50 protein-coding genes (1 of these 50 running past the window's edge) are annotated in these 57,671 nt (G+C 47.6%); 28 read left to right on the top strand and 22 right to left on the bottom strand.

The window, feature by feature from the left end; genetic code table 11:
• The 5 genes from pdxH to FH603_RS17360 form a co-directional block, all read left to right on the top strand.
• Window positions 1-10: the final stretch of a pyridoxamine 5'-phosphate oxidase gene (gene pdxH, locus FH603_RS17380; protein ID WP_186738853.1), read on the top strand. It extends 632 nt beyond the left edge of the window; only the last 10 of its 642 coding nucleotides appear in the window; its start codon lies off the left edge, out of view; its stop codon occupies window positions 8-10.
• A gap of 165 nt (window positions 11-175) precedes the next feature.
• Entirely contained in the window at window positions 176-1,306 is a 1,131-nt protein-coding gene (locus FH603_RS17375; RefSeq protein WP_235985491.1) for a glycoside hydrolase family 88/105 protein, read from the top strand.
• 43 nt (window positions 1,307-1,349) lie between these two features.
• Window positions 1,350-2,750, top strand: a complete 1,401-nt coding sequence (locus FH603_RS17370) for a PQQ-dependent sugar dehydrogenase (RefSeq protein ID WP_186738852.1) — start codon at window positions 1,350-1,352, stop codon at window positions 2,748-2,750.
• Between the two features lie 352 nt (window positions 2,751-3,102).
• The gene (locus FH603_RS17365; protein WP_186738851.1) at window positions 3,103-4,254 is read left to right on the top strand and encodes a sensor histidine kinase; all 1,152 of its coding nucleotides are present in this window, start codon (window positions 3,103-3,105) and stop codon (window positions 4,252-4,254) included.
• Between the two features lie 46 nt (window positions 4,255-4,300).
• Window positions 4,301-5,095, top strand: a complete 795-nt coding sequence (locus tag FH603_RS17360; protein WP_186738850.1) for a LytR/AlgR family response regulator transcription factor — start codon at window positions 4,301-4,303, stop codon at window positions 5,093-5,095.
• Here the strand turns inward: FH603_RS17360 and FH603_RS17355 are convergent.
• Window positions 5,073-5,810 carry an NUDIX hydrolase gene (locus tag FH603_RS17355; RefSeq protein ID WP_186738899.1) on the bottom strand — a complete coding sequence of 246 codons (738 nt, stop codon included), beginning with the start codon at window positions 5,808-5,810 and terminating at the stop codon, window positions 5,073-5,075. The two genes, FH603_RS17360 and FH603_RS17355, sit on opposite strands and share 23 nt — an antisense overlap.
• Before the next feature lie 89 nt (window positions 5,811-5,899).
• Between FH603_RS17355 and FH603_RS17350 the strand changes: the two genes are divergently transcribed.
• The 3 genes from FH603_RS17350 (at window position 5,900) to FH603_RS17345 (ending at window position 9,233) form a co-directional block, all read left to right on the top strand.
• Window positions 5,900-7,789: a glycoside hydrolase family 3 protein gene (locus tag FH603_RS17350; RefSeq protein WP_186738849.1), complete on the top strand. Its 1,890-nt coding sequence runs from the start codon at window positions 5,900-5,902 to the stop codon at window positions 7,787-7,789.
• Between the two features lie 414 nt (window positions 7,790-8,203).
• Window positions 8,204-8,326 carry a hypothetical protein gene (locus tag FH603_RS28960; protein WP_262891292.1) on the top strand — a complete coding sequence of 41 codons (123 nt, stop codon included), beginning with the start codon at window positions 8,204-8,206 and terminating at the stop codon, window positions 8,324-8,326.
• Window positions 8,310-9,233, top strand: a complete 924-nt coding sequence (locus FH603_RS17345) for an RluA family pseudouridine synthase (RefSeq protein ID WP_186738848.1) — start codon at window positions 8,310-8,312, stop codon at window positions 9,231-9,233. The genes FH603_RS28960 and FH603_RS17345 overlap by 17 nt, the downstream gene beginning before the upstream one ends.
• 67 nt (window positions 9,234-9,300) lie before the next feature.
• On the opposite strand, the gene FH603_RS17340 is transcribed toward FH603_RS17345, so the two are convergent.
• Entirely contained in the window at window positions 9,301-10,551 is a 1,251-nt protein-coding gene (locus tag FH603_RS17340) for a sensor histidine kinase (protein ID WP_186738847.1), read from the bottom strand.
• Between the two features lie 258 nt (window positions 10,552-10,809).
• A complete protein-coding gene (locus FH603_RS17335; RefSeq protein ID WP_235985492.1) occupies window positions 10,810-12,837 on the bottom strand; it encodes a tetratricopeptide repeat protein in 2,028 nt (675 codons plus the stop codon).
• A 104-nt stretch (window positions 12,838-12,941) separates the two neighbouring features.
• On the opposite strand from FH603_RS17335, the gene FH603_RS17330 reads away from it, so the two are divergent.
• The gene (locus FH603_RS17330) at window positions 12,942-13,826 is read left to right on the top strand and encodes a DNA/RNA non-specific endonuclease (protein ID WP_186738846.1); all 885 of its coding nucleotides are present in this window, start codon (window positions 12,942-12,944) and stop codon (window positions 13,824-13,826) included.
• Window positions 13,827-13,845: 19 nt separating this feature from the next.
• On the opposite strand, the gene FH603_RS17325 is transcribed toward FH603_RS17330, so the two are convergent.
• Together FH603_RS17325 and gnd are read right to left on the bottom strand one after the other, a co-directional pair.
• Window positions 13,846-14,913: a fatty acid desaturase family protein gene (locus tag FH603_RS17325; protein WP_186738845.1), complete on the bottom strand. Its 1,068-nt coding sequence runs from the start codon at window positions 14,911-14,913 to the stop codon at window positions 13,846-13,848.
• Between the two features lie 146 nt (window positions 14,914-15,059).
• Window positions 15,060-15,956: a phosphogluconate dehydrogenase (NAD(+)-dependent, decarboxylating) gene (gnd, locus tag FH603_RS17320; RefSeq protein WP_186738844.1), complete on the bottom strand. Its 897-nt coding sequence runs from the start codon at window positions 15,954-15,956 to the stop codon at window positions 15,060-15,062.
• 340 nt (window positions 15,957-16,296) lie between these two features.
• Here gnd and FH603_RS17315 point away from each other — a divergent pair, with 340 nt between their 5' ends.
• Complete coding sequence (locus FH603_RS17315; RefSeq protein WP_186738843.1) at window positions 16,297-17,664, top strand: tetratricopeptide repeat protein; 1,368 nt, start codon at window positions 16,297-16,299, stop codon at window positions 17,662-17,664.
• Between the two features lie 144 nt (window positions 17,665-17,808).
• Here the strand turns inward: FH603_RS17315 and FH603_RS17310 are convergent, their stop codons facing one another.
• The 10 genes from FH603_RS17310 to FH603_RS17265 form a co-directional block, all read right to left on the bottom strand.
• The gene (locus FH603_RS17310; RefSeq protein ID WP_317171284.1) at window positions 17,809-18,192 is read right to left on the bottom strand and encodes a VanZ family protein; all 384 of its coding nucleotides are present in this window, start codon (window positions 18,190-18,192) and stop codon (window positions 17,809-17,811) included.
• Window positions 18,189-18,908 (bottom strand): gliding motility-associated ABC transporter permease subunit GldF, encoded by a 720-nt coding sequence (gene gldF, locus FH603_RS17305; protein WP_186738842.1) that lies wholly within the window; start codon window positions 18,906-18,908, stop codon window positions 18,189-18,191. The genes FH603_RS17310 and gldF overlap by 4 nt, the downstream gene beginning before the upstream one ends.
• A 30-nt stretch (window positions 18,909-18,938) precedes the next feature.
• Entirely contained in the window at window positions 18,939-19,460 is a 522-nt protein-coding gene (locus tag FH603_RS17300) for a DUF4199 domain-containing protein (protein ID WP_186738841.1), read from the bottom strand.
• 12 nt (window positions 19,461-19,472) lie between these two features.
• Complete coding sequence (locus FH603_RS17295) at window positions 19,473-20,027, bottom strand: DUF4199 domain-containing protein (RefSeq protein ID WP_186738840.1); 555 nt, start codon at window positions 20,025-20,027, stop codon at window positions 19,473-19,475.
• Window positions 20,024-21,343: a dihydroorotase gene (locus FH603_RS17290; protein WP_186738839.1), complete on the bottom strand. Its 1,320-nt coding sequence runs from the start codon at window positions 21,341-21,343 to the stop codon at window positions 20,024-20,026. The genes FH603_RS17295 and FH603_RS17290 overlap by 4 nt, the downstream gene beginning before the upstream one ends.
• A gap of 118 nt (window positions 21,344-21,461) precedes the next feature.
• Complete coding sequence (gene gcvH, locus FH603_RS17285) at window positions 21,462-21,845, bottom strand: glycine cleavage system protein GcvH (RefSeq protein ID WP_186738838.1); 384 nt, start codon at window positions 21,843-21,845, stop codon at window positions 21,462-21,464.
• Between the two features lie 163 nt (window positions 21,846-22,008).
• On the bottom strand, window positions 22,009-23,100 hold the full coding sequence (locus tag FH603_RS17280; protein WP_186738837.1) for an NAD(P)-dependent alcohol dehydrogenase: 1,092 nt from the start codon (window positions 23,098-23,100) through the stop codon (window positions 22,009-22,011).
• Window positions 23,101-23,334: 234 nt separating this feature from the next.
• Entirely contained in the window at window positions 23,335-24,432 is a 1,098-nt protein-coding gene (locus FH603_RS17275; protein WP_186738836.1) for a Gfo/Idh/MocA family protein, read from the bottom strand.
• Between the two features lie 67 nt (window positions 24,433-24,499).
• Entirely contained in the window at window positions 24,500-25,828 is a 1,329-nt protein-coding gene (locus FH603_RS17270; protein ID WP_186738835.1) for a PQQ-dependent sugar dehydrogenase, read from the bottom strand.
• A 147-nt stretch (window positions 25,829-25,975) separates the two neighbouring features.
• On the bottom strand, window positions 25,976-26,500 hold the full coding sequence (locus FH603_RS17265) for a GreA/GreB family elongation factor (protein WP_186738834.1): 525 nt from the start codon (window positions 26,498-26,500) through the stop codon (window positions 25,976-25,978).
• A gap of 48 nt (window positions 26,501-26,548) precedes the next feature.
• On the opposite strand from FH603_RS17265, the gene FH603_RS17260 reads away from it, so the two are divergent.
• Window positions 26,549-26,758 (top strand): hypothetical protein, encoded by a 210-nt coding sequence (locus FH603_RS17260; protein WP_186738833.1) that lies wholly within the window; start codon window positions 26,549-26,551, stop codon window positions 26,756-26,758.
• Between the two features lie 11 nt (window positions 26,759-26,769).
• On the opposite strand, the gene FH603_RS17255 is transcribed toward FH603_RS17260, so the two are convergent.
• Together FH603_RS17255 and FH603_RS17250 are read right to left on the bottom strand one after the other, a co-directional pair.
• Complete coding sequence (locus tag FH603_RS17255; RefSeq protein ID WP_186738832.1) at window positions 26,770-28,383, bottom strand: hypothetical protein; 1,614 nt, start codon at window positions 28,381-28,383, stop codon at window positions 26,770-26,772.
• A gap of 12 nt (window positions 28,384-28,395) precedes the next feature.
• Complete coding sequence (locus tag FH603_RS17250; protein WP_235985493.1) at window positions 28,396-29,115, bottom strand: hypothetical protein; 720 nt, start codon at window positions 29,113-29,115, stop codon at window positions 28,396-28,398.
• A gap of 533 nt (window positions 29,116-29,648) precedes the next feature.
• On the opposite strand from FH603_RS17250, the gene FH603_RS17245 reads away from it, so the two are divergent.
• From FH603_RS17245 to FH603_RS17175, 15 genes are all read left to right on the top strand, one after another.
• Window positions 29,649-30,476: a polysaccharide biosynthesis/export family protein gene (locus FH603_RS17245; protein WP_186738831.1), complete on the top strand. Its 828-nt coding sequence runs from the start codon at window positions 29,649-29,651 to the stop codon at window positions 30,474-30,476.
• 34 nt (window positions 30,477-30,510) lie between these two features.
• Complete coding sequence (locus FH603_RS17240; protein ID WP_186738830.1) at window positions 30,511-32,859, top strand: GumC family protein; 2,349 nt, start codon at window positions 30,511-30,513, stop codon at window positions 32,857-32,859.
• Window positions 32,860-32,996: 137 nt separating this feature from the next.
• Window positions 32,997-33,683 carry a sugar transferase gene (locus tag FH603_RS17235; RefSeq protein ID WP_186738829.1) on the top strand — a complete coding sequence of 229 codons (687 nt, stop codon included), beginning with the start codon at window positions 32,997-32,999 and terminating at the stop codon, window positions 33,681-33,683.
• Window positions 33,684-33,705: 22 nt separating this feature from the next.
• Window positions 33,706-35,109 carry a lipopolysaccharide biosynthesis protein gene (locus FH603_RS17230; protein WP_186738828.1) on the top strand — a complete coding sequence of 468 codons (1,404 nt, stop codon included), beginning with the start codon at window positions 33,706-33,708 and terminating at the stop codon, window positions 35,107-35,109.
• Window positions 35,110-35,112: 3 nt separating this feature from the next.
• Window positions 35,113-36,189: a polysaccharide pyruvyl transferase family protein gene (locus FH603_RS17225; protein WP_186738827.1), complete on the top strand. Its 1,077-nt coding sequence runs from the start codon at window positions 35,113-35,115 to the stop codon at window positions 36,187-36,189.
• A 4-nt stretch (window positions 36,190-36,193) separates the two neighbouring features.
• Window positions 36,194-37,393 carry a glycosyltransferase family 4 protein gene (locus tag FH603_RS17220; RefSeq protein ID WP_186738826.1) on the top strand — a complete coding sequence of 400 codons (1,200 nt, stop codon included), beginning with the start codon at window positions 36,194-36,196 and terminating at the stop codon, window positions 37,391-37,393.
• A 118-nt stretch (window positions 37,394-37,511) separates the two neighbouring features.
• Window positions 37,512-37,949, top strand: coding sequence for an acyltransferase (locus tag FH603_RS17215; RefSeq protein ID WP_235985494.1), 438 nt, complete (start codon window positions 37,512-37,514; stop codon window positions 37,947-37,949).
• A 31-nt stretch (window positions 37,950-37,980) separates the two neighbouring features.
• Window positions 37,981-39,222, top strand: a complete 1,242-nt coding sequence (locus FH603_RS17210) for a hypothetical protein (RefSeq protein ID WP_186738825.1) — start codon at window positions 37,981-37,983, stop codon at window positions 39,220-39,222.
• A gap of 3 nt (window positions 39,223-39,225) precedes the next feature.
• Window positions 39,226-39,999, top strand: a complete 774-nt coding sequence (locus FH603_RS17205; RefSeq protein WP_186738824.1) for a glycosyltransferase family 2 protein — start codon at window positions 39,226-39,228, stop codon at window positions 39,997-39,999.
• A gap of 28 nt (window positions 40,000-40,027) precedes the next feature.
• Window positions 40,028-41,164 (top strand): glycosyltransferase family 4 protein, encoded by a 1,137-nt coding sequence (locus FH603_RS17200; RefSeq protein WP_186738823.1) that lies wholly within the window; start codon window positions 40,028-40,030, stop codon window positions 41,162-41,164.
• Window positions 41,165-41,493: 329 nt separating this feature from the next.
• Window positions 41,494-42,639: a DUF1972 domain-containing protein gene (locus tag FH603_RS17195; protein WP_186738822.1), complete on the top strand. Its 1,146-nt coding sequence runs from the start codon at window positions 41,494-41,496 to the stop codon at window positions 42,637-42,639.
• Window positions 42,640-42,670: 31 nt separating this feature from the next.
• Window positions 42,671-43,180: a serine acetyltransferase gene (locus FH603_RS17190; protein WP_186738821.1), complete on the top strand. Its 510-nt coding sequence runs from the start codon at window positions 42,671-42,673 to the stop codon at window positions 43,178-43,180.
• 99 nt (window positions 43,181-43,279) lie between these two features.
• On the top strand, window positions 43,280-44,401 hold the full coding sequence (locus tag FH603_RS17185) for a glycoside hydrolase family 99-like domain-containing protein (protein ID WP_342355218.1): 1,122 nt from the start codon (window positions 43,280-43,282) through the stop codon (window positions 44,399-44,401).
• A gap of 943 nt (window positions 44,402-45,344) precedes the next feature.
• A complete protein-coding gene (locus FH603_RS17180; RefSeq protein ID WP_186738819.1) occupies window positions 45,345-47,753 on the top strand; it encodes a TonB-dependent receptor in 2,409 nt (802 codons plus the stop codon).
• A gap of 73 nt (window positions 47,754-47,826) precedes the next feature.
• On the top strand, window positions 47,827-48,750 hold the full coding sequence (locus tag FH603_RS17175; RefSeq protein ID WP_186738818.1) for a DUF4249 domain-containing protein: 924 nt from the start codon (window positions 47,827-47,829) through the stop codon (window positions 48,748-48,750).
• Window positions 48,751-48,812: 62 nt separating this feature from the next.
• Here the strand turns inward: FH603_RS17175 and FH603_RS17170 are convergent, their stop codons facing one another.
• Window positions 48,813-50,312: a capsule assembly Wzi family protein gene (locus FH603_RS17170; protein WP_222439557.1), complete on the bottom strand. Its 1,500-nt coding sequence runs from the start codon at window positions 50,310-50,312 to the stop codon at window positions 48,813-48,815.
• Window positions 50,313-50,529: 217 nt separating this feature from the next.
• Window positions 50,530-51,204, bottom strand: coding sequence for a tyrosine-protein phosphatase (locus tag FH603_RS17165; protein WP_235985495.1), 675 nt, complete (start codon window positions 51,202-51,204; stop codon window positions 50,530-50,532).
• A gap of 263 nt (window positions 51,205-51,467) precedes the next feature.
• On the opposite strand from FH603_RS17165, the gene FH603_RS17160 reads away from it, so the two are divergent.
• Complete coding sequence (locus tag FH603_RS17160) at window positions 51,468-52,436, top strand: GDP-mannose 4,6-dehydratase (RefSeq protein WP_186738815.1); 969 nt, start codon at window positions 51,468-51,470, stop codon at window positions 52,434-52,436.
• Window positions 52,437-53,028: 592 nt separating this feature from the next.
• Complete coding sequence (locus FH603_RS17155) at window positions 53,029-53,649, top strand: hypothetical protein (protein ID WP_186738814.1); 621 nt, start codon at window positions 53,029-53,031, stop codon at window positions 53,647-53,649.
• A 42-nt stretch (window positions 53,650-53,691) separates the two neighbouring features.
• Here FH603_RS17155 and FH603_RS17150 read toward each other — a convergent pair whose 3' ends face one another.
• From FH603_RS17150 to FH603_RS17140, 3 genes are read right to left on the bottom strand one after another with little or no spacing between them, the layout of a single operon-like run.
• Window positions 53,692-54,705: a glycosyltransferase family 2 protein gene (locus FH603_RS17150; protein ID WP_235985496.1), complete on the bottom strand. Its 1,014-nt coding sequence runs from the start codon at window positions 54,703-54,705 to the stop codon at window positions 53,692-53,694.
• Between the two features lie 8 nt (window positions 54,706-54,713).
• On the bottom strand, window positions 54,714-56,354 hold the full coding sequence (locus FH603_RS17145) for an ArnT family glycosyltransferase (protein ID WP_235985497.1): 1,641 nt from the start codon (window positions 56,352-56,354) through the stop codon (window positions 54,714-54,716).
• Between the two features lie 52 nt (window positions 56,355-56,406).
• Window positions 56,407-57,417 carry a glycosyltransferase family 9 protein gene (locus FH603_RS17140; RefSeq protein WP_186738813.1) on the bottom strand — a complete coding sequence of 337 codons (1,011 nt, stop codon included), beginning with the start codon at window positions 57,415-57,417 and terminating at the stop codon, window positions 56,407-56,409.
• Window positions 57,418-57,671: the final 254 nt, after the last annotated feature.

The following is a 57,671-nucleotide window of genomic DNA, read 5'->3' as shown; positions in this document are numbered from 1 at the left end:
TTCGCCTTAGCCAGCAGTGGCCGCTATGGCCCTACGTATCTATTGACCTGTCGTTTTAACGTCTGTAACGCTATCCCCGACAGCGCCCCACCAGGCGCGGAATCGATTTTATGGGTAACAAAGTAAATTGCAGCCGCTACTTTACTTTGTTACCCACGCTACTTTCGCTCTTATCATGATGTCTTTTTCATTTCCGGCCTTTGTCCTCCGGTGTCTTTTAGTTGTGCTGTTGCTACAAGGGTCGTTTGCAACACCCCCCGGTTACGCCCAGAAAAAACCAGATCTGTTTAGCCAGAAGGTTATTCATGAGGTCATGATCCGGACTACCGACTGGCAACTGGCTCACCCCAAGCACAGCCCGACCGACTGGACCAACGGAGCTTTTTACGCCGGTGTATTTGCCGTTTACGAAACGACAAAATCGCCCAAAATACTCGACTCGCTCCTGGTCATGGGCGAACGTAACAAATGGCAGCCCGGCCCTCGCTTCGATCATGCCGACGATATCGCTATCTGCCAGACCTACATCAATTTATACCGGATCAAAAAAGATCAGCGTATGATTCAGGCCACCATCGATACCGTGCAGAAGATGCGCCGGGTGGCGGGTCCTGAAGTAAAAAAACACGGGATCACCTGGTGGTGGTGCGATGCCTTGTTCATGGCCCCGCCCGTGCTGGCTCAACTCAGCGCGACACTCAATGACCCGGCTTACCTGGCATTCAACGACTCGCTGTTTCGCCAGACCTACGATCTGCTCTACAGTCAGCCGGAACACCTCTACGCCCGCGACGGGTCGTACCTGATTGCGGCCGATGGCACCGGAAAACGGGAAAGCAATGGTCAGAAAATATTCTGGTCACGAGGAAATGGCTGGGTAATGGGCGGATTAGTGAAACTCCTGGCCGAGATGCCTAAAAATCATCCGTCGCGTTCGTTTTACCTGACGCAGTACCTACAGATGAGCGAACGGTTGCTGGCCTTACAACAGCCGGACGGTCTCTGGCGGTCAAGTCTGCTCGACCCGGCAGCGTATCCGGGTGGCGAAGGATCCGGCTCCGGTTTCGACTGCTATGCGCTGGCCTGGGGCATTAACCAGGGTATTTTACCCCGTAGTCAGTATTTACCCGCAGTGCGGAAAGCCTGGGTAGCCCTGAACGGACTGGTTTCGCCCGAAGGCCGGGTAGGCTGGGTGCAGCCTATCGGGGGCGACCCACGCCGGAACTTCAACGCCGAGAGCTGGGAAGTTTATGGTACCGGCGCTTTTCTGCTGGCAGGCTCCGAAGTCGTGAAGTTGAAAAAGTAACTGGCAACACCGTATCCCATCTATACTATAAAACACGCCCACCATGCTAAAATATACGATCGGCGCTGCATTTGTCGGCGTCTTCTGCCTGAGCAGTTTTCTTATTGAGCCGAAACCAGCCGCGAAAACAGCCCGTGAAAATTACGAAACCTATTGCTCATCATGCCACGGAGAGAAAGTAGAGGCTTTTGTAGACCGCAAATGGAAACACGGCACCCAAAAGAGTGAGTTGATGAAGAGTATCTCTGGCGGTTACGCTGACCTGGGTATGCCTGCCTGGAAAGAAGTACTCAACGACAAGGAAATCGACGAAATGGCCGACCTGATTCTAACGAGCCTCAAGAATGTCGATCAGTACAAGTTCGCCAGCAAACCAACCTCCAACGTGTTCGCTTCGGAGGGGATGACTGTCAGACTGGATACGGTAGCCAGTGGCCTTTCATCGCCCTGGGGACTGGCTTTCTTACCGGATGGCGGTATGCTGGTAACCGACCGCGCCGGTGATGTATACCGGATCGACAAGACGAACCGTAAAACTAAATTGACGGGTGGCCCATCGGTACTAGCCGAAGGGCAGGGCGGTCTGCTCGATGTAGAGCTCCACCCCGATTTCGCCAAAAATCAGCTGATCTACCTCTCCTACTCAGCGTTTAAAACAGTGGGCGCTGATACGTTATCGACTACCGCCGTAATGCGGGCCAGGCTATCGGGTGATGCACTGACCGATCAGAAGATTATCTTCGAAGCCCTGCCTTACGCCAAAACCCGCCACCATTACGGCTCCCGGCTTGAGTTTGACAAAAAAGGGTTCCTGTACATATCGGTGGGAGACCGGGGCAACGAGAAAGAAAACCCACAGTCGCTGGCCAGTGACTGCGGCAAAGTTCACCGGCTGCACGATGATGGCCGTATTCCTGCCGACAATCCATTCATGAATGAGAAGAAAGGGCGTACCTCTATTTATTCATACGGGCACCGCAACCCACAGGGCATGGCCATGCATCCGGCAACGGGTGCGATCTGGACCCATGAGCATGGCCCACGTGGGGGCGACGAAGTTAACATTATCAAAAAATCGGCCAATTACGGCTGGCCTGTTATCTGCTACGGTATCAACTACGATGGCAAGCCTATTACTAACCTGACCGCGAAAGCCGGCATGGAACAACCCATGATCTACTGGCTTCCTTCTATCGGCCCCAGCGGTATGGCTTTTGTGGAAGGCAGCAAGTATCCCGGCTGGAAAGACAATCTGATGGTTGGCTCACTGCGGTTTCAGTACCTGAACCGGTGCGTCGTGAAAGACAACAAAATTGTCAGTCAGGAAAATATACTGAAAAACATCGGGCGGCTCCGCAATATAGATATGGGGCCAGACGGCTACCTCTATGTATCAGTTGAAGAACCTGGCTACGTCTTCCGTCTGATGCCCATGAATCAGTAACCTCTTTAACGTAAATTCTGGAAAAAACTGTCTTTGTTCTGGCCCGTTAGGGCCTTTACAGCGCAGCTTCGGTAGTAACAAAATTTGATTTCAGCAGCATCTATGTGCCGTCAGGTACATACCGGTTGTGTACCTGACGGCACACGTTTCCTACAGATGGCCCCTTTTTCTGCTACCGACGCTGCGCTGTGAAGGCCCTACGGGCCAAATTTAAACCCGATTTCACGCTGTTTACTCTGTTTGCTTCGTTGCCAGTTAACTCGTACAGCAAATGGCGTCATTCCGCTCACAGAAACCGGCATTCCACCGGTTTCTTTTTTTGCCGTTTCGTCCCGATCTGTAGTTTTGTGAAATGACCATCACTACCGTCTCATACCGCCTGACTACCCGGCAAAAATGGCAGCTAGCGCTCAGCGTCTTTGTCATCTATTGGCCTATCCGGCTGTATGTCAACGTACAACATCCAACGATGGAGTTCTGGCTCCGGTCGACCCCGTTCTTCATTATGGAGATTCTGGTTACCGTGGCGTTCTTTTTTGCGTGGATCAGTGTTGTCGATTGGATTCAGCAACGAACATTCGCCCGTTTTGGCAACGACTTTCTGGTTGAGTTCAAGTTGCCGGCTCAGGTAACAACGCTCCTGATTGCCAGTGCAATGGCGCTGGTCTTCAACGAAGGGTTTCACACGCTTCAGCGCAGCCTGAACGGCTTTCTTGAAAGTCAGTTCTCCGTTTATCAGCAGGTTCCGGCCTGGAGTCGGTCGGCCGCTGATGGTCGGCCACCTACGCCCCAGCAGCGGCAGGCTTACCGCGAACAGCGTCGACGAATCAATAACGGACTTACCGTAATGGCAATGCTGTCGGCGTTTTACCTGGCGGCCAGCCGCCGGGCTTATCGACGGCTGGAGGATGTGCAGGTACGGGCTGAGCGGCTCGAAAAAGAGAATGTACAGGCTCAGTTTGCTGCCCTTAAAAGTCAGGTCAACCCGCACTTTCTGTTCAACAGCCTGAGTATTTTGTCGTCGCTGGTGTATGCCGACGCCGAACTATCGGAGAAATTCATCGACCAGTTGTCGCGGGCCTACCGGTACATTCTCGAACAGAAAGATAACGAACGCGTTTTGCTCAAGACTGAGCTTGAGTTTATCCAGGCTTATCGATTTCTGCTCAATATCCGGTTTGAGAACAAATTCGATGTCGTTCTCAACGTACCCGAATCCGATCAGAACCGTTACAGCATTGCGCCATTGACGCTCCAGCTGCTGGTTGAAAACGCGGTAAAGCATAACCGCATGTCGACGAAAGAACCGCTGAAAGTACATATCGATCTGGAAGACGACTGTCTGCGAATCTGGAATAACCGCCAGCTGCGTCCTCAATCCGAAGCGTCTACCGGTGTAGGCCTGCAAAACATCATCAACCGCTACGCCCTGCTCACCAACCGACCCGTCTGGATTGGCGAAAATGAGGGCAGTTTTGTCGTTAAGATTCCATTACTCACGTAACGTAACGAGCGCAGTAGTTTTCTTATCGCTCATCTACTCATCCACCATGAACGTTGTCATTATCGAAGATGAAAACCTGACAGCCAAACGGCTCGAAGGCATGCTCCATAAGTACGACCCATCGATCGACGTCCTGGCCCGGATCCCGTCCGTTGCCGAAGCAGTAGCCTGGTTTGGTCAGCCGACTGCCGAGCCTGTCGATCTGGTGTTTATGGATATTCACCTCGAAGATGACCTGGGATTCCGCATCTTCGAGCAGGCCAATCTAACAACGCCCGTTATCTTCACGACCGCCTACGATGAGTACATGATCCAGGCGTTTAAGGTCAACAGCATCGATTACCTGCTCAAACCTATCAATTACGACGAACTGGTAGCCGCTATCGAGAAATTTAACGCGCTCAAGAAGCAGTTCAGCCAAAGCAATGCACCAGGGTTACTTCAGGCAGGCCCCGATCTGGAAACGCTGCTTACCTTACTCGGAAAACCTAAACATACCGACTACAAAGAGCGGTTCATGATCACGGTTGGTACCAAGATCAGAAGCATCGAAATAACCGATGTAGCTTATTTTTACCTGGAAGAGAAAATCGTATTTCTGGTTACCAAAGACGGGCTCAACCTACCCATTGATTACAGCCTCGATAAGCTGACCCAGTTGCTCAATCCAAAACATTTTTTCCGGATCAGCCGCCAGTTTCTGGTTTCACTACCTGCTATTCAGACTATTCACACCTACTCGGCAGGCAAGCTCAAGCTCGACCTAAATCCCAAATCCCGGCAGGAGGTGTTCGTTAGTGGCGACCGCATGACCGAGTTCAAGGAGTGGCTGGGGAAATAAACCGGTATAAATAAGGGGCTTTGTGGGCGCCCCCACTCATCTTTTTTTCCAGCCGCTCCAAAATGCCCAAGCTCAGGATCTTGCGCTGGAAATTCGTGCGTTGTAGCGGCTTTCCCAGAATCGTTTCGTAGAGCTGCTGCAAATCGGTCATGGTGAATGTCTCGGGCAACAGGGCAAATCCAATCAGCTTGTCATCCAGATTTTTTCGTAACGTTTCCAGTGCTTTATACACCATAGCCGTGTGATCAAAAATCAGGGGCGGAAGGGTAGCCAGATCATGCCAGCCACAACTGTCGGAGAGCGGATCGGGTGTGGGGTTGGCTTTGGTGAAGTCGATCAGGGCGTAATAGCCGATCGAGACGAACCGTTGGAGCAGCCAGTGCGTATTCGGAAGTTCAACGCCATTGCCCTGTAGTAGTGTCTGCTGCGTTCCCGCATCGCGACGGTCCCGCTTCCCGAACGTATAAAATTGGTCGAGGTAAATTTCCCGCAGCCCTGTTCGCTCGTACAACACCCGGGCAGCCGCTTCGTCTACATCTTCCGAAAGGTGCACAAAGCCGCCCGGCAGCGCGAAGGCGTCCATTCCCCGAAACCGAAGCAGTAAAATTTTCAGCTGTCCTTCGTGAAATCCAAAAATAACCGGGTCTATCGACAATCCCGGCAGCAGATCCTGCCCATCCGTAAATGGGCGCTTCATGCCTGTTTCGTTCGTCATGCTCATAGGTGTCCTACAAAGCTCCGTAGAAAGTTGGATGATAAAAAGCATCCACTTATTATTGTATCAAAAAGATACAATACCTAACAATGACCTATCTCCATAAAACTCTTGCCGTTGCAGCCCTGATCGGTCTGGTCAGCGCCGGATGGCCTGTCCCGCCGGTTGCGCCCGTTCGTGACCTGAATAAGAACGGCAAACTCGATCCGTACGAAGACCCGAAACAGTCGGTTGAAGCGCGGGTATCGGACTTGCTCAAGCAGATGAACGTGGCCGAGAAAGCGGGCATGATGTTCATCAACGGTACGGTCATTAACGACGATGGCACCATCGAGAAAAAACCCGGTGCGCAGGGGCCAGCCGCTATGATGCCGACCGCCATCGAGAACATCACCGAGCGCCACATGACGCATTTTAACCTCTGGGCGGTTCCGGGTACGCGCGCCTTCGCCACGGGCACCAATGCAATTCAGAAACTGGCCGAAAGCTCGCGTCTGGGTATTCCCGTAACGATCGCGTCGGACCCACGTCATTACTTCAGCAGTTCCATCTTCGGTATGGCGGCAGACGGGTTTTCGCAGTGGCCGGAGCAGTTGGGTTTTGCCGCCATAGGTGACGTGAAGCTCATGCAGCAGTTCGGCGATATTGCCCGTCAGGAATACCTGGCCGTTGGCATTCGGGAGGCCCTGCACCCCATGGCCGACCTCGCCACCGAACCCCGCTGGGCGCGGGTGAGCGGTACGTTTGGTGAGGACGCCAGGCTGTCGGCAAAGCTGGTTGAAGCCTACGTGCGTGGCTACCAGGGACCAACGCTCGGCCCCGCCAGCGTAGCCTGTATGACGAAACACTTCTCGGGTGGTGGTCCGCAGAAAGAAGGACTCGACCCGCACTTTGAATTTCAGAAAGGGCAGGTTTATCCGGGCAAGAACTTTAACTATCACCTGATTCCCTTCGAAGCTGCCTTTGCTGCCAAAACGGCCGCCATCATGCCTTATTACGGTATTCCTACCGACCAGACGAGCGAAAACGTAGCCTTTTCCTTTAACAAAGACATCATTACCCGGCTTCTGCGCGATAAGTACAAGTTCGACGGTGTGGTCTGCACCGACTGGGGCCTTATTACCGATACGAAGATGGGACCAGCGGTCTGGCTGGCCCGTGCCTGGGGCGTTGAGAACCTGAGTCGCGAAGAGCGTGTACTCAAAGCCATTCAGGCGGGCGTCGACCAGTTTGGGGGCGAAAATTGCCCGGAGCTGGTGGTCAAGCTGGTGAACGACGGTAAGCTATCCGAAGCCAGGATCGATCAGTCGGTTCGACGGTTACTGCGGCAGAAATTTGCCCTTGGTCTGTTCGACAACCCGTATGTCGACGTGGAGAAAGCGACGCAGCTGGTGGGCAAACCTGCCTTCCGGCAGGCTGGCGAAGCCGCACAGCGCCGGTCAATGACGCTGCTCAAGAACGACGCCAAAACCCTGCCGCTGGCGATGGGCAAACTAAAGATCTACTTGAAAAATGTAGATCCTACCGTGGCAGCTGCTTACGGAAGCGTTGTGGAGAAACCCGAAGAAGCCGACATTGCTATTGTCCGGCTCAAGACGCCCTGGGTACCCGTTGAGACCCAGAATCCAATGGCCAGAGGCTTCCACCATGGCGACCTTGACTTCAAAGGCAAAGAGAAAGAGGAAATTCTGACTCTGCTCAAAACTGTCCCTACCATCGTCGATATCTACCTCGACCGTCCGGCGGTGATACCCGAAATCAGCGTCGGTGCGAAGGGGTTGCTGGCCAACTATGGTGCCAGCGATGCCGCCGTACTGGATGTTATTTTCGGCAAAGCCAGGCCTGAAGGTAACCTTCCGTTCGAGTTACCTTCGTCGATGGAGGCCGTTCGGAACCAGAAAGAAGACGTACCCTACGATTCGAAAGATCCCCTCTACAAATTTGGTTACGGACTGCGCTATCCGGCAGCTCTGAATTAATGGCAAAACATGAGTCATCCCGTATTTTAACGAATCGTTAAAATACGGGATGACCTTACCCAAAAAGTAGCCTGGTTCCGGCACATCTGCGGGGGCGTGGCGTCAGGTCAAGGGACTTATTGTATGTGTAGATCTCCAGCATTGGTCAGGTAGCCCAGTAAGGGCGACCTGTCACTAGTTGGTAGCGCTCCTATCTTGTCTGAAGCGCCGTAGGTGCGACCTAACTGAACTGGATTAGGTCGCACCTACGGCGCTCTACAGGCTAGCCTTCGTTTCTTTCCTATTCACAGGTCGCCCCTACAGGGCTTTTCTATAAAAAAAAGCGTAGGTCAAGGTACCTCACACCACGCACAATACCTTTTTTTTCATACTGGACCTTAAAAAGATAGCGACTTTTAAAATTCGGGGTAACTCATGTTTCTCGACCAAAGGAAAGCAGAGTGGCTTATGAGTTCGGCGGGAACCGTACCTTTGCAGGATAGCCGGTTTCCTAACCGGCCCGACAAGCAACACGAATCCAATGGAGAATACCGATAAACCGAAGCGGCAGCGTGGTCAGCGCACCAGCACTACCTTACCCGTGTCAGAATCCGCTCAGCTGATGGCATTTCTGATCGAGCATCTGCCGCACAAAAACCGGAACAACATCAAATCGTTACTGAGCAATAAACAAGTCCTGATCGACGGTAAGGTTTATACGCAGTTCAACCATCCCTTACAGCCGGGGCAGGTAGTAACGGTGGCCGCTAACCGCGCCCCTGAAACCAGCCAGTATCGCGGCCTGACTATTCTGTTCGAAGACCAGTTCCTGATCGTTATCAATAAACAGTCGGGTTTGCTGTCGATGGCAACCAATAAGGAACGGGATCGCACGGCCTACGGTATCCTGAGCGACTATGTCAAGAAGGAAAACCCAAAAAACAAAATATTCATCATTCACCGGCTCGACCGTGAGACGTCGGGGGTGATGATGTTTGCCCGGAGTGAGAAAGTTCAGCGGCTCATGCAGGAATCGTGGAACGACACCACCAAGCAGCGGACGTATGTAGCCCTGGTAGAAGGCACACCCGACCCACCGGCGGGCACCGTTTCTTCCTACCTGCGCGAGAGCAAAGCCCTGATCGTGTATTCAAGCCAAAACCCTGAAAATGGACAGCTTTCGGTCACAAACTACAACGTTATAAAGGCCAATGAGTATTTTGCCCTGCTGGAACTGGAGTTGGAAACGGGACGCAAAAACCAGATTCGGGTACACATGCAGGACATTGCCCATCCTATCGTGGGCGACTCCAAGTATGGCGCTACGTCGAACCCAATCGGGCGGCTAGGGTTGCACGCCGAGCGGCTGGCCTTCGAACACCCGATCACGGGCGAACAGATGCAGTTTGACGCCCCCATGCCAAAGTCGTTTCTGGCCCTGATGAAAGAGCGCCAGGAGGAGTAGCAGGGCCAACGCTACTTCCCTGAGCTATTTTCAGGAGCGGCATTACCCGGACGGATCAGGGGTTATACTAGTTTACCGGCCAGCACGCCGTGAACGTTGCCCCTTTGCCAGGGTGCCCATCAGCGATGATCGTGCCCTTATGGCTTTCCATGATTCGCTGGCAGATGGCCAGACCAATGCCCGTACCTGAATATTCATTACGGCCATGTAGTCGCTGGAACAATTCGAAGATTTTCCGACTGTAGGCTGTATCGAAGCCGATGCCATTATCGGCCACCGTTAATTTGTGGTACCGCCCCGATGGTATTGAAAAAGAGTCTATTCCAGTTTCGCCGACTATTTCTTCGTACGTCAGGCGGATAATAAGCGGCCGATCGGGTTGGGCATATTTTAGGGCGTTACCAACCAGATTATGCATCAGCTGCCGGAACATGAACTCAATAACGGGGACTGTTGGCAGGGGCGCTACATCAAATGTAGCTCCTGTGCTGATGATCGCATCCTGATGCTCGTCTTTGACCTGGTTGAACAGTACTTCCAGATCAACCGGCTGACGCAGCTCATTACCGGTTTCGGTTTGCGAATAGGCAATAAGGTCTTTGATCAATCGCTGCATTCGCTCGGTAGCGGCTATAGATCGTCGGAAATAATCCTGTCCCTGATCCGACAGTTGGTCAGCTTCCAGTTCCAGGATAAGGCTGTTAAACGTGTAAATCTTGCGAAGTGGTTCCTGTAGATCGTGGCTGGCTACGTAGGAGAAAGACTTTAAGGCGCTATTCCGCATTTCCAGCTCCCGGTTCTTTTCCTCCAGTTGCCGGTTCAGCGTTGCCAGGTTCATTTCCTGTTGTTTGTACTTGGTTACGTTCATATCGATACCAAATACGCCGATTGCCTCTGCCCGCTCGTTACGGATTATTTTACCAACGGAATGGATAAAAATCTCCCCTCCTGCCTTGTCGAAACGTCGGTATTCCATCTCCACATCTTCGCCCGATAGCGCTTTGGAAATGGCGTGCTGGAGTATAGGCAAATCATCGAGGTGGGTCGACTGAGCCACGCTATCCAGGTCTACATCGATTTCGCCGGGTTCGTAGCCCCAGAAGGAATACATCTCGGGGCTCCACAGAATCGTTGTATCGCCGAAGTACCACTCCCAGCTAGCCATTCCGGCCATGCGCTGGGCCTGACTAAACTGAGCCTCGCGTAGGAGTAGCCGATCCCGGATCGATCGATCGTCCCTATCGATGGACACCACAGTACGAAGCGAACTTTCTACCGAATCGATTATCAACGGGCTGTTGGGCGGTATACGATTCATAACGGCAGGCAGTGTAGGAGTAGGCAACTGGAGACTACCAGCAAATGTATGTCGATCACTACCTATTTAACATAATTTCTACACTATTAGTCGGTTAAGTAGCTTTATTTCTATTAAAACTTCCTCTACCAAACCGAATCGGACTGGTAAATTGAGGCAGCAGGCGACGCCCTGACTATTGAAACCGGTATTTCTTCATCAAAAAAGTCCTGCTTCCAGTAGAGAGCAGGACTTTCTGACTTCAATGCGAATTTCTGATCAATACTTTCGTATCAGCGAATCAGGCAGCGATCGCACATCCAGCCCCGTCGCTTTAAGCAGGCTGGCCCGGTTGTTCTGCCCATCTACATAAGCCGGATTTACAATCATCGACTGGTTATAGTAATACGACGCCAGTTCAAGCTTCTGGCGGTTGTTTTCAGCCAGGCCTTCGCCCTGGTAGATCACGCCAAGGTTGTTATAGGCTGGTGCGTAGGCTGACGCGGCCCGAATCGTTTGCTTATAGTAGTATTTAGCCGAGTCGACGTTGGGCGTGATTTTTTGGAACACATAAGCCATGGAGAAATAAGCTTCGCCGAAATTCGGGTAGATGCGCGTCGACTCCTGTAAATGGTCGAGCGCCCAGCGCCCGTGTTTGTTGGCATGAGCAAGGCTACTATCGATCAGAATCTGACCTTTCTTCACCTGCTCTACAGACGGTTTTGGCTTGATCAAATTAACCGCGTTAGCGATCGAATCGGCCCGGGTCCGGTCTTTCAAGCCTTTTTCGATCCACTCGTTGGCTACATGGCGCTGCACCTGACAGCTATTGGGGGCATGGGGCAGCGCCGAGTTGAACAGCACGAAGTTATTCTCCCAATCACGGTTACGTTCTACCGTTTTGAAGGAATACAAACCGGTAACAACAGCCATCAGACCTAACAGCGGTGCATACCGAACCAGCATCGGTTTGGTATCCGCATTGGCTTGAGCGCGCACCAACAGCCGCTGTAGCGCCCAGATCAATACGAAACCGAAGCCCATAACAGCCGCATAGGTGAAGCGTTCGGCCAGGATACCGCCCCGGAACCAGATAAAGCCCAGCCCTGGTGCCATCGTTACAAAGAACCAGAACAGACCAAATCCCCATAGTGTACGTTTCACGAACCCTTTCCAGCTTAGCCAGATCATAGCCAACAGCCCGAAAAAGCCCGTCCATGTCAGCAAGTCTCCTTTGCTACCCGACGGAATCACGTTGTAGGAGTAGTCATACACCAACGGGTGAGGCAACACAAGCAGCCGTATGTAGTAGGTCAGAAATTTGAACATCGTCGACTTCTGCGTCTTTTCGATGGCATAAGGGTAGTTGGCCCAGTCAACAGGCGGGTTGCCGCTCAGGGTACCAATCATTACCTTCTTCTGGTAGAAAAACAGGGCGGCTACGATTAGAAATGGCCACAGACTGATGAGCGACTGCCAGACATTCTGACGGGCAAACCAGTACTGCATCGCTGGAATCAGTGCCAGGCTTACAATCGACGACTCTTTGGAGAGAAACGCCAGGTAGAGGGACAGACACGCGCCAATGGTCCAACCTACCTGCTTCGTCTCCAGATAGCGCCAGTAGGACAAGAGCATTAGGCTGATAAACAGGAAACTTAAGATCTCATCGCGTCCCTTGATGTTAGCGACAATTTCGGTATGAAGCGGGTGCGCTATGAATACCAGCCCTATCAGGAAAGCTGGAATAGTTTGTTTATAGAGCCATTTCTGCAAGAGAACACCAATGACCAAACCCGTCAGGCCATAGAGGCCAGCGTTAATCATATGACTGATGTGGGGACTGTCTTTGAAGTACTCCTGCTCAAGAGCAAATGTAATTAGGGACAAAGGCCGGTAATAACCCAGCGAGATATTGCTGAAGTGCCAGAACTCCGTTCGGAGCAGGTCTGGAATTCCCGCAATCCCTTTTTTCACAAATAGGTTTTGACCAATAGCTGCGATATCGTCAAGCGCATACTGGTGACCAAACGTATTGATGTAGAGCAGAGACCCAAGTAAGGCCAGTACTAACGGTGGCCACCACAGCACCGGACGCGCTTCAATGGGCAGATCGGGGCTGGTGGATGGCGTTGAGGTCGAACGCGGAGATGGATCGGTAGCCCGGACCGGGATTGACCGACCGGAACCACTGGCAGGCATTGTCGTTGGCTTGGGAGCTACCGGGCGAACAGGTCTTTCGTTGGATTGCCTTTCCTGACCGGGCTTATCATAACCTGAACCGGTGGGTTGCTTTTTTTTAGCCATAACAGCAGATAACTCGTCTTTTTTAGGTCAATTTTGCAAATACTCGGCTGAATCACTCGACTAAGTAGTGCAGTTACGTTTGTGCGTTGTAAAGTTCACTAAGAATGTCAGCAAAATCAATTATACTACGGCATCGGTTGAAATCTATTGTTTACTCGGTTAGTCTGTGCGTTTGGCTGGTAGGCTGCTTGCCGGCTAACGTCCCAAAATCGACTGGCAACGGATCGACACTCCCCACCCGCGACGATAACCTCACGCTGGGTAATCCGAGCGGTGCTTCTGTCAGCGACCCGGAGAATTACCTGATGACCAAGCCGCAGTATGCACTATCGTATAGTCGCAGCCGGGGTATTGCCAACTGGGCCAGCTGGCACTTGAGTACAGCCTGGAAAGGGGACAGCCCCCGTAAGGATGCCTTTCGGCCCGATCCGGCCTTACCCGAAGGCTGGTATGCCGCCAGGCCATCCGATTATACCAACACTGGATTTGACCGGGGGCACCTTTGCCCGTCAGACGACCGGGACGGAACGCCCGACGACAACCTGGCTACGTTTTTACTAACCAACATCGTGCCACAAGCTCCACGACACAACCGGGAAGTCTGGAAATATTTGGAAGAATATGAACGACAGCTCACCACAACGGGCAACGAAGTCTATGTTATTGCCGGAACGCACGGCACAGGCGGCATTGGCCAGAATGGATCGGCCACAACGCTGGCGGGCGGAAAAATAACTGTTCCGGCTACCCTCTGGAAAATCATCGTAGTACTGCCAACAGGATCTGACGATGCCGCCCGCATATCGACCGATACGCGCATCATAGCGGTTGCCATCCCCAACAATCAATCAGCAGCCGATAAACCCTGGAAAGCGTACATCACCACAGTTGATGCCTTGGAAAACCTAACTGGCTACGACTTCCTGTCGAATGTAGCAACCGATGTACAGCGCCTTATCGAAGCCCGCATCGACGGGGGCAACAGTTGAACTACCCCAATTTAGTTGATTACATAGCCAGTTGCAGATCAGTCGATCTGACGGGAATACGCTCCGTTCGCCGACGCAGCACGGCAATTGCCTCGTCTGTATCGGCGAAGGCCTTATTGACATTGACCATATGGCTGGCCAATTTTTCGTACCGTTTGTTCATGAGCAGGTAGAAAACCTGCAAGAAGTCCAGTCCATCGAATATGATTGCCTGATTCTGCGCATATTTATCGATGGTCTTCAGGAAAAAGGTTGGGTGCTCTGTCCAGTGCATGGCCGGGCGAACGTGGTGGCTGATGTGGTAGCCATCATTCCAGCACTTTTTGTTGTACTTGACATTAATACAGGTGATGCTGTTTTTGTAGGCGTTACCAGGATCTTCGCTATCTACGAAAGCATGTTGTGTCCAGTTGCCGAGCATAGCAACGAGCCGGTAGACAACCAGCGGTAACAGAAATACCAGCACGGTGGCGGGCCAGTTCACGAAGAGAAGAACGACACAGATAATGCCAAACGAAATTTCACCAATAAGTGCCCGCTGAGCCAGCTTAGGCCGGTTCTTCCACCGCAGGTATGTCAGTAGATCGTGGACGCCACGCACGAAGAACTGCCCGAAATAGGCCAGAAAACTTCGCAAGCTATCACGCTGAAACGTCATCGTGCTGCTCTCGTCATCTTCAAGATTATTTTCGGGATGGTGCATCCCAATATGGTGGCTGTAGTAGGTTTCGGGCGTATGACCGAAAAACGGAGCCAGTACCCAGGGCAGGTAGTTATTCATCCAGGCATATTCCGGCTTAAAAAACGGCCGGTGGCTCGTACAGTGCAGCATGAGACCGAAAGGGCCTTTGAACACGAATGTGCTGACGAATAGATGAGCAGCGGCCACGGCCCACCATACGGCACCCGTTATGAAAGGCATAAACAGCAACACACTGAGCGGAATCAAAACCAGCGTGATACGAATAGACAGGTAGACAAATGGTAAATCGCGCTCATCTTTGATAAATTTTAGAAAAAATTGATCCAGACGACTATACGTACGAGCCGTAAAAACAGGATCGTGAATGGTTCCCAATGCCTTCATGTAGTGGTTCAATAATTATAAGGTTAAGCAAAAAAGGGTTTGGACAGTACCGATTGTGTAGAGAAGACAACCGGTACTGTCCAAACCCTTTTACCAGTAACGAACAGAAACGGATCAGATTGAGCTTCCTTCTGCCAAAATACAAATTATTTTTTTGCCACCGCGTGTCCGCCAAACTCATTACGCAAGGCTGCTACTACTTTACCCGTGAAGGTATCGTCCTGTAGGGAACGATACCGCATGATAAGCGATAGTGCAATAACGGGTGTTGGTACACCCAGGTCGAGCGCCGTTTCGAGCGTCCATTTACCTTCGCCCGATGAAAACATGCGTCCCTGAATTTCATCCAGATTGGCGTCTTTCTTAAAGGCATTTTCGGTTAGTTCCATCAACCAGCCGCGAATGACAGAGCCGTTACTCCACATACGGGCTACCGCTTCGTAGTCGAACGGAAACTGACTTTTGCTTAGTACTTCGAAACCCTCGGCAATGGATTGCATCATACCGTACTCGATTCCGTTGTGGACCATTTTGGTAAAGTGCCCACTTCCGCCAGGACCAGTATAGAGGTAGCCATTTTCAACCGAGATATCATTGAACACCGCATGTAGTGGTTCAATCACGTCAGCATCGCCCCCAACCATGGTGCAGGCCCCGTTCAGGGCACCACTAATACCACCACTGGTACCGCAATCCAGGAAGCCAATACCTTTCTCTTTCAGGTAGGTATGACGCCGGATGGAGTCCTGGAAATGTGAGTTTCCTCCATCAATCACAACGTCGCCGGGTTGCATCATAGCCAACAGCTGCTCAATGACATTATCAATGAGCGGACCCGCCGGGATCATAAGCCATAAGACGCGCTTCTCAGGCAGCTTATCGTAGAGATCCTGTAAGGACGTAACCCCTGTTGCACCCGTCTCGCGGACAGCGTTGACCAGTTCCTCATTAATATCGTAGCCAACAACTGTGTGGCCGTGACGGACTAAGTTACCGACGAGATTAAACCCCATCTTTCCTAAGCCAATGAATCCAATATGCATAACGATCAATGATTTGAGGGGTCAAATTGGCGATTTTTTCCCAACCCGCCCGCTGTTATCTAGATTTTAATCACATAATCATTAACTGATTTCTCCAGCCTTTGTGTACCAACAGGCCTATAATCTGCCATTATTATTGTCATTGACGCACGTATAAACCGGCTCTCTACTTATTCTATAATATAAATTAAGCGATATAGTTTATACAAAAAATTTAATTATTTAAATTTTTTATGCGTTTTGTTTTATTTATTTTCATATAAAGGACTTTGTTACCCTCAGGAACGCTATTTTTGGCTAACCACTTTAATTTCCCCTGTAACCTAACTTAACTCATCCTATGCGATCTATTTTGGTATCCACTCTATCTATCCTCTTCTGTCTACTCACTCAAGTGGTAGTAGCACAGCAAACCGCTGCCGATTTTTTCAATGAAGGAATTACGAAAAGCAATGCAAAGAACTTTTCTGGTGCTTCACAGTCATTTACGGCTGCCATTATTTTGAATCCTGAAAACGCGCCGAGTTATTATAACCGGGCGTTGGCTAAAATAAGTCTGAACGATATTCAGGGAGCCAATGCGGACCTTGACCAGGCAATAGAGCTGAACAGCGCCGATGCCAATTCATACTTATACCGGGGACTCAACCGAACAAAGCAAGAAGATTTCCGGGGTGCCATGCAGGATTTCAACCGCGCGATCGAACTGAGTCCCAACGACGCAGCCTTATTTTATCAGCGCGGCTTATGCCGGCTACAAATCAACTATATGAGCAGCGCTTTACTCGATTTCAACAAGGCTGCTTCGCTCGACCCGGCCGACGTAAATATTCTGACAGCACGGGGCAACTGTAAAACGCAACTGGCCGATTACAAAGGCGCTCTAGCCGATTTCACGTTAGCCCTGGAGAAAGCTCCAGCCAGGACAGTGGCACTGGCTGGCCGGGGTTATGCCCGCTTCAAACTGGAAGACTATAAAAATGCGGTAGTCGATTTTAACCGCGCGATCGAGTTGAATAAGGAAGACCCGGAACTGTACTACCGGCGTGGCCTGGTACGGACTCGAATTGGTGACTACGAAAATGCCGTGGCCGACTTCGACAAAACAGTGCTGCTGAACCCAACACATTTCAAAGCCCTGTTTAGTCGCGGTTTTTGCCGCAGTCGGCTGGGAAGTACCAAACAGGCCATTACCGACATCGACAAGTCTATTGACATCGGCCCCGTTGTCAATCACAACCAGACTAAAGCCTATTACAGCGAATTTATTACAACTAGCACGTTACCGCTATTGAATGCCGTTGTGCAGGAGCGTTATAAAATGACCGAGCTGACCGATGAACGCTCTGAAGCATTTCTTATCCGGGGTATCCTGAAAAACACATCCGGCGAGGGAAAAGCGTCTATTCAGGATCTGAACCGGGCTGTTGAACTGAACCCTGTCAACGCCGAAGCCTATTTCATCCGGGCAACGATCCGCTCGTCGCTTGGCGATCAAAAAGGATCGCTCATCGACTGCAACAGCACTATTAAACTGAATCCCCGCCATGCCGAAGCGTACTACCTCCGGGGCGTCATACGCTATGATTCAGGCGACGAGCCAAATGCCTGTGCCGATCTGAGCCGGGCGGGTGAACTAGGCTACGTACAGGCCTACAAGATTATCGGCGCAAAATGTAATGGACAGCGGCCAACAGCAATGAGGTGAAATCAGGGGGTGGGTAGTCGGTAAGTCGATGAGTCGATGAGTCGATGAGTCGGTAAGTGGCTGACGCTTGTATAGTAAACAGGCGTCAGCTACTTACGACTTGCCGACTTATGACTTATGACTTATGACTTATGACTTTATGACCTACGACCTTATGGACTTATCGACTAACTCTCCAACTACTTTCGTTACTCCCCAGGCCAGGCCAATACCGATGAGCGTTCCTACTGTATCAGCCAGGGCGTCATACAGGTCAAACGAGCGATTTAAAGGCATGATTCCCTGCCAGACTTCGATTAGCAAGCCGTAGGCAACACCTGCCAGTAGTACTTTCCATACGCTGTAGCCCAGCTGCCGCCAGAGAAAGCCAAAAAGCATAAATATGCTTACGTGCATCAGCTTGTCTTTACCGGTGAATGCGTGTGGTAAGCCATCACCCGGTATGGAGCACCCGATAAATATAGCCACCGTCCAACCGATGGCTGCATAATAGAGCAGCTTTCTGCGATTCGTTATAATGAAATTCACTGCTTGAGTTGATTTACTGTCAAAAGGAGAAAGAAGAAAGTCAGGCTACTCAGGTAGACAATATTTCGGGAATCGATAAGCCCTCTGCCCAGCGCACGATATTGCTCATCCAGCGCAAAATAAGATAGATAATAAGCCAGACTACCCGGAGCGAACAGCCCGGCCAGCGCACTGAGGCCAACATAAAACAAAAAGCAGAAGAATACGCCCAACACAAACGCGACGACCTGATTGTCGTTGAGTGACGACGCCCACAAGCCAATGGCAACAAATACGCCCGCCAGTAGAATAAGCCCTATATACGATCCAAATACACTAGCCGAATCGATATTGCCAACTGGTGAGCCAAGCTGATACAGGGTCAGGTAATAAAGCAGCGTTGGGAACAGCGTCAGGATCACCAGCAGCCAACTGGCGCTAAACTTACCTGTTACCACGCCCCACCGGCTAACGGGCTTGGTCAACAACCACTCCATCGTTCCCATCCGGACCTCATCGGCAATGGATCGCATGGTAATAGCGGGTACCAGAAACAGCATGACGTAGGGCGTCAGGGTGAAAAATGACCCCATATCGGCATACCCCGCATCCAGCACGCTCGTATCGGGAAATACCCACAATAGTAAGCCCACCGCCGTCAGGAACACGCCCATGATAATATAGGCAATGGACGACGAGAAAAATTGGTTTATTTCTTTGCGGAAGATAGCCAGCATAGGGAACGGAGAGAAGATGCCGCGTGCGAACTACTCGAACGGATTCGCTTTGTTTCGGCGGAGAATAGCGGCAATGATCAGCGAGAACACAACCCCAATCAGGATAGTACCGAAGATCCCGACAATAAACTGTAGCCCCGGACTTTGGAACGTCTGCGATATTTCGAGCGCCTGATCGATCTGTTCATCACTTAGCTTGCCCTGATCCTCTAACTGCTCGCGCATCTGCTCCATCATCCGTTCCTGCATACCGGGATCGATAAATGTACTGTACAATACCGTATACGCAGAAGAGATGATACCGGCCACAGCCGACAGCAGCGCACCAAGTCCTACGCCTTCGCCAAAAGTAAGGTAGTCGCCGTTGAGGGTACGGTACTCGCGCATGCCCAACACCAGGCCAACCACAATAATGACGTAGATAACAATGGTAAGGAGGCCATTGGTCATTTGACCAAGGGTGTACAGCAGCGTCGAGTAAACGACTAGCGCCAGACCGGTAATCACACCCCACTTCAGGGCAACACGGGCAGTAGAGATTTGATCGTTCATTTGAGGTTTAGTTTAGGGGTTAAGGACGCCATAATCCTGCTTGCGGAATATCAGGGATATAATCAATACGGGCAGCACGGCAAGAGCAGTCTTCTTGGTCAGTTCGTCGGGCAGTAACACAGCCGGTTGCATGGTACTTACTTTTGCCCACTGCTCATTGAATGTCTCCGGCCCAAACTGATCGACGAGTTGTTTCTTGCCTTCCAGCAGTAATTTCTTTGAGTTTACGACATATTCGGCAAAAACAGCCGGATCGACCTGCGTTACAAACAGATAAACGAGCCAGCCGGTCACCAGCGCAGCCACCGTGTTCAACACATAGCCGATCGTCAGGCCTTCCCACAGGTGCATGCGTCCCTGACCAATTTTCTTCCGGTAATACCAAACGGTGGCAATGATCATAATGATATGAATACCGTAGTCAAGCACCCGAATGTTTCCCAGGGCGGGTACGCCAAGGGCATACAGGCCCAGAAAATACAGGAAGCACAATACGCCCGTTGCCAGTCCGGCAAGGAGCGGGAACTTTAACAGCGGGTGGTTGAAGTAAGCAAGGATAGTATTCATACGGCAGGGATAAACTGGCCCTGATGCACCGTTCCGACAATGCGGCCGGTGAGCGTCTGGCCCAGGAACGGTGAATTTTTTGACTTCGATAAGGTTCGCTCGAACGTCCATGTCCCGGTCGGATCGAAGAGCGTCAGGCTGGCCACCTGTCCTTCGGCTACCGACGCAGCCGGAAGCCGAAGAATATAACGGGGACGTGTGGTAAGTTTATCCACGACCTGCGACAGCGACAACCCCCGATTGTTCGACACAACCGCCGAAAATAACGTTTCCAGGCCGGTCATGCCAAACTCAGCCTGATCGAATTCCAGGTTCTTGCTTTCGGCATCCTGGGGCGTGTGGTCAGAAACAATAGCGTCGATGGTGCCATTGGCCAGTCCTGCCCATAAAGCGGCTACATCCTGGGGCGAACGAAACGGTGGGTTCACTTTGAGGTTTGTGTCGAAGTCTGCCATAGCCGAATCGTCGAACACCAGTTGGTGAGCTGCCACGTCGCAACTTACGGGCAGGCCCTGGGCCTTGGCCATCCTGATCAACTCGACCGACCGAGCCGTGGAAATAGTCGAGAAATGAAGAACAGGCAGGGAAGGCGGGTTCGACTCATCCGCTTTTTCCACTCCACTCTCTTTTCTTTTCCCTAAAACGTAGTCCAGCAACCGCAGGTCGCGCTCAACGATCAGCTCTTCGGCGATGGCGGGAATTCCTTTCAGGCCCAGCAGTGTACTCTGAACGCCTTCGTGCATCTGCCCGAAACGGGTTAGCAGCGCTTCCTCCGGACGATTCATCAGCAGGCCATTGATGGGTTGCAGGTATTGCAGCGTTTTCAGCAGCAGGTCGGGATTCTGTAGCGGATGATGCCCGTCCGAAAATGCTACCGCTCCCGCATGATGCAGGTCGAGCATATCGGTAAAATCGTCCCCGGCGGCCTTCCGGGTTATGGCTGCCACCACATGAACGTGTACGGGTTGCCCCTCTCCCAGCCGACGAACGTAGCCCAGCGTATCCTTGGTGTCCACAACGGGGTAAGTATTGGGCAACACGGCGATATCGGTGAAGCCACCAGCCGCAGCCGCCCGGCACACACTGGCCAGGTCTTCTTTATGCTCGAAGCCGGGATCCTGCGCCAGCACACGCATGTCTACCCAACCGGGTGATACGTGCAGATTGTGGCCGTCAATGACGCGGGTGGTTTCACCAGCGACCAAATCGGTACCCATCTGGCGGATCAGGCCATTGTCAATAAGGAGATCACACAGTTGCCCGTCGAACGACGAAGCAGCGTCAACAACGCGGGCGGAACGAATCAGAATTTGCATGGCCTTGCCCTTGGTGCCTGTTTAGGGTGAGGGGTTGGTAGAAGAGGTTAATTCGTAAAAAAAGGCTCCACGGGCGAATTGCCTGCCGGAGCCTTCTCACGTTTTGTCAGAAAATGAATCAGGCACCAACTAACTCCTGATAGGCTTCGGCCGTCAGCAGTCCATCTTTGTTTCCCGAATCGGTCGGTTTCAGGCGGATAATCCAGCCTTCGCCGTATGGGTCGCTGTTGAGCAGTTCAGGTGACTTTTCGATGGCCGGGTTTAATTCCAGCACTTCACCATCGATGGGCAGAAACAGGTCTGATACTGTTTTTACGGCTTCGACTGAGCCAAACACTTCTCCTTTCGAGAACGACTGACCCGCACTGCTTACGTCCACATAAACAATATCGCCTAGTTCGTGCTGGGCAAAATCAGTGATGCCAACCACGGCTGTACCGTCGGCTTCCATCCGAATCCATTCGTGATCTTGCGTATAACTCAGTTCTGCGGGGAAATTCATTGCGGAGTGCGTAATTTATAGATCGTGCAAAATACGGTAGCCGGGGCCGCATTTGCAAGCCTGTCCCCGCCCGACCCCGCCATCAAACCATTGGTCTTTCTGGTAGAGAAGCCGGGTAGGTGGCGGGCTTCCGTGCGTCTGTTCGGCTTCCGAACCTGCCGGGTTATTCCGTTTCGTTTTTCAGCGACTCCATATCGATGACAAACCGGAAACGTACATCTTCCTTTTCCAGGCGATCATACGCGTCATTGACGTTCTGCATCGCAATCAGCTCCACGTCAGGCTGGATACCATGTTCGGCGCAAAAATCCAGCACCTCCTGCGTTTCCTGAATGCTCCCAATCAACGAACCCGATACCGTCCGACGCTGAAAGGCAACTTCCATGTTGTTGAGGGGACCCTTGTAAGGAGCCAGCAAACCAACCGTTACGATCGCTCCATCACGTTTCAGTAGACTCACATACGGATTGATGTCATACTCGTCGGGTACAGTGCTCAGAATAAAGTCAAATGTTCGTTCGTGTTGCTTCATAGCCTTCGCGTCGGTCGACACAATGACCTGGTGTGCACCCAGCGCCAGCGCTGCATCGCGCTTTTCTTTCTTCGTCGTGATGGCCGTCACCGTAGCACCCATGGCTCTGGCTATTTTGACACCCATATGGCCCAGCCCGCCAATGCCCACTACGCCTACGGTGCTGCCGGCCTGAATGTTCCAGTGGCGCAGGGGCGAGTAGGTAGTAACGCCCGCGCAGAGAATGGGGGCGGCTGCTTTGATATCCAGCGATTCGGGAATGCGCAGGACGAACGACTCTTTCACGACAATACTGGTCGAGTAGCCACCGAAGGTATTGTACTTGCTGCCATCGGGTTTCATATATCCGTTGTAGGTAGCGGTCCAGCTAACCGGTCCCTGGCAGTAATTCTCCTCGCCCTCCCTGCAGGATGGGCATGAGCCGCACGAATCGACCATACAGCCGACGCCAACTACGTCACCTACCTTGAATTTGGTGACTGTCGTGCCGGTTTCAACAACCTTTCCAACAATCTCATGACCCGGCACGCAGGGGTAAATCGTGTTACCCCAGTCATTTCTGACCTGGTGCAGATCGGAGTGGCAAACGCCACAATAGAGAATATCGATCAGCACTTCATCGGCCTTGGGTGTGTTTCGCTCGATGTCCATCCGGGACAGGGTGTTAAACCGGTTGAGGAGCGCCCCGTCGGTGCCGTAGGCTTTTGTTTTAACTTGTTCCATAACGTTGTTGATCTGTAACTAATAAATTGAGCTAAACAGGTTGTACTTCCCGGAGATGACTCCTGTCGAATAAATCCCTGAGTGGCTTAATTGTTCGAGATTATGCCTTGGTGGCCACGTTAGTCGACCTTGAATTGGCTTTACTCGTTTCGCCAACAAGAAAGGCTCTCCATCCTACTCAACAGACGGAGTAGGATAGAGAGCCCTGTTTCTACCTGGCCAACGGCTTACCCGTTACAAACGCACCGGCAACCCTGTTCTGACAGACTCGTCGCAGGCAAACGCGATCTGAAGGCTGTTAACGGCATCCTGAACGTGGTCGGTCAGGTCCATATCTTCGTTGATAGCCCGCAGGAAATACCGCTGTTCGCGGTTGCACAGCTCCTGGTGGCCGGGTTCATCCTGCATGTCGATCCACAGGTCGGGCCTGGTAAACTCATCCTGGTTATCCAGATCGGCGTAGTGTACGCGCAGGGATTCGGTCTTGGTATGAGCGTCGACATTGTCGGAGTTGCCGGTAGCACCGGCGTTTTTAGCAACGATCGACACGCACCCTTTAGGACCAATTACATCTTTGACGAAAAAAGCCGTTTCGCTCATCATAGGCCCCCAGCCTGCTTCATACCAGCCAACCGAGCCATCCTCGAACCGGATTTGCAGCTGACCGTAGTTATAGTTGTCGGCGGGAATGTCGTCTGTCAGCCGCGCACCGATCGCATTGACCTGCACGGGTTTGGAGCGCGTCATCTGGCACATCACATCGATGTAGTGTACTCCACAGTCTACAATCGGGCTGAGCGATTTCATCAGATTCCGGTGAACAGTCCACATCATACCGTGGCTCTGCTGGTTCAGGTTCATCCGCATAACAAGCGGGCTACCCATCTCCCGGGCGACTTCCACAAACTTTTCCCACGATGGGTGATGGCGCAAAATATAGCCGACAACTACTTTTTTGTTGGCTTTCTGCGCGGCTTCCATTACCCGTTTTGCCCCTTCGACGGTGTCGGCCAGTGGTTTCTCGATAAAAACGTGGCACCCCTGTTCGAGGGCCTGCACCGCAAATGACTCATGGGTGTCGGGGTAGGTAGCGATGCAGACAGCATCGGGCTGCGTTTCTGTCAACGCCGTTGTATAATCGCTGAACAGCGGGTAGCCACCGCCCAGCCGTTCGTTAAGCACTTCTTTACTTTTGCCGGTCGACACAATCCCGCAAATGGTGAACCCATCGAGCGATTGATAAGCAATGGCATGTGACGCACCCATGTTGCCACAGCCGACAACCAGAACGCGCAGGGAAGTTTGAGGCACTGAATTCGTTGAACTTGACATGAAGAAAGGTTTGGACTCGCAACGTTGACGAATCGTAGTAACAAAAATAGGTATCCGTTTCGGTATTCTATTTTTTACTCGAAGCTGAAACCGGCTTTGCCCCTGATGCCGGGTTTTTATAGGCAATCCGGAAGAGCGTCCCGTTCAGATCATCCGTTACATACAACGACCCATCCGGCCCCTGCGCCAGCCCACACGGACGATGCTGCACGGGGCCTGTCGGTTTCACCAGGTCCGTACCGGCAAAATTGTCGGCAAAGATCTCCCACTTCCCGGATGGCTTACCATTTTTGAAGGGCACAAATCCAACCATGTACCCCTTATGTAAAGCAGACGATTGGGCATGAAAAGCAATGAAAGCCCCGTTCCGGTATTTCTCAGGAAACGACGTACCGGTATAAAACAACAGGCCGTTGGGGCCAAGGTGAGCCGGAAAGGCAGCTACGGGCGTAATGGTTTTCTCCCCGCCGGTTTTTTTGCCATCCCCTCCATATTCCGGCGCTACGATTTTCTTTTTCTGAATGTGGTCGTAATAAACATAAGGCCAGCCCGCGTCATCTCCTTTGTGGACTTCATACATTGTCTCGGCGGGCAATTCGGCGCTTTGCTGGGGCGTGTAGTACTGCGGGTAGAAGTCATGAAACTGTCCACGACCGTGCTGCATAACAAACAGGGAGTTGCTCTTTGGATTCCAGTCCAGTCCCACCACATTTTTTAACCCTGTCGCAAATCGTAGCCCGTCGGAAAAGGCCTGATTGGGCGTGCTGGCGTTGAACTGCCAGATACCGGCAGCCGAATCGAGGAGCGGACAGGGCATCAGTCCCTTACCGGTACCGGTTTCCCGGCAGGCGTCATTGTCCGACGCGATGTTTACGTAAATATGATCCTGGTTGTCGACCGCAATTGACTTGGACTGATCCCTGGTTTTTACCCGCAGCCCGGAAACAAGCAATTCGGGCTGATCGGGGCTGATGACTTCTTCCTTGTCGTTGAGCTTATATCGATAGATACCGGAATTGGAGGAGGCATATAGATACCCTTTCTTGAGGTATATGCCCGTACCGGGATAATCACCAAAGCCGGTTCGCTCATCAACAACGCCATCTTTGTCGGTATCGCGCAGGCGATAAATGCCCTTGCCATCTTTCAGCTTGGCGAGTTTTACATATATATCTCCCGTTTTACTGATGGCAATATGCCGGGCCGGGCCAAGGTCCTCCGCCACGATACTGGCCGAGAAGCCAGAAGGAAGCTTGATCTCGCCGGGCGCGATGGATGTGTGGCGGGTGGTGGCGCGACGAGCGGGCGCTTTGCCGTTAGGCGGGGGTGTACCCAGGCAGTTGATGGTTACCAGCACTGCCAATAGTGCGGTAACGCGTACAGAACGATTATTCATGTGGTAGTCAACCAGAGCTGATTGGCCCTGTCTAAGGATTTCATACTTCCTTAGTAAGCACCCAATGGCCAGAAAATACTACGATGAGGGTTTAATTTCCTGCCACACAAACGTCAATGAATGGCTTCCACACGGCGGTCGGGGGCCTTAGTTTTCCTTATACTCGATGGCCAGCACCTCCATACTGTCTTCACCCTTAGCCATCCGCAGCGAAAAATGCTCTCCTACCCGCTTGCCCTGCATAGCCCGCGCAATGGGTGCCGTAAAAGCGATACAACCGCGTGATGCATCGGCCTCATCGACGCCGACGATGGTAAACCGACGCTCGGCCCCTTTTGTGGTGCCACTTATTGTTCGAATGCTGACCGTAGCTCCGAAGCGGACTTCGTCATGGGGCTGGTTCTGGGGGTCGACAACTTTAGCACTGGCGATCCGCTGGTTGAGATTACCAATCTGTCCGTTCAGCAGCGCCAGTTGGCGCATGCGGTCATTGGCTTCACTCCCATCGGTCTGGACATGGGCATGTTCGGCCTCCAAACCCGTTAGTTCCTCGCGTAGCAGCGCCAGCCCGTGTGGTGTAACGTAATTGGGTGTTCCCGGCGGCAGGGGAGCTCTGGCCGGTATGACGACGGGAGCGTCGGCGGTTTCGTTTTTAAGAAAAGCACTGCTCATAAGAAGTTGATGAATAGGTTGCCGATGTGAATCGTAAAACCCTAAGCTATGAATAAGGTTTTGGGGATCACCAGGAGCAGCGTCACGCACCAACGGATCAACTCACTACCTGCTTTAGCCTGCCAGTTCGCGCAGCGTTTTCACGCATGTATCCCGTTCATCGCCGAACTACCGGGTTCGCCTGTAGCCGGACGATCCGGCATTGACCGCCCGGCTGTGTGCCTGATAGCGGTCCAGCACTTCCCTGTCAGCCAGTGATTAATACCGCCTTATTTGCAATACATCGACGCGCTGATTTTCAGCACCCATTCGGCATCGTCGATGAGGTAATCGTTCTGGCGCAGCGGCCAGGTTGCGCCACCGTCCGTGCTGGCCCGAAAATCGTATTTGCGGCCGGGCTGTATCTTATAGGACGACACCGTTCGTACGAGTCGCGTTGCCGTTATCAGCTCGCGCCAGTTCTCTTTGCCCGCTTCACTGTACTGAGTCCGTATCTGCGCCGGCAGGGCCGATTCGTCCAGTGAGGTACCACCGGGGCAGGAGAATTTTATTTCTACTTTCATCACCGGCGGTACGGGTAAGCCCGCCAGATTGATGGAAACAGGTGTAAGATCACAGGCCGTGCCAATAGCCGATTCGGCGATCATTCCGCCCTTGACACCTTTTCCCCAGGCATCGGTTTCGTCATACACCCGTAATGTCAACCGACGCCCTTTCACCTGGTTGGCAATGCGAATCTGCGCGCCGTTGTTGACGTTGGCGTAGAATGAACTCACCTGTGCCCCGCTCCCCGCATCGATCAGTTTGCAGAGGTAATTCACATCCACGTTGGCCAGTTTGCTGTTAACCCTGAATACCGGCCCCAGGTCGCATACCGACTCGCTCCAGGTCGCTACATAAGCGGCCAGATGTGATGCCTCCGCCTGATAGGTCAACCGGCTACCGTTACGAAGTACCGTACCGGGTTTTTCCTGCTGCCAGCGGTTCTCAACAGCATCGTAGCTATATAGCGGAATGATATCGCCCGCCTGTATAACCCGCCCGTTCGAGCCATTGATGGTAGCCGGGTTGAGATCCATCGTCCAGCGCAACGGTCGGGATAGTTTTTTGGCGAGCCGGTAGGTTTCGTCATACATCTCCATAGTTACAGACCCGGCCATGGACGTTACCCGCAGTGTCCCCAGCGATGCGCCACCGTCCAGCCCGTTGACATGCCCCAGTATACCGCCCCCCGGCACCTGGCTGGTCGCGTCGCCCGTGCGGGTATTGGTATGAATGACCGAAAGCGTCAGATTTCCTTTCAGCGACACCCCGTCGCGGTCGGCGAGCGTCGTTCCGGACGATACCAGAACCGATGCCCGGTCGGCATCGCTGCTCTTTTCGGCAGTGGTCAGGCTTAGCGCTCCTGACACCGTCCCGTCGGTACCGGCGCGGCCGGTCGTGCGGGCGGCCATCAGCGTCCGGGGCGGCTTGCTCAGGCTAATTTGCCGGACGGTCCGCGTAACCCGGTTCGCATTGGTGAGTGTTACAGGCTGCACGACCGTCAGGTAATCGTCGGCTTCGACCACAATAGTAAACCGAAACGGATCCTGAGGAGAAAGCACGGCATCCGGCGACGGAGCCAACAACAGCACACCGTCCGGATTTATCTTATACCGGGTGGTATTCAACGTTGTTACAACCTGCCCGGCATCGGGACCAGCCATAAGAATACGGCTGGTCTTGGGCAACGGATTGCCCGCCGGATCATACAGGCGACATTCGACGATCCCTGCTTCCAGTGGATCTTTCACCCGGATCTGAATCCCTTCGATCGGGTTCTGACAGGCATCCATCAACAACGGCAGCGCAACAAGACTATTAAGAAAGGGGCGATAGGTCATGGCGAATCGGAATTAGTTGGCACGGCTGAGCCGGTAAGAAACGGTCAGGTTCAGCGAAGGCAGGTAGCGGTAATTCGACAGATTACGTTCTACGACGGGTACCTGCTCACTCAGGTTGGTCGTTTCCAGAAACCCAACATAATCCAGTTGTACGGTTGGGCGACCAAGGTAATAAACACCCATTTCGACCCCAACGCCAATTCGTTTGCGCGGCAGACTCCGGCCAAAACCCCAACCAACATAGCCTACTACCGGATGCCAGCGAACACCGAGGTTAACGACACCAACGTCCTCCGGCGTGAGTTCCAGCCCGCCCAGATTGAGTTTGTCATTCGCTGTTATGACAAAGCGCAGATCAGGGTGCCAGGTGTAGGCGAGTCCGGCTGCAACAAAAAAAGACCCCTTCCGGAAAGGATTCCAGGTCACCCCCGCCTGAGCGGTCCCAATCATAAAATCGGGATCTACGGTCAGATACGAATCAGGAGCCGTTTTGATCTGAACAGGCTTACGATAGGCTATATACTGTCCACCAACTCGTAGCATCAGCCGTTTGGGCTTGCTCAACACCCGGTTGTAGACAAGGCCCGGCCCTAGTATACCTGCCTGAAAGGTGATCGACTGATCAGGCAAGGGCAACTTCCCGGCCGCTGACCTGTCCTGGCCTACAGCAATCTTATACTGGGAAAGGAGCAAAAAAACGGTTACTGCCGATACGATACTGGCTGAATTCATGAGGTATAGCGCTTATTTACCATGCAACATCATAAGTAACATCAAATATAAACTCTACGACTGGAATCGATTCCTGTAGGCCTTTTCCAACGCTGTTTAGGACAATAAAAGGACCGCAAAAAGGTGAAAAAATGACATTTTGTTCATAATACATTATTTTGAAAATAGCAGTTCAGACAAAATAATATATTACACTAGCAGCCAAGTACCCGTTAATACTTACCGTATAGGCTACATTATAACTTTTCCTCAAAAAAGAATAACCATAATAAGTTTGTGAACGGTGACTTGAAACGACGTCATTTTTCAACGTAAAAAAATGGTTAACAAATTACCTTTTCTGCTGTATTGTAAATACTAATTACTATTTTTGTCTACGAGTTCTTGTTTAGAATAATTAATAAGAGACAGAAAAACTATATACTGTCTCAATTAACAGATGGTGTAATTCTATTGAAGTCAAGCATATACCTAGTAAATCAAAACCTGCTTTCCGTTGCCATTTACCTTTATCTACCAATCAATCTGCTTATATGAACGTACCTTCTGTGCCTGCTAACCGTATCTGCTACTTACTTAGTCTATTATTACTCGTTAGCGGCCATTTCATGACTGGCTGCGTACCCACTAAACAACTGGTCTATTTTCAGGGTGAGCCCAATCGAATGGATACGCTGGCAGTAGCCTCCCGGTATGTACCTAAAATCCAACCAGGTGATGTGCTGTCCGTACAAGTTAGCAGCTTAAACCCTGAAGCATCCGCTTTTTTTAATCCATATGCACAACTGGCCATGGCAGACCGGGGGGGCATGCAGCAAAATACGACAAACAGCACAACCCCACTACCTGCCCAGAACGGGTACCTGGTCGACAACACGGGGGCCATCGAATTACCCATGCTGGGGAAAGTAAACGTAGCGGGCCAAACGACGAACCAGGTTAAAGATCGTCTCCGTGACTCACTGAAGGAATTCCTGAAAGAGCCTACCGTGAACATCCGCAACCTCAACTTTCGCATTTCGGTCATGGGTGAGGTCATGCGCCCCGCGCTGTTCACGATACCAAATGAACAGATTACCCTGCTGGAAGCGCTAAGCCTATCCGGCGACGTAACCATCTACGGTCGTCGGGAAAATGTACTGATTATCCGCGAAGAGGATGGCAAACGCACCTTCGCCCGGGTCGACCTTACCCAGCGTAACTTGTTTTCATCGCCTTACTACTATTTGCATCCCAACGATGTGATCTATGTGGAGCCAGGCAAAGCCCGGGCTGCCACGGCCGACCGTACGAACCAGCTCTTACCGCTGGCTATCAGTGCCCTGTCTTTCATCGCTGTCATTGCAACGCGCTTCCGTTAATCGTCTTTTATCCAATAAATAATCAGGTAATTTCATGTCGAACCAAAACAACTACGCTTACGCACCTTACCAGGTGTATGAAGCAGAAAACTCGCCTAACCTGCGGGCCGTGCTGATGCGTTATGCACGGCACTGGAAGTGGTTTTTGTTTTCGCTGGCCCTGGCTGGTGCGGGGGCCTATGTCTACTTCATGTACCAGACGCCGATTTATAAGGTACAAACCAGTCTGCTCATCAAGGATGACAAAAAAGGGCTCAGTGAGGATAACATCCTGAAAGAGATGGACATATTCGCGCCTAAAAAGGTCGTGGAAAACGAGATGGAAATCCTGAAATCCTACGCCCTGATGAGTAAGGTCGTTGGTGAACTTGGCCTCGATGTCCAGTACTTCAGAAATACGAACTTCGGTAAGCGTGAAATTTACGATGCCTCGCCCATTCGGCTGATCGTGGAGCGATCGACACCTTTGCTGTATGAAACGCCACTGGATATAACCGCCACAGGTTCAAAGGCGGTTCGCATCAACGACAAGATATACCCTGTCAATCAAAGTATACAGACCCCCTACGGTCGCCTGCGTGTATTTGCCAGCCGTCCACTCAAAATAGGCAGCGAACCCATTGTGGTGCAGGCGCTACCCCGCCAGGTAGCGGTCGATAGTTACCTCAAACGCCTGACGGTAGAAACGACCAGCAAAGCGTCGACCGTGTTACAGATGAACCTCGAAGAGGCTGTACCCCGTAAAGGCGAAGCCGTATTGAACAAGCTGATCAGTGAATACAACCAGGCCGCGGTGGTCGATAAGAACATTGTCGCTTCCAACACGCTCAGCTTCATTGAAGAACGTCTCCGCTTGATTGCCGGCGAACTCTCCACCGTTGAAAAGGGCGTTGAACAGTTCAAGTCGTCGGAAGGTATTACCGACCTGAGTTCGCAGGCACAGGTGTTCCTGGCAACAGTCAAACAAAATGACGATCAGCTGAATCAGACGAACATTCAGTTAGGAATGATCGAAGATGTGGAACGGTACGTAAATAGCCGGACCAATGAGCGGGGCGTGGCACCCGCAACGCTTAGTGTGAGCGATCCGATACTCGTTGGTCTGGTAGGCAAACTCAGCGAACTGGAACTCCAGCGCGACCAGCTTAGTCGCACCACCACGGCCAGCAACCCGATCTTACAGACCCTGGAAAGTCAGATCAAGGCAACTAAAACCAGCCTGTCGGAGAATATCACCAACATGAAGCAGACGCTGGTTGGAACCCGGCAGAAGATGCGGGAAACGAACCGCCAGCTAGAGGGCCAGATTCGGACGATTCCTCGTAAAGAGCGGGCCCTGGTTAACATCACCCGGCAGCAGTCTATCAAAAACAACCTGTACACGTACCTGCTCGAAAAGCGCGAAGAAACAGCTCTTTCTTATGCATCAACTGTGGCCGACAGCCGCACGATCGACCCTCCCCGCTCAGACAACAAACCAATTAAGCCTGTCAAAGCAACAATTTTCCTTCTGTTTGGATTGATTGGTTTAATGTTTCCAATAGGAGTTATTGCGGCTCGTGATGCACTGAACGATCGGGTAAGCCGTCGGTCAGACATTGAAGATGCCTCTCAGGTTCCCATCCTGGGCGAAATCATGGCGAGCCGGAATATGGACCCGCTGGTTATGGTATCGGGCAAACGCTCGGTCATTGCCGAACAGATCCGTACCCTTCGGACCAACCTACAGTTCCTGCGCTCCAACCCGACCGACAGCCAGGTTGTGATGTTTACATCCAGCATCAGTGGCGAAGGCAAATCGTTTCTGTCTCTGAACCTTGGCGCAAGCTTAGCCCTAGTCGATCGTACAACGGTGATTCTGGAGATGGATTTACGGAAACCCAAGTTGCACTCGGTGCTTGGCATGAGCAACGCATTGGGAATAAGTAATTACCTGATTCAGGAAGCTACCCTGGACGAGGTATTGCAGCCGATTCCGGGTTTCCCTAACTACCACATCATTACCTGTGGTCCAATTCCCCCCAACCCGGCCGAGTTACTGAGCAGTCCACAGCTCGAAAAGTTGTTTATGGAACTCCGACAGCGGTTTGCGTATGTGATCGTCGATTCGCCACCAATTGGTTTGGTCACGGACGCTCAGCTGATTGCCCCGCACGTCGATGCCACCATGTTCATGGTTCGCCATGATCACACGCCCAAAGCGTATCTGCGTATGATCGATAACCTCTACAAGGAGCACCGATTCCAGCGATTGAATCTGATTCTGAACGGCGTGGGAAGTGGCGAATCGTATCAGTATGGCTATAGCTATAACTACGGCGGGTACTACGAAGAAGACAACAAGCCGGCCAAGACAACCATCCGCAAGCTTAAGCAATCTTAGCCCACTATCGCTTTTGAATTCCCTGGTCCATGTTGCTTTCAATCGGCAACGGATAGGACTCTTGTGCTCAACTTCTGAAAACTATCCCTAAAGAGTAAGAAATGCTGTAAGTGACAACCCATTAATCACCGATGACTATGCTCAATTTGTCTTTACCATCGCTCAATGAGCAAGCCGTATTTAATGAATCATCAACGATCCAGGCAAAATACAAGTCTATACGTGCGCCAAAACAAAGTGTAAAAAAACGGCTGTTCGACATTGTAGTAGCCAGCCTGGTCATCGTATCGGTGCTCATCTGGTTCATACCGTTAGTAGGCCTGCTCATCCGGTTAACATCGCCAGGTCCAGTATTATTCGTGCAGCTCCGCACCGGCCGGAACGGGCGTCCTTTCAGGTGTCTGAAATTCCGTACGATGACTTATGAGCGCAACGCAGAATTTCGCCAGGCTACCAGGAACGATAACCGGGTTACGAAAATTGGCCAGATTCTCAGGAAGACAAACCTGGACGAATTACCGCAAGTGTTCAATGTGTTGCTGGGCAACATGAGCATCGTTGGCCCCCGTCCTCACCCTATTCAACTGGATGCACAGCACTGGCATACCCTACCCCACTACCCTACCCGGTATACCGTGAAACCAGGTATTACGGGTCTGGCTCAGGTTCGGGGCCATCGGGGCGAAACAGCTGAGCGCATCCAGATGGAGCATCGGATCCGGCTCGACCGATTGTACATCTACAAACGATCGATAGCGCTTGACATACAGATCTGCTTGTGGACAGTGACGAGTATGATCAAGGGGGATAGGAAGGCTTGGTAAGACTAGTCAAAAAAGAAAAATTATGTTGACGACCTTACAAACTAAATTGTTAAATAAAACAGCTGATGGGCGAGGGAGACTCACTTATTTATTAAGCTCGAAGACTTCCGGCCGGGATCGAAATATATTTAAGAATGTATTCTTGTCTTTCTCATATAAGGGACTCAGTATTTTATTAACGCTGGCAATTATTCCACTATCTATCAATTATCTGGATACGGAGAGGTATGGCGTTTGGCTCACCCTTAGTTCAGTTCTTACCTGGATTAATCTGATGGACATTGGCTTGGGCAATGGGCTTCGTAATAAATTAGTAAAAGCTTTAAGTGATGGGGATCAAGTGGAAGCTCGAAAACTTACTAGTACAACTTATGTCCTAGTAGCGTTGATGATGCTTGTGGTTATTAGCGTATTTCTAATAGCTCTGCCGTTTATAGATCTGAATGCTGTATTTAATATACATACAGTAGAAAGAGAAGAACTGGCCTGGGTGATGCTTGTTGCTTTTTTTGCCTTCTGCCTGCTATTTATATTAAAACCGGTCACTGCTGTTATCATGGCCACTCAGAATGCTGCGCTTGATAATATGATTCTGCTAATGGGTAACCTATTAAGCATTTCTTGTGTAGCGATTTTGGTTTACGGAACTGATAGTCACGGAAGTTTACTAAGTTTAGTATTGGTTTTTAGTCTGGCACCAGTGGTGGCTTATGTGTTAGGTAGCTTATACGTTTATAAACGCCTATATCCATTTTTAATGCCTTCACTGGCGTATTTTGATCGCGCCCAAATTCGAGCGCTGGGGGGAACAAGTATTCAGTTTTTTATCATTCAGATTTCCGCCACAATTGTTTTAACATCTAACAATATAATCCTAAGCCAATTTTTTGGTAACGAACAGGTAACTAGATATAATGTAATATTTCGCTATTTCAGCGTCATCACGATTATACAAACAATTGTTTTAACGCCCATTTGGTCAGCCGTTACAGAAGCATACCAAAAAGGTGATTTCGCGTGGATCAAATCAGCGCTAAACAAATTAATGCGTAATGCTGCATTACTTTCTGCCATAACAGTAATTCAAATAATAGCTGCGCCATGGGTGATGGAAAAATGGCTGGGAAGCAAATTTATAATCGATCCGGCAATCGTTTTTGCAGTAGCCACATACACCATACTTATTACATTCAGTAGTTCTTTTTCGTATGTAATTAACGGTCTAGGCACAATCCGCTTGCAAACATGCACTTCAGTGCTCACCACCCTGTTTAGCATTCCATTATCTATATATCTGGCAAAAGAAGTTGGCCCTACCGGTGTCATATTGGCAAACTGCCTTTGGTTGGCGCTTTGGCTCCCACTACGAATAACTCAATACCGCAAAATTGTTAGACAAACTGCAACTGGAATCTGGCTACGATAACTTATGATAACTTATCTTTTTAATTACAACAAACGGACGTTAAAAGCTTATAAGCAGCTTATCTCGTCTACTCCACCAAGGGTAACAGTAGAATCCAATTTGGACAAAAGGGATACATCATTACAAATAGGTATAATGGACCCCACAATTGGAACAGCGAACCAAGGAGATTTCATTATTAAGGATGCAATCAGCAAACAATTGTTGTCAATTCTACCAAATTCATTTATCACAAATTATCCATCTCAATTACATAGGGGAATCGATACAGTACTGCAACAGCGAAAAAGTGAAGACTTAATGTTCGTTGCCGGAACAAATCTGCTTTCCTCTAACATGAACCAGTATTACCAGTGGAAAGTAGGCCCGCTAGATGCAGCCTTTTTGAAAAACCGATATATTCTATTTGGGGTTGGCTGGTGGCAGTATCAGGATACACCAAACAGTTATACCCGCTGGTTATATCAGAATGTGTTAAGTACTAAATACTCTCACGCCGTACGGGATTCTTATGCAAAAAATAAGCTAGAGGAAGCAGGCATAAAGAATGTTATTAATACTAGTTGCCCAACGTTGTGGGATTTGACTAAGGAACGATGCATGGCGATTCCTACCAAAAAAGCAACTGATGTAGTCACAACGCTGACGTTTTACCATAAAGATCCTCAGAAAGACAAGTTCCTATTGGATGAATTACTAAAATCTTACCAAACAGTTTATCTATGGATTCAAGGATTTAATGATTTGGGTTACCTCCATGAACTTGGATACAAGGATGAAAATCGTATTCAATTAATTGAGCCTACGCTACAGGCATTTGACGAAGCACTCAAGGAGAATGACATTGATTATGTTGGAACACGGCTTCATGCAGGTGTACGAGCATTACAGCATGGCCGAAGAACAATGATCGTTGCGGTTGACAACCGGGCATTGGAAATCAGCAGGGATACCAATCTGAATGTAGTGCCACGTACTGAAGTAGAACGGATTCAAAATTTCACTGCGAGTGACTATAAAACGCAGATCAATCTGCCCCAAGCGAATATTGATCTTTGGAAGAGTCAATTTCTAAATTAATACTATGAAAGTCCTCTGGCTTACGCAGCTTCCATATACGCAATTACCTAATACAAAAAATCCGAAAGGGCACCCAGTGCCGTGGATAACTTCTTTAGCTAAGGAGTTGTCAAAAAAAGTCGATTTAACTATCATATCAAATAACTCAAAATTAGAAAAAGATGAAGAGGTATATATTGATGGAGTTAGATATCTATTCATCAAATTGCATAGAGCTTCCATTAATTTGCTAACTGCAAATCGTCTTAACTCTAGTATTGTAAGAAAACATCTTGAAAGAGAAATTTTAGAACATGATATAATGCATATTCACGGTTCTGAAGGTATGTATCAGCAAGCGTGTTGGGACCTAGCAATACCAACAGTCTTATCGGTGCAAGGAATAATAGATCAGTATTACCCTCATCTACAGGAGCACTTATCAAACCGTCGAATTCTTTGGAAAATAATTCAAAATACCGAACAACGATATCTTTCTAAAATGAACAATTTTATGTGTAGAACTGATTGGGATAAAGGGTGGGTTAGAAAGATTTCTCCTGAATCCAAAATACATCATTGTTGGGAAAGCTTAAGGGAAGAATTTTTTAATTATGATATAAATCCAGTTAACAATAATTCTGTAATATACATTGGCGGATGTGATTACATAAAGGGATATAGAGAAGCGTTGAAATCCTTTAACACAGCACTGGAATCAGCTCCAGATATGAATATGATTTTCATAACTTCTGGTGGCTTAAAAGATAGAAAAACGATTTTGAAATTTATAAAAAATCAAACTTTAGATAACCTTAATGAGCATAATCTAATATTTATAAATCGCTTATCACCAATTGAATTAATTGAGCAATATAAAAATTGCTTTTGTTTATTACACCCTTCTTACATTGATAATAGCCCTAACACGATTTGTGAAGCTCAAGCGTTAGGACTTCCCGTTATCGCTTCTAACGTAGGTGGTGTAAGTTCACTAATTAAACATCAAGAAACAGGAATCTTAAGCTCTCTTAAAACCGAAGAACTGGCTAGATCAATAGCGACGCTTTATTTTGATAAAAACAAACAAGAGTATTTGTCAACGCGAGCTAAACTAGAGTCTAGAAGCCGCCACAATATATTTTCTGTCGTTAATAAAACACTTAACATTTATGAAAATATAATTAATACCCAGTCAAAGCTCGCCCCAGTTTACTCGCATTAATTCAAGCTGCATGATACTAGATAGCGTGATGAAATTATTAGCAGCAGCTTTATTTATCCTCTGTAGCATAATAAGTTGGCTTCCATTTCACACATTGAGAATAAATCTTCTTCGACTTATGGGTGCAAAAATTGGCAAAAACGTCGGACTATATAGGGGATTTGAAATTCGGAATCCTTGGCATTTAACTATTTGTAATAATACTTTAATTGGCCATAACGCACTACTTGACGCCCGCAAAGGATTATATATAGGTAGTAATGTAAATTTTAGTAATGATGTAATGATTTGGACATTACATCATGATTATAATGATGAAAACTTTGCAGAAACAGGTGCTCCAGTTTTCATTGAGGATTATGTATGGGTATGCTCTAGGGCAGTAATATTACCAGGAGTTCGTATCGGGAAGGGAGCTGTAATAGCTGCGGGAGCTGTAGTTACTCGGGATGTCGCTCCGTACACAGTAGTTGGTGGTATCCCGGCAAAAATTATTGGTAAGAGAAACGAAAATTTATCCTACAACTTAGGAAAAAGCATTATACCTATTATTTGATTTTTTCCTATTGAAAATAATGCAAATCATCATGAACGAGAACAAAACATTTAATCGCCATGCTTTTTACTTGCTTTTGTTTGCGGTAATACATGATATGTATTATGTGTTTTTTAATAATCCAGGAGGATTTAGTTTCAACAAAGTCATTTTTTTTGCTGCATTTTTTTATTTTTTAAACATTCAAAATAAAAAATTTCTTTTTCAAAATATTAAAGGATACAACCGATTTATACTATTCTCATTTTTGTTATTTTGTTTAATATCTTTTTCGAGAGGAATATTTACCAGCATAGTCGAAAACAGGATTCAAAATTCTTTAAACCCTGTTTTTAGCTTATCAGTAATTGTTCCTTTTGCGTTGTTTATATCATTTCACCCTAAATTCTCTTTTGATATAATTATCAAAATCTCACTTCTATTTATTAGAATAGGTATTCTTCTATTACCAGCAGTGTTTTTATTTGAAAGAGGATATGTAATTCCAAGATATTTCATAGAATTCTCTTTCTTTATGTTAATATTCCTAAAAATAGTCGACAAAAAGAGCGAAAGATTCTGGATCATATTAGGATGTATATTATATGGGTTTATTGGTATTTATTCCGACAATCGAAGTATTGTTCTTAGATTAATACTACAAACTTCTTTCCTTTTTATGTTTACGTATGGAGAACAACTTTTTAAAACTAGGATTCTACAAAAATTTGTCACTTTTTTATGTATTGTACTTCCAATTATTTTTTATAGCTATTATGGTTCTTTCTTTCAAAAAGAATCCTTAAGCTTTGGAAGCAAGGAAGTAAGTAACGAAGATACAAGAACTTACATGTACGTCGAAGTTATTGGTGATCTTCGGAAAACGGGTAACATGTTAATGGGAAAAGGAACATTAGGTAGGTATTACAGCGAATGGTTTTATACACAAAAGGGCGTAGACGATGTAGTAGATTTTTATGACCGTTCAATCGTCGAAGTTGGTATTCTTTCTTATTTATTACGAGGAGGCTTGGTTCTTTCAGTATTATTCATACTAGTCATATTTAGTGCCTCCGTCACCAATTTATCTTCTCCAGATATAGTTGCTCGTGGGATAGCATATATTCTTCTCAATCACTTGTTGCTATCTTTTATCGAGAACATTCCTAAATTTTATGCTTACGATATCGCTATCTGGATTATGGTAGGTTATAATATTAGAAGTAAATTAATTAAACCACAAAAAATCAATACCCCCGTTATGGAAAAAGCCCATGTCCTTCAAACCTACTGACAGATGAAACCTTATCCAAAAATCACTATAATCACTGCTACTTACAACGCAGAACGATATTTAGAGCAATCAATTAATGGCATTTATGAGCAGCGCTATCCAAACTTAGAATATATAATTGTTGATGGCGGGTCAAAGGATACCACCATTGATATTGTAAAGAAAAATTCATCTAAAATTACCTATTGGATTAGCGAACCTGATAGTGGCATTTACGATGCGTGGAATAAGGGGATAAATAAATCATCAGGTGATTGGGTTATGTTTTTAGGGAGTGATGACATTTTATTACCTGGTGCTTTACATAATTATGCAGAATTTATAAATAAACTCTCTAGCCCAGTAGATTACATTTCATCTAAAATGGAAATGTTTGATGGAAATATGAATTTCATTCGTGTAAAAGGATGGCGTTGGGAATGGCCTCGTTTTTTAAGAGAAATGACTGTTGCTCATCCGGGTTCATTACACTCACGAACGTTATTTGAAGAACATGGCAAATTTGATATTGGCTATAAAATCGTCGGAGATTATGAATTCTTACTGCGCCCAGGAGCCAAACTCAAAACGGCTTACTTAGATGCTATTACGGTAATAATGCGTGAGGGTGGCGCAAGTGATAGTTGGGCTGCTATTCGGGAACAATATCGCGCAAGTACGCAGACAGGTAAGTATTCCGCATTACACGCTGCTGCTAACATGTATTATAGCGGTTCAAAATTTTATACAAAAAAGTATCTTCGCGCATTGGGAGTCAATGCGTATTTACGAAAATAATTATTTACCCATTGTATAAGTTCGAATTATGGTAAATGTAGGGTTTGATGCTAAATGGTATTTTCAAGGGCCACCAAGTGGGCAGGTCGTTGTGAAAAATCTGGTTGATTTACTTATTAATCGTCCGTTGCCGTTTATGCTATATTTATTTGTAGATGATCAATACAGAGAGCAGGCCCAAACGCTAGAAAGGGAAAATGTTATAATTGTTCCCATTCGGGCCAGACCGAATTTATTTTCAAATGTATTTATTATACCCTATTGGATTAAGAAATTAAACTTAGATATAGTTTTTTTTCAAAACTTTGCATCCCTTTGGCCAGTATCAACAAAAAAAATAGTTTGTGTGCTGGATGTTCTTTTTTTAGACTTTCCTGAATTCTTTACAAAGAAAGAACTTGCCTATTTTAGCCCTATGCGATTTTTAGCGCAACGGGCCGATTACCTATTTACTATATCTAAAAGTGAGAAAGATCGTTTTATCAAGCATAAGCTTGGTCACGATGCTACTATTGGTGTTCTTTATTTAGGAATAAATAAAAAATTCAAACCTTTAGCCGAGTATACTCCCGAACGGATAGCTGAGATAGAATTAAAATATAATTTACCCGAACGCTATATCCTATCTGTCGGGCGGATAAACATTCGGAAGAATCTTATCAATTTAGTAAAATCATTGCCTTTCCTTAAAGACAAAGCTATATCTCTTGTAATCGTAGGAAAGGCCGACCATAAGAATGTTGCGATTGCACCTTACATAGAGAAATATAATTTACAGGATCGAATACAATTTACAGGGTTCGTGCCTGACGAAGATTTATACCTTATCTATGCCCGGAGCACTTTATTTTGTTTTCCCTCCTACGCAGAAGGTTTTGGTTTTCCTCCATTGGAAGCTATGAGTTGTGGCGTTCCAACGGTTGTTTCGGATCGTACATCATTACCCGAAATATGCGGACTTGCGGCAACGTATGTGAATCCAGATGAGCCGGAAGACATAGCTGATAAAATTGATTTATTGTTACACGACGATGATTATTATCAGGCTAAACGACACTTATCTCTATTGCAAAGTGCAGACTTTACCTGGGAAAAAGCCACCGATAAAATCATAGAACGGATTAACGTAATGGCGGGTTTACGAACAGTTGAAATTACAGCGTAGTCCATTTAGAAATTGGTTTAACGCCTTAAATTATTTACCATGAAAAAGGCATTGATTTGTGGAGTATATGGCCAGAATAGAGCGTATCTATTCAAGTTATTGCTCAATCTTGGCTACCAGGTGTATGGTGGATCTATTAATGCACAAATGTCTTCTTTTCTTAATCTGGCTAAGCAAAGTTCCGGCACCTCAACATTTAAGCGGCTTAGGTCAAGCGCTTCTTTGCTGATAGTCATTTAATAACACACATAACTGCGGTAAAACCTGATTCATGAAAGCTTGAGTCCATTCTCTTTAATACCAAAAATTCAACTAAAACCCCATAGAAAATGCGTATAGGAATCATCGGTACTCGGGGAGTGCCCAACCACTATAGTGGCTTCGAACAGTGTGCAGAATTTTTATCCGTAGCTCTGGTTGAGAAAGGTCATCAGGTTACGGTGTATAATTCACATAACCACCTCCATCAGGAAAAGACCTTTAAAGGGGTAGACATCATTCACTGTTTCGACCCTGAGTACCGGGTTGGTACAGTGGGCCAATTCATTTATGATTTTAATTGTATTCTGGACTCCCGTAAACGGAATTTTGATATTATTCTTCAGCTTGGTTACAATAGTAATTCTATCTGGAATAAGTTGCTGCCACGCAACTCGGTTATCATCACCAATATGGATGGGTTGGAATGGAAGCGAACTAAATTTTCGCCAAGGGTGCAACGCTTCCTTCAACAGGCCGAATCCTGGGCCGCCCATACGAGCGATTATCTGGTTTCTGATTCTCGTGGTATTCAGGATTACCTGAAAGAAAAGTATAACAAGAATTCAACCTATATACCGTATGGTTCATATGTCTTTGATGAGCCAGCCCCCTCCGTTTTGACCGAGTATGGGCTGGCTCCCTATACATACAATATGCTCGTAGCCCGACTGGAGCCGGAGAACAGCATTGAATTGATTCTGGATGGCGTAGTAGCGGCTAAAGATAACACCCCGTTCTTGGTTGTCGGCAAGAACCACACGAAGTACGGTCAATTTCTGGAAGAAAAGTACAAAGCGCAGTCGAATATCCGGTTTATGGGGGGTATCTATGATATCAACAAGTTGAACAACGTTCGGTACTTTTCAAGCCTGTATTTCCATGGTCACACGGTTGGCGGAACCAACCCATCCCTGTTGGAAGCCATGGGTTCTGACTGCCTGATCTGTGCCCACAACAATGCATTTAATAAAGCCATACTAGGTAGTGATGCCTTTTACTTCAATAAACCAGCGGATGTTGCTTTGCAGTTGAAAACCGTAAGCAAGAAACAATACAGCCTGTTTGTTGATATAAATCGGCAAAAGGTACGCGACATTTATCATTGGCCAATCATTGTTGATCAATACGAAAGCTTGTTCATCTCATCGCTGGAGAACAGCAAAATAGCGCATCTGGAAGAAACTTTATTACTGAATTCGGCCAAACTGGTGTAAGCTTGTCCATTCATCCATTTTGTCTAAGTTCATGAAGTTTTTCAAATTCATTTACCAAGATCAGGTATCTAATCACCTTAATCCCAAAGGTAAAACTGTAATGTTGCTTTTTCGTATAGCTAATTACACTTCAATAAATAGAACTGCGAAGTATTTATTATATCCGTATTTATTCTTTTATAGAGGCTTAGTAGAATGGATTTTTGGGATTGAAATACCTTATCAGACTAGTATAGGTGAAGGGCTCACTCTTTATCATGGACAGGCCCTAGTAATAAATGCAGGCACTATTATAGGAAGAAATTGTATTATACGTCATTGTACAACCATAGGCAACAATGGTAGAGTCGAAGGTAGCCCCCACATTGGTGACAATGTTGAAATTGGATCTAATGTGTGTATTATCGGACCGATTACTATTGGCGACAATGTCGTTATTGGTGCTGGCTGCGTTCTTACTAAAAGCATTCCCAGTAATTCGATAGTAGTAGGGAATCCGGCACGGATTATTCAGCAAAAATGGGACTTGATGGAATCCTAAACATGGTTTTATTTAACTACTGATTTTTTAAATAGATGATGAGCTGCATGCATTTTTAGCAATTCATAAATTGGTACTTGACCCTTTTGACTGGACATTATGAACTATACGCACATTTTTTCCAGCCTATGTCGGCGTTATTTTATGTTGTTCATTATAGTTACGGCAGGAATTTCACTAGGTCTTTCCGTTCGGCCAGTTGTTGAGATGCAGCCTGAGCCAGCCATCAAGTTAGGGGCCTATTATTTCGACGGCTGGTCTGGCTTGACGAACAATCATCTGACAGAAGCCCTGGTCGATAGCTTTCCCGAGCGAAAACCTAGTTGGGGCTGGCTAACGAGCACACCGGACGTTATGCAAAAGCAGATTGATGCGGCTGCGGACGCGGGTATTTCATTTTTCAGCTTTTGCTGGTATTCGCCAAACAGCACGAAAACTACGTTTCGGACTGATCCGCTCAATCGTGCGCTGAAATTTTACCTGAAAGCGCCTAATAAGAAGCGGCTAAAGTTCTGTTTGATGGTTGCTAATCATCAGGGATTTACTGTTGGGCCAGCCGAGTGGGCTACTGTTTCTCAGGCATGGATCGACTTGTTTAAGCAGCCGCAATATGTGACCGTTAATGGCCGTCCTTTGTTGATTTTTTTCAGTGTCGGTTCGCTTGTAAAAGAATTTGGCACTTCACTTGCTATTCGGCAGGCGTTCGATAGCTTACGTACGGCTGCTCAGTCTCAAGGTTTGCCGGGTGTTACTATTGCCGCCTGCTTGTCGGGCAATGCGTCTGAAATGGCACAGGCTCAGCGATGTGGTTTCGATGTACTGACAGGTTATAATTACCATGATGCTGGTTTTAAGCAGAATAGTAAAGTTTTCCCCATAGACAGTTTACTGGCTGGAAGTCGCCGGGTCTGGAACCGCTTTGAAGCGGGTTCGCTACCTTACATTCCCGTTGCCACGCTCAATTGGGATCCACGTCCATGGGCATCCACCAGCCGCTCTTATGCACAGTCTTCCCGGTATACTGGCTATTCATCTGGTTCTGTCTACAAGGCGATACGGGACGCTCGCAAGTGGGTTAACACACATCCTGATAAAACACCAAAAGAGAAGCTTGTTTTAGCGTACGCCTGGAATGAGAATGGAGAAGGGGCCTGGCTTACGCCCTCGGTTAATCAGGCAGACAACCTGCTCAACGGCGTTCGTCGTGCTGTAAAACCTTAGCATATAAATGATCCCAATCTGAAACCCTATTGATTTCTCGTCGTCAGACCGCTACTAAAATGGGGTGACCTTAGGAAAATGGGGTGTTGCAGTATGCTTTCGTTTGGACCGGACCACGTAAGCCGCTATACGCTACCTATATGCGTACCGTATGTACACAAACTTCTTAAGTTTAAATTTATTTAACCGTTGATACTAGCATTCAGGCTAATGTTAATTTCGAGATTTTTAAAACTTTAACTTGTTTATTTTTTAAAGTTTTTGTTAACTAATATGACAATTATAAATAATAATTACCTTTATTTAATACTTAAATTAGCCCTATTTACATATTATTCTGCCAGTAAGTTAATAAAAAATTCTGTAGAATATTTGTCACTAGGTTGCCTAATACCTTACGTGTATACTACTAAAAATAGATAAAAATAATACAACTACTTAGTTTTACAATTCTTCTCTTTGAGCAAATTGTTGAATCTAAACAGATTTTAAGACGTGTTTATTCCTCTCTATTAATTTAACGCGAACTGTGAGATTTTTTGGCCGCGTAGCGACGGTCGGCCGTTGCCGTCAGCCAGATATAGTAGAAGACCTTTTAAGCTATTTGGCGTGCCGTAGGTAGGGAACCTTTGGCAATTGCGGGTTAACTACAATGTCTACAAATATTTTGTATCGATAACGCTTAATTAGCTGATAATCAGCGATAAAAATCTATCGATTATGTTATATTAGTGCTACACTTTAATTAAACTTAATGTATATTAATAAGACTTTTTAGTAGCAAAACATTTTTACGTATATAAAAATAGCACCTACCGAAAAAGGACGAATTCGTACCGAAAACCCAGTTGAAATTGCAGTTTATAGAATAAAATTAGACGGATCAGACGGATCAATGACTTTTGCCTTATAGCTAACCAATAAGGTAAAACGAACACTTGTCATGCGTCTAGTACTATTACTGTGTCTCTTCTTGTTAAAAGGATCAATTAGCCTGGGAGCGCCGAAGAACTGTACCATTAGCGGGCATGTCTACGAAGCAGGCACCTTCAAACCTATTAGCCACGCCAACGTATATATAATTGACAATCAAAAAGGTACTATCACAAATGATCAGGGATTCTTTACGGTTACAGTACCAGTCAAGACCAATCTAAAGGTTAGTTTCTCATCGGTCGGGTTCACTACGGTTGTAGAAACTATTGTCGCTTCAGAAGATACTAAAATCAGCATTACTTTACTCCCAGGTCAACTTTTAAACGAGCAAAAGGTACTGGCAAGCCGTGTCGCCCAGGCTGACGATGTGGAGATGGGAAAGCTTAGTCTGACCAGTACTCAGTTACAAAAAGTACCAGCCTTGTTTGGTGAGAAGGACCCGCTCAAAGTATTGCAATTGATGCCTGGTGTACAGAAGGGATCAGAAGGTAACGCTGGTTTGTATGTGCGGGGAGGCAGTCCGGATGGAAACCTGATTCTTCTGGACGAGGCACCTATTTACAACCCAAACCATTTGTTAGGCTTCTTTTCAGCCTTTAATGGCGATGTCCTGAAAAGAGTTGACTTGACCAAAGGTGGCTTCCCTGCCAAATTCGGTGGTCGGTTGTCATCAGTTATCGAATTAACAACCAAAGATGGTAGTTCAGACAAATTACATGGTGAAGGAAGTCTGGGTCTGGTAGCGTCAAGGCTTACGCTCCAGGGGCCCATAGCGCCTAAAGTCACTTTCCTGATTTCTGGTCGACGAACCTACTTGGATTTGGTAAGTGATCTTGCACAGATAAATAAATCGGACCAGCCTGTTACCAAGTCTTACTTCTACGACCTGAATGCCAAGCTTACCATTGATGGAGGAGCGAACGACAAATTTTACGTAAGCGGGTATAGTAGTAAAGACCAGTTTCTTAACGATCGTAAAACAGATACAACACCCATACGATCAGGCTTAAACTGGTCGAATATGGCGGGTAGTGCTCGATGGAACCACCGGTATACAGGCGGTACAACAACAAACCTGTCGTTGATTTTTAGCCAGTATGTTATGGGCGTTTCCGATCAGCAGTCGGCACCAACAATGGCGCAGGATTTACTATACACACTTCGTTACCAGTCGGCTATTCGCGATTTGGGTGCTAAGTATGACATCAACCAATACATTAATGAGCTGCATCAGTTAGGATTTGGTGTCCAGGTAACGCACCACCAGTTTACTCCTAAAGCATCAATTGAATCGACTCAGGATGCAGCACATCAATCGAGTTCACAAACGATAAATGCGCTGGAAGCAGGGGCCTATATAGAGCACTACTGGCGTCCAACTGATCGACTACAGATTCATAGCGGTATGCGTTTGAGTTACTATTCAACGCCAAATACAAGTTTAGTTACCGCTACCTCTTCACCCTCAAAAACTTATATCCGCCCGGAGCCACGCTTGTCAGCATCTTACAAACTAGCTCCAACAGTAGCGGTGAAAGGTTCTTATGCATTGATGAATCAATACGTTCATCTATTATCCAGTACCGGTATCGGTCTTTCTACTGATATATGGATGCCAACGGTCGGCCATATAAAACCTCAGCAGTCACAGCAAATCGCTCTGGGTCTTGCTAAGGATATACCTGCTTCAGGAATCACACTCACAGCTGAGGGATATTACAAGGAGATGAATAATCTACTCAGTTATCGGGAAGGAGCTAGTCTTTTAACAACTAACTCGCAGGGCGCTGTCGATGCTTCGCATTGGACCGATGAGGTAACAGATGGTCGCGGCTGGTCGTATGGTGCCGAATTGATGTTACAAAAACGATCAGGGCGTCTTTCTGGCTGGCTGGGTTACACCTTGTCCTGGACACAAAGTAAGTTTGCGGAATTGAACAATGGTAAGTTGTTCAGTCCCCGGTATGACCGTCGACACGATGCTTCAGTTGTTTTGATTTACGACCTCACTCCGTCTATTACGCTGGCTGGCACTTGGGTGTACGGTACGGGCAACTCGCTGACTATGCCTCTGTCACGTTATTCAGGATTTAGTAATAACGCGCAGGTAACGGCCTATCCCTCCTCTTCTGTCTTGTACGGGAGTGGACCAAATGTTAAAGAATATGGCGATCGGAATAGCTTCCGTGCCTCTCCTTACCATCGGCTTGATATCAGTCTTCAATTTAACAAGAGAAGGGGTAATTATGGGCGAACCTGGGAGATTAGCGCCTACAATGTATACAATCGTCGTAACGCCTTCATGTATTCTTTAGAAGGAAAAGACCAGGGAAAGGATAAGCCCTCTAAAACTGTGCTTTACAAATATTCTTTGTTCCCCATTGTCCCGTCTATCAGTTACATAGTCCGATTTTAAAGAACGATCAGTTGGCGCTATCGTTCGCAAATTCCGAATAAATCAATTCCTTAAGCCTATTTTGATAGTTATCATGAACCGGTTCCTCGTTTTAGCACTAACCTTTCTTGCTTCTTCCTGTTTGTTCACTTCCTGCCAAAATGCCCGGGAAGAAGTCCAGCCAGTTGAGCTGACAGCACAGTCTGGGCGCTTAGTTGTCGACTGTTTCATTTCACCACAAGACACGATGTTGACGGCTAAGGTTACCCGGTCCAGACCAGTCCTTGACAACAACCCTTTGAAAAATGTAGAAATCAAAGATGCGCTCGTCAAACTGACCAATGGCGATAAGACAGTCGTATTAGAATACGATGCTAAATTATATTATTATCGGATTAACGCTGGTAAACTGCCCATCCGTGCAGGTGCAACTTACACGTTAACTGTCCAAACACCTGACGGAAATCAGGTAATAGCAGTCAGCACTGTCCCACAGATGGTCCCTCTCAAATCGGTCAGGATGGACTCAAGTTTAACAAAAAAGGGTGATACAACAGATCAGAAACCTTTGTCTGTCATCTGCACCTGGCAGAATTCTATATCGACAACCGATCGCTATCAACTTCAAGGAGCCATCCAGGGGATTCTGTATGAATCACCAAAAACGGCTGCGTTTACCAAGTTGAGTACAATACCGTTCAACATGGCAGACAACAATTTAGGACTTATAAGCAGTAAGCCATCAGATAATCTATTATCGGCGTCGGCTTATGTATGGGATCAAACAAATGCAATTGCGATCAACAACAAATGCCGATCAATCGAAGTATTGGTTCATCTTTTACATGTTGATGAAGCCTACTACCGCTACCACAAAGCATTAGACCAGCAATTACAGGCAAGTACTAATCCATTTGCCGAACCAGTGTTGATTCCAAGCAATATCCAGGGTGGCTTGGGTTGCTTCGGATCTTATAACCGTTCATCAATAGCAACAAAACTAAAGTACAGTAAATGAATGTGTGCCATGCTTAGTTGAAACACCTTACGTCAACCACTAGTACTTCCAGCGTGTATAGTTTACCGGGCTGTTTTAATGGCTTTTCGAAGGCTAAGCCAGCCACCCACTGTATTTGTATATAGCTTACCCTGATCCAGTGCCAAGGCCGTTTGCAATTCTGTCCCACCTAACCAGCGCATTGGCCAGGTTACCCAAATCGATCCACTGAACTGGCCAACAGTTTGACCAAAAGGGTTACGAATCAGTCCGTGGTTGGAACTGTATGAAAGACGGGTCTGCACTTGTACTCCAGAGCGAAATACACCTGTACCACCAATGTGTATTACCTGGACTCGATTATTAATAATTGCTAGACTAGGCTTATATGGCCCTGTTGGCAAATCCCTCCACGCCTGACTTACATCACCTCGTGGACTTATAAAAGGAGTTCCAATAATTTGTCGCTGGGTAGTCCACCCATTGATGTATTGAAAATTATTGAAATAGTCATCAATGCCCTGTAGCTTGGGCCCCAGGACCAGACCCGATTGATTCATGGTTGTCAAACACTCGACAACGAATTGGTTGACATGAAACGCGGCAGCAGCGTCTACAGACTTACGCTTGAAGCGGAGGCCATAAAGCCCATCCGGGAAGTTCACGAACTTGAGCCCCGACTTGTCCTCAAAAGGATGCTGGTAATAGGTCAACACGTTCCAATGTGCCAATTCCATTTCAGCGCCCACATCCACCGAGCCCAGATGATTCCCAATCTGATTGATTCTGTCGAACTCCGAGTAAGTAGCATCCTCCTTGGGTTGTCTAGCCACAATGACCGACAAATAGTCTTTGAATGTGGAGGGCAGTTTGCCATTGACGGAAGTTCCCCTACCTAAAAACCTGGACTGTCCACCCCATTGAGCGTTATGCAGAAGGCCTGCGTAAAATTTTACCTTCCAGTTGGGTTTGCCAATTCGGCCATATACCGCTTTCTGGTGGAGATAAGATCCCTGAATAGAATCAGTATTTGGAAACCAGCCGTGGGCGAAAAAAGCATTGATTGAAATAACACCTCGGGTAAAACCAATGGGTCTAAACCCGTTGGTGCCGATCTGCACTTTTGTGATCGGCAGTGCATTACCCGACCAGGCGTAGAAACCAGACGATAGGGTAGAATCTCCGAGGCCAATAACCTCTTTTTTGCGACCCGCCCACAGGTTAAACCAGCCTCTGTTGATCGATACATACGCCTGAGGTACTATGACTGTTGGCCGCTTTCCGATAACACCGACGACATCTACACCATAACTTATCCCACGGTCAGGATGAAGAGCTGTTGTAAACTGTCCGGTTGTTCCTGCCTGTAATAAACCTGTAGAACCGGTACGGGGCACAGTACCATACTGATTAGCATACAGCCAGAACGGCGTCCGATTACCCGACGAAGCTATTCCGGTTAGTCTAAAATCGTATACGGCACTATGACGGTTTGCTGTTCCTGATGAATCCGGATTGGTCTGAGCGCCAACTTCGCTCAGTAGCATAGTGCCTACGGCGAGTGCAATTAATCGTATAAACATAAGGATACACAAAGGGTCACTTTACAGCACCGACCAAAATATTGTTATCCAAATGTAATTATTGGTAACGAAACAACCTGTTATTCGTATAAAATTAAACTATCATACCTAAACATACTTGGATAATCACAATCTATTCGACTGTAAGGTAACAAATAGAAAACAGTCTAGGCAGTTCGTGCAGCTCAGAAACGGTACATACCTACATCTGGTTGCCTTACAACAGCGACTCATTCAAAAGCGGCTGCTTTCTTAGCAAGTCATAATCAGTAGATGAAAAGAGAGCACTCAGCGCTGTCAGATCATTCGGCCGATGGAGGTCGCTCCCGACGAAGTCAACCCAGCCTTTTTTTAACATCAGACGAGCCTGCGCCTGAGCCCGGTCGCCATAGCGACCTGTTAACGATGCCCAGTTTAGCTGAAACAAACAACCCATTTCGTGCAGGTGTTCCAGCGGGGATGGGTCGTCGTAGTAATAGCTGTATCGTTCGGGGTGAGCCAACACCGGTGTATACCCCCGGGTCTGTAGTCTAAAGATAATATCGTCTACCTGGTGCGGGGCTGCGGCCCATCCCAGCTCGAAGAGCAGGTATTTGGCCGAACCGAACGTTAGCAGGTCGTCTGCCTCTAATAAAGCGGGAAAAAACTCATCGAGCAGGTATTCGGCGGCTATCTCAACGGTCAATTGGAGACCGTTATCCGTAGCAAGAGCCTGTAGCGTAATCTGTTCGGCCCGCAGCTGGGCTGATTCATTGGGGTACCAATCCCGGCTGATATGGGGCGTAGTAATTACCTTTTTTATACCCCAATCGGCTAATTGCTTCAGGCACACCAGAGCCTGATCAGTTGTGTTCACACCATCATCTACATCAGGGATAAGATGTGAATGCATGTCGACCCGCCAAAAGCAGGGCTCAGCCTCATTCAGCGTAGATGGTAAAGAATGAGAAGTAATTGCTTGTCGAATTGTTTGCCAAAAACTCATAGTCACTGTAAGTGATTACCAATCTTAATTGGTACACCTTTATGCTCAAAGCTACTATACTTTTTTAGAAAAAGCGCTATAAATATAATCCGAGCGAACAAGTAGACAAATTATGAACGACATTTACTATTTGTTACTATTATTACACATAATAATCATTTTGTTGTCCCATGACGATTTTATTAACGGGCGCAGCTGGTTTCATCGGGTCACATCTAACGGAGCAGTTACTGGCAGTTGGGCATCAGGTTATAGGCCTGGACAACTTCGACGATCAATACGATCCCTACCGAAAGTACGATAATATACATGCCTTTGCCGAACATCCTCGCTTTGAGCTCATCAAGGGTGATATCCGAGACCAGGCACTGGTTAGTGATCTGCTCAAGCGCCACGCCTGCGATACAGTTGTCCATTTGGCTGCCCGTACAGGTGTGCGAACATCCGTCACCGAGCCGGCACGCTGCCTGGATGTAAACGTAAATGGGACGTTATCACTATTAGAGGCTATGCGTGTCACCAACGTAGGGCGTCTGGTAATGGCCTCGTCCTCCTCCGTATATGGCAATTCGAATAATGTTCCATTCCGGGAAGACGACAGTGCCAATCAACCTTTGTCTCCCTATGCGATGTCTAAACGATCGGGGGAGTTACTGGCTTATACCTACCACCACTTATACGGTTTCGATATTGCCTGCCTCCGTTTTTTTACAGTCTATGGCCCTCGCCAGCGTCCCGAAATGGCTATTAGCCGATTTACGGAACAACTCATCAACGAACAGCCTATTACACTCTTCGGCGATGGAACAACAGCCCGCAACTATACCTATATTCATGATACGGTTATGGGTATTTTGCGCGCTATATATTGTCTGAGCGGCTACAATCTGCTTAACGTTGGTGGGCCAACCTCGGTTACGCTGCACGAACTGGTGCAATTGATTGAAAGAGCCGTAGGCCATAAAGCGACAATTGACTGGCAACCTGCTCAGCCTGGTGATGTAGTGCTCACGTGTGCAGATCTGTCCCTTGCAGCTGAGCGCATTGGGTATCGGCCAACGGTTTCGATAGATGAAGGCATAAACCGCTTTGTACGCTGGTACAAGCAGGATCTAGCAAAAAACGAAACTCATATATGAATAAAATAGTATACATGAATTTAATGTTTCCTGCTCATACTAACTGAAATATGCACAGAATTGAACGGCATTTTGTTTGTCATGGCTCCGGCCACCCGGTCCGATTCATGACAAACTACTTATAAGAAATAATACAATCTAATTCTGAGTAATTACTCAAAAAAAGCTCAGGCAATTAAGCTACTATATATTTATACATGACCTTGTGGATCAATCTAGCTTCGAATTAATTCAATTGTTATCTATCAATTTTCTTCATGTGATATGAATGCAACGCTCATTAAATACGAAAAAGGGCCTCACCGCACCGTAAATACCAATAAAATAAGACAAGTAATTATACGTATACTGACCTTATCAGATGGGAATATTTTCTAACGGATCAAGCGGAACTTAACTGCTATCTAATATGGACCTATTTTTATATTTTACTATGAAAAAGTCAAAAATAACTACTTATTCCATTAACTATCCTATATATACAAAAAACGTTGAATATTTACTAAAAATGAAATAACAACACCTCTATGTTTCCTATTAGGGGCTATATTTACATGATTTTTCGCTTTTGAACAAAGTCAAACGATCATTCATGGATATAGTAGTGCTGACTGAATTATTACACGATAAAGGGTGGCAGAGTAGTGCAAGAGATAATAAACACTACTTGCTTAAAGCTATAGATAAACCCCGTTCTGCTTCATTTATTGTTCCTGCCTGTGCTTCTGAACTGATTCCTCCAGGTACGCTGAATGCCATACTACAGTTAGCATACGCCCGAAAAGAAACACATACCTGGGCATCATTTGTCAAGAATACAAAAAACATTGCCGTTATTCTGGAGAAGCAAAGCGATCGCTTATGGGGTCGAATCGAACTTCCAGGGCTCCTGCTTGTTACACAAGGTTGCACAGAAGACTGCATCTCTAACGTTCTTAGATCGCTACTGATAGACTTTTTAATTGACGAAGCCTTCCCTTACAGCGCAGAAGTTTCCTCCCTACCATTCCTTCCTTTGTATGATACGACAGCTGTCTGGAACCTGATTAAGCAGTTAAAGGCCGCTCATATTGCAGAAGAAATAGGAGTCGACATGGAGCTTGTCGGCCAATTTATGACAGGAACTACTTACCCCTGTCCTGAAGTAGCCAGTCGTTTGGAGAAATCGATCCAGGACCTTGGGCGTCAATTAATGGAAATATCGATCCGATAAGCTCCCTTCTGTTCTCGTGCGCTAGGCCGGTATTCAACAGTTCTATTCGGCGTGAACAGTCGGGACAAGCGCTTCTTTCCGCTCGGTATTAAACCCTTTTTTATAAGCTTTACGAATCTCATACGGTTTCTTGCCCTGTGACTCAAAATGAGTTCTCAGTTGTAATTCGGTCATTATACCGAATGCCAGTAGTTGCAAGCCACCTACGGCAAGTATTAAACCGGCAATCAGCAGAGAAACGAGTTGCGCCCTATTCACTAGTAACATCCCCCCAAACAAGAATAGACTTGTTATAATCATCAAAACACCGGTAGTGCCAAACAGGTGCATCGGTTTGGTCCGGTATTTTTTAAGGAATATCAGTAATAAAAGGTCACTGACAACCCGAAGCGTCCGGCTCAACCCATATTTGGAATGACCAATCTGACGTGCCCGGTGGTTGACCGGCAACTGAGCCATCCGAGCCCCTTCCATATGAGCCATAACCAGTATAAACCGGTGTAGTTCGCCATATAGGTTGAGGCTCTTGGCCATACTGGCACGGAATACTTTGAGGCCGCATCCCAAATCCCGTAATGGCATTCCCGTAGCCCACCGAATGAGGGCATTAGCCAGGTTGCTGGGTAGCTTGCGTAAAAGGTAACCGTCCTGCCGATCAGATCGTAAACCAGCAACAAGATCCAGTTCATTGGCATCGCAATGCTTCAGCAACCGCATAATATCAGCGGGGTCATTTTGTTGATCGCCATCGAGGGTTACTACATAGGCTCCCCGCGCCAGGTCAATTCCTGCGGCCAGTGCCAGACTCTGCCCATAGTTTTTCTTCAGATCGAGTACTATCAGATTTGAATCATCGATCCCTCGCAGTTCAGCCAGCGTATTATCGGTTGAGCCGTCATTCACATAAATCAACTCGTAGCGAATCTCCTGCATTGCCTGGCGTATCTGAGCGACCAGGGGCGCACCATTGCCCGCTTCATTGTAGACGCAAACGATTATGGATACGTCGGGAAGAGCGTGAACAGGTATTGTGTCTATCGCTGTGTTTACCATCATACAGCCGGTCAAGGGTGAAATTGAACTACGTAGGCAGGGTGTCGGTCAAAAAGAAGGACCTCCTGAATAACCTCATACTGTTCGCCAGCCAGACTAGCTGAATCAGCAATATAAAAAACGCCGGGTAACTTCCGGTTGGTTTTGCGAAGGATATCACCACGCAAGGCCGTTATATGGAATGAACTAACATCGGTAGCCTGATCATTGCCAATGGTCTTCCGATAGCCATAGAGTGGTCTGCCTATTGTTCGGCGGGCAGCTTGCTCAGCGCTATTTTTATACAACTCCCGGCTCACCAGGCGCCCTGGCAATACCAACCAGTTGAATCCCAAACGGACAACCACCATCACCGCCAGCATCAGGCCCAGCCTATTATGTGATGATTGATATTGTTGCCAGGCAAGGATAAACAGCAGCCCTGAAATAAGTAGCGTTTTCCAGATTACTCCGGGAATGATACGGGTGGTGGGATAAAAAATAGTTACCCAGCAGCCGAGGGCAACAGTCAGGGTCAAGGCCAGCCAGATACGTTCAACCCACCACCGGGAACGATTGGCGGGAGACGTCTTTTCGTAATACAGGTAAGCAAGAACAGTAAATAGCATCGGCACCAAACCTATCAGATACCGGCCGTATACCTGAGGAGATGACCAGTAAATCAATACGTTGGTGCTAAACGCCAGTGCATTAAAGGAAATAAACGGATTCTCTTTCAAGGTATGCCAAAGACCCCGTCGTAACAGGAGCACAATCAATAATAGGTAAGGAACGAAATGGTAGAAGACCTCGAACGGAAATGTGATCAGGTGTACTAACGTTTTCACCAGACCAAATTGAAGTCCCGTTCTCTTCGCGCTTTCGTTGAAGAGAACACCGGCAACTTCACTCACCGGGATGGCATTTTGGGTAAAATAAGCCCAGTAATAGCTTCCGGTAATTAATAAAAAAGTGCAAATGCCAAGCAGATGAGCGGGATGAAAAAGCCGACGAATTTGGCCTGTATAGAGGAACCACCCAACAAGTGTGATTCCTTGAAAAGCTAGGGGAGGAAGCCCCTTGAGCATAAATCCTACGGCTGTCAGACCATACGTAGTTACGTATAAAAGTGTGTATTGTCGTTTGCGATCAAAATGAAATACCAGCATCATGGCTGTGTAAACAATCCACGAGAAAGTAATTTCAATCAGTCCCAGTAGCGAATCATACAATAAAACCCGTCCGTTGGTAAGCAGCATCAACGCTACCGCAAATCCTATTGCCGAAGAAACATAACGCCGTACAAAATAGAATATGGTTCCACCAAACAACAGCAATGAAACCATCATTGGAAATCGTAATGCCAGAGAGGAGTAAGTACCGAACAGGCTGTAGGAACCAGCGATTATCCAATTGTAAAGCGGAGGTTTATTAAAATAGCGTTCACCATTGAGGGTAGGCGTTATATAATCACCTGATAGCATCATCTCTAAGGCAACCAGCGCCCGGCGAGGCTCATCCGAGCGCGTATCAAGCGGCAAATAGCCAAGATGTGACACTAGTACAGTCAACAAGCCCGCTACAAGTACCAACGACCAGATCGGCGGAAAGAGCGTTGTATCTGAAGTGGTAACCAACGAAGGTAGCTGATGAGTTTTATCTAAGTTATTCACGAAAGCGTAGCTGATATAGTAGAAAAACTCTCTCGCTCGATTGATATACCTACTATTCTATAACCTCCATAGTGGGCAGGGGGGCATAAACCAGCTCTTTTGTAATCGATGTCAATGGCAGTTCATTCATACACTTAAAATTGCCGACTGGACATTGATTCGAACCTATTTTGGAGCAAGGTCGACAGGACAATCCCTTTGCTTCCAGTACTACGAAGGACGTTCTATAGGGGTACATACCCAGTCGGGGCGTCGTATTACCCCAGAGTGAATATACCTTCTTGGTAAATGCAGCTGCTATATGCATCAAGGCAGTATCATGACTAAATACCACCTTTGCCTGTTGCAACAAAGATGCTGATTGGCCCAACGAATATTGACCGGCACCATTGTATACCAAATGCTTACCAACGGCAGTCATAACGCTATTCCCAACCTCTTCATCTTCTTCACCGCCTAATAAGACAACCGGGTAGTTTAACTTTCTGCAAAGCTCAATCATTCGTAACGTCGGTAGTCGCTTCGTTGCATACTGACCGCCAATAGCATAGGCAATATACCCTGCCCGGTGGGTGTCAGGAAGCTGAAGCATGCTGACAATGTCATCAGGAGCTATAAAATAATCCAGGCCCAGGCCATCATCTTTTACGCCTAAAAAAGAAACAGTCTGTAAATACCGGGTAACAATATGCCGGTCTGGTATGACATCTACCTTGAATTTGACATACAACCACTTTTGCCAATTCAATTTATCTACGCAAGACGACCGAATGCCTAAATAAGCTCGTATGAGCGCTGTCCTTAGATTATTATGAAGATCAATGACGTAGTCATACTCTTCGGCATGTAGCTTATCGATCAAGTTGTAAACACTGGAATCAAGAAAATGAAACTTGTCGATATAAGGGTTGTCACGTAATACATGCTCATATCTACGCTTTGTGCAGAAATGGAGATCAACACCGGGTAGCTGTTGTTTCAAGCATCGCAGGACGGGTGTTGTCAGAACGATATCACCAATCGAGGAAAAGCGCAGAACCAGTATTTTTGTTGTCTTGTTCATACTATATCCCTTTATGCAAATCTACCACATAATTAAGGATATGTATTAAGACTAAACAATAACACTAAGGAGATAATATTACACATTATTAGGAATTCTGCTAATAATGCGGACGATTTCTAGACTGATCTACTTGTTTGTAAAAGTTTATAAACGCGAAAAGCCGTCCATCTCTCGATGAACGGCTCTCTCTTCGCTTCTTGTGTCAACAGGTGGCACCTTCCTACTCTCCCGCCTTTGACGGCAGTACCATC

The sequence above is a fragment of the Spirosoma utsteinense genome (assembly GCF_014282275.1).
GTDB lineage: Bacteria > Bacteroidota > Bacteroidia > Cytophagales > Spirosomataceae > Spirosoma > Spirosoma utsteinense.
The sequence above is the reverse complement of the archived record's forward strand: the minus strand, read 5'-3'. Positions and strand labels throughout refer to the sequence as shown.

Excerpts from the sequence above, each read along its gene's own strand:
- FH603_RS17370 (WP_186738852.1), top strand. The coding sequence starts at position 1,350 with ATGCTAAAATATACGATCGGCGCTGCATTTGTCGGCGTCTTCTGCCTG.
- FH603_RS17180 (WP_186738819.1), top strand. The coding sequence starts at position 45,345 with ATGCGTCTAGTACTATTACTGTGTCTCTTCTTGTTAAAAGGATCAATT.
- FH603_RS17270 (WP_186738835.1), bottom strand. The coding sequence starts at position 25,828 with ATGAATAATCGTTCTGTACGCGTTACCGCACTATTGGCAGTGCTGGTA.
- FH603_RS28960 (WP_262891292.1), top strand. The coding sequence starts at position 8,204 with ATGTTTCTCGACCAAAGGAAAGCAGAGTGGCTTATGAGTTCGGCGGGA.
- FH603_RS17160 (WP_186738815.1), top strand. The coding sequence starts at position 51,468 with ATGACGATTTTATTAACGGGCGCAGCTGGTTTCATCGGGTCACATCTA.
- FH603_RS17190 (WP_186738821.1), top strand. The coding sequence starts at position 42,671 with ATGAAGTTTTTCAAATTCATTTACCAAGATCAGGTATCTAATCACCTT.
- FH603_RS17360 (WP_186738850.1), top strand. The coding sequence starts at position 4,301 with ATGAACGTTGTCATTATCGAAGATGAAAACCTGACAGCCAAACGGCTC.
- FH603_RS17315 (WP_186738843.1), top strand. The coding sequence starts at position 16,297 with ATGCGATCTATTTTGGTATCCACTCTATCTATCCTCTTCTGTCTACTC.
- FH603_RS17150 (WP_235985496.1), bottom strand. The coding sequence starts at position 54,705 with ATGATGGTAAACACAGCGATAGACACAATACCTGTTCACGCTCTTCCC.
- FH603_RS17165 (WP_235985495.1), bottom strand. The coding sequence starts at position 51,204 with ATGCATTCACATCTTATCCCTGATGTAGATGATGGTGTGAACACAACT.
- gldF (WP_186738842.1), bottom strand. The coding sequence starts at position 18,908 with ATGCTGGCTATCTTCCGCAAAGAAATAAACCAATTTTTCTCGTCGTCC.
- FH603_RS17210 (WP_186738825.1), top strand. The coding sequence starts at position 37,981 with ATGAACGAGAACAAAACATTTAATCGCCATGCTTTTTACTTGCTTTTG.
- FH603_RS17235 (WP_186738829.1), top strand. The coding sequence starts at position 32,997 with ATGCTCAATTTGTCTTTACCATCGCTCAATGAGCAAGCCGTATTTAAT.
- FH603_RS17365 (WP_186738851.1), top strand. The coding sequence starts at position 3,103 with ATGACCATCACTACCGTCTCATACCGCCTGACTACCCGGCAAAAATGG.
- FH603_RS17335 (WP_235985492.1), bottom strand. The coding sequence starts at position 12,837 with ATGGCTAAAAAAAAGCAACCCACCGGTTCAGGTTATGATAAGCCCGGT.
- FH603_RS17300 (WP_186738841.1), bottom strand. The coding sequence starts at position 19,460 with ATGAACGATCAAATCTCTACTGCCCGTGTTGCCCTGAAGTGGGGTGTG.
- FH603_RS17265 (WP_186738834.1), bottom strand. The coding sequence starts at position 26,500 with ATGAGCAGTGCTTTTCTTAAAAACGAAACCGCCGACGCTCCCGTCGTC.
- gnd (WP_186738844.1), bottom strand. The coding sequence starts at position 15,956 with ATGCATATTGGATTCATTGGCTTAGGAAAGATGGGGTTTAATCTCGTC.
- FH603_RS17280 (WP_186738837.1), bottom strand. The coding sequence starts at position 23,100 with ATGGAACAAGTTAAAACAAAAGCCTACGGCACCGACGGGGCGCTCCTC.
- FH603_RS17215 (WP_235985494.1), top strand. The coding sequence starts at position 37,512 with ATGGGTGCAAAAATTGGCAAAAACGTCGGACTATATAGGGGATTTGAA.
- gcvH (WP_186738838.1), bottom strand. The coding sequence starts at position 21,845 with ATGAATTTCCCCGCAGAACTGAGTTATACGCAAGATCACGAATGGATT.
- FH603_RS17175 (WP_186738818.1), top strand. The coding sequence starts at position 47,827 with ATGAACCGGTTCCTCGTTTTAGCACTAACCTTTCTTGCTTCTTCCTGT.
- FH603_RS17240 (WP_186738830.1), top strand. The coding sequence starts at position 30,511 with ATGTCGAACCAAAACAACTACGCTTACGCACCTTACCAGGTGTATGAA.
- FH603_RS17355 (WP_186738899.1), bottom strand. The coding sequence starts at position 5,810 with ATGACGAACGAAACAGGCATGAAGCGCCCATTTACGGATGGGCAGGAT.
- FH603_RS17330 (WP_186738846.1), top strand. The coding sequence starts at position 12,942 with ATGTCAGCAAAATCAATTATACTACGGCATCGGTTGAAATCTATTGTT.
- FH603_RS17200 (WP_186738823.1), top strand. The coding sequence starts at position 40,028 with ATGGTAAATGTAGGGTTTGATGCTAAATGGTATTTTCAAGGGCCACCA.
- FH603_RS17250 (WP_235985493.1), bottom strand. The coding sequence starts at position 29,115 with ATGAATTCAGCCAGTATCGTATCGGCAGTAACCGTTTTTTTGCTCCTT.
- FH603_RS17155 (WP_186738814.1), top strand. The coding sequence starts at position 53,029 with ATGGATATAGTAGTGCTGACTGAATTATTACACGATAAAGGGTGGCAG.
- FH603_RS17260 (WP_186738833.1), top strand. The coding sequence starts at position 26,549 with ATGAATAAGGTTTTGGGGATCACCAGGAGCAGCGTCACGCACCAACGG.
- FH603_RS17325 (WP_186738845.1), bottom strand. The coding sequence starts at position 14,913 with ATGAAGGCATTGGGAACCATTCACGATCCTGTTTTTACGGCTCGTACG.
- FH603_RS17350 (WP_186738849.1), top strand. The coding sequence starts at position 5,900 with ATGACCTATCTCCATAAAACTCTTGCCGTTGCAGCCCTGATCGGTCTG.
- FH603_RS17195 (WP_186738822.1), top strand. The coding sequence starts at position 41,494 with ATGCGTATAGGAATCATCGGTACTCGGGGAGTGCCCAACCACTATAGT.
- FH603_RS17185 (WP_342355218.1), top strand. The coding sequence starts at position 43,280 with ATGAACTATACGCACATTTTTTCCAGCCTATGTCGGCGTTATTTTATG.
- FH603_RS17375 (WP_235985491.1), top strand. The coding sequence starts at position 176 with ATGATGTCTTTTTCATTTCCGGCCTTTGTCCTCCGGTGTCTTTTAGTT.
- FH603_RS17245 (WP_186738831.1), top strand. The coding sequence starts at position 29,649 with ATGAACGTACCTTCTGTGCCTGCTAACCGTATCTGCTACTTACTTAGT.
- FH603_RS17220 (WP_186738826.1), top strand. The coding sequence starts at position 36,194 with ATGAAAGTCCTCTGGCTTACGCAGCTTCCATATACGCAATTACCTAAT.
- FH603_RS17345 (WP_186738848.1), top strand. The coding sequence starts at position 8,310 with ATGGAGAATACCGATAAACCGAAGCGGCAGCGTGGTCAGCGCACCAGC.
- FH603_RS17140 (WP_186738813.1), bottom strand. The coding sequence starts at position 57,417 with ATGAACAAGACAACAAAAATACTGGTTCTGCGCTTTTCCTCGATTGGT.
- FH603_RS17255 (WP_186738832.1), bottom strand. The coding sequence starts at position 28,383 with ATGACCTATCGCCCCTTTCTTAATAGTCTTGTTGCGCTGCCGTTGTTG.
- FH603_RS17225 (WP_186738827.1), top strand. The coding sequence starts at position 35,113 with ATGATAACTTATCTTTTTAATTACAACAAACGGACGTTAAAAGCTTAT.
- FH603_RS17290 (WP_186738839.1), bottom strand. The coding sequence starts at position 21,343 with ATGCAAATTCTGATTCGTTCCGCCCGCGTTGTTGACGCTGCTTCGTCG.
- FH603_RS17295 (WP_186738840.1), bottom strand. The coding sequence starts at position 20,027 with ATGAATACTATCCTTGCTTACTTCAACCACCCGCTGTTAAAGTTCCCG.
- FH603_RS17275 (WP_186738836.1), bottom strand. The coding sequence starts at position 24,432 with ATGTCAAGTTCAACGAATTCAGTGCCTCAAACTTCCCTGCGCGTTCTG.
- FH603_RS17205 (WP_186738824.1), top strand. The coding sequence starts at position 39,226 with ATGAAACCTTATCCAAAAATCACTATAATCACTGCTACTTACAACGCA.
- FH603_RS17230 (WP_186738828.1), top strand. The coding sequence starts at position 33,706 with ATGTTGACGACCTTACAAACTAAATTGTTAAATAAAACAGCTGATGGG.
- FH603_RS17340 (WP_186738847.1), bottom strand. The coding sequence starts at position 10,551 with ATGAATCGTATACCGCCCAACAGCCCGTTGATAATCGATTCGGTAGAA.
- FH603_RS17170 (WP_222439557.1), bottom strand. The coding sequence starts at position 50,312 with ATGTTTATACGATTAATTGCACTCGCCGTAGGCACTATGCTACTGAGC.